General features: G+C 71.0%; 34 protein-coding genes. 18 read left to right on the plus strand and 16 right to left on the minus strand.

What is annotated here, in order from left to right:
- The first annotated feature begins 218 nt into the window (after window positions 1-218).
- Together QQM72_RS11715 and QQM72_RS11720 are read left to right on the plus strand one after the other, a co-directional pair.
- Complete coding sequence (locus QQM72_RS11715; protein WP_314220771.1) at window positions 219-899, plus strand: S1 family peptidase; 681 nt, start codon at window positions 219-221, stop codon at window positions 897-899.
- A gap of 184 nt (window positions 900-1083) precedes the next feature.
- Complete coding sequence (locus tag QQM72_RS11720; RefSeq protein WP_314220772.1) at window positions 1084-4263, plus strand: NACHT and WD40 repeat domain-containing protein; 3180 nt, start codon at window positions 1084-1086, stop codon at window positions 4261-4263.
- Window positions 4264-4445: 182 nt separating this feature from the next.
- On the opposite strand, the gene QQM72_RS11725 is transcribed toward QQM72_RS11720, so the two are convergent.
- Entirely contained in the window at window positions 4446-5666 is a 1221-nt protein-coding gene (locus QQM72_RS11725) for a metallophosphoesterase (RefSeq protein WP_314220773.1), read from the minus strand.
- A 487-nt stretch (window positions 5667-6153) separates the two neighbouring features.
- Here QQM72_RS11725 and QQM72_RS11730 point away from each other — a divergent pair, with 487 nt between their 5' ends.
- Window positions 6154-6987 carry a PIG-L family deacetylase gene (locus QQM72_RS11730; protein ID WP_314220774.1) on the plus strand — a complete coding sequence of 278 codons (834 nt, stop codon included), beginning with the start codon at window positions 6154-6156 and terminating at the stop codon, window positions 6985-6987.
- Window positions 6988-7383: 396 nt separating this feature from the next.
- Window positions 7384-9027: a GMC oxidoreductase gene (locus QQM72_RS11735; protein ID WP_314220775.1), complete on the plus strand. Its 1644-nt coding sequence runs from the start codon at window positions 7384-7386 to the stop codon at window positions 9025-9027.
- Window positions 9028-9171: 144 nt separating this feature from the next.
- Here QQM72_RS11735 and QQM72_RS11740 read toward each other — a convergent pair whose 3' ends face one another.
- Both QQM72_RS11740 and QQM72_RS11745 read right to left on the minus strand, forming a co-directional pair.
- Entirely contained in the window at window positions 9172-9651 is a 480-nt protein-coding gene (locus QQM72_RS11740) for a carboxymuconolactone decarboxylase family protein (RefSeq protein WP_314220776.1), read from the minus strand.
- 93 nt (window positions 9652-9744) lie between these two features.
- Window positions 9745-10818, minus strand: coding sequence for an NAD(P)H-dependent amine dehydrogenase family protein (locus QQM72_RS11745; RefSeq protein WP_314220777.1), 1074 nt, complete (start codon window positions 10816-10818; stop codon window positions 9745-9747).
- A gap of 374 nt (window positions 10819-11192) precedes the next feature.
- On the opposite strand from QQM72_RS11745, the gene QQM72_RS11750 reads away from it, so the two are divergent.
- From QQM72_RS11750 to QQM72_RS11765, 4 genes are all read left to right on the plus strand, one after another.
- A complete protein-coding gene (locus tag QQM72_RS11750) occupies window positions 11193-12185 on the plus strand; it encodes an AraC-like ligand-binding domain-containing protein (protein ID WP_314220778.1) in 993 nt (330 codons plus the stop codon).
- 115 nt (window positions 12186-12300) lie between these two features.
- Window positions 12301-12738 carry a Tat pathway signal protein gene (locus QQM72_RS11755; protein WP_314220779.1) on the plus strand — a complete coding sequence of 146 codons (438 nt, stop codon included), beginning with the start codon at window positions 12301-12303 and terminating at the stop codon, window positions 12736-12738.
- A gap of 230 nt (window positions 12739-12968) precedes the next feature.
- On the plus strand, window positions 12969-14339 hold the full coding sequence (locus QQM72_RS11760; RefSeq protein ID WP_314220780.1) for a condensation domain-containing protein: 1371 nt from the start codon (window positions 12969-12971) through the stop codon (window positions 14337-14339).
- Between the two features lie 60 nt (window positions 14340-14399).
- Window positions 14400-14855, plus strand: a complete 456-nt coding sequence (locus QQM72_RS11765; protein WP_314220781.1) for a hypothetical protein — start codon at window positions 14400-14402, stop codon at window positions 14853-14855.
- A 232-nt stretch (window positions 14856-15087) separates the two neighbouring features.
- Here the strand turns inward: QQM72_RS11765 and QQM72_RS11770 are convergent, their stop codons facing one another.
- Window positions 15088-16227: an acyl-CoA dehydrogenase family protein gene (locus QQM72_RS11770; RefSeq protein ID WP_314220782.1), complete on the minus strand. Its 1140-nt coding sequence runs from the start codon at window positions 16225-16227 to the stop codon at window positions 15088-15090.
- Window positions 16228-16339: 112 nt separating this feature from the next.
- Here QQM72_RS11770 and QQM72_RS11775 point away from each other — a divergent pair, with 112 nt between their 5' ends.
- Entirely contained in the window at window positions 16340-16966 is a 627-nt protein-coding gene (locus tag QQM72_RS11775) for a TetR/AcrR family transcriptional regulator (RefSeq protein WP_314220783.1), read from the plus strand.
- A 14-nt stretch (window positions 16967-16980) separates the two neighbouring features.
- On the opposite strand, the gene QQM72_RS11780 is transcribed toward QQM72_RS11775, so the two are convergent.
- Both QQM72_RS11780 and QQM72_RS11785 read right to left on the minus strand, forming a co-directional pair.
- The gene (locus tag QQM72_RS11780) at window positions 16981-18762 is read right to left on the minus strand and encodes an aldehyde dehydrogenase family protein (protein WP_314220784.1); all 1782 of its coding nucleotides are present in this window, start codon (window positions 18760-18762) and stop codon (window positions 16981-16983) included.
- Window positions 18759-19652, minus strand: a complete 894-nt coding sequence (locus QQM72_RS11785) for an oxygenase MpaB family protein (protein ID WP_314220785.1) — start codon at window positions 19650-19652, stop codon at window positions 18759-18761. The genes QQM72_RS11780 and QQM72_RS11785 overlap by 4 nt, the downstream gene beginning before the upstream one ends.
- 520 nt (window positions 19653-20172) lie before the next feature.
- Here QQM72_RS11785 and QQM72_RS11790 point away from each other — a divergent pair.
- Window positions 20173-21060, plus strand: coding sequence for an oxygenase MpaB family protein (locus tag QQM72_RS11790; RefSeq protein ID WP_314220786.1), 888 nt, complete (start codon window positions 20173-20175; stop codon window positions 21058-21060).
- 56 nt (window positions 21061-21116) lie between these two features.
- Here the strand turns inward: QQM72_RS11790 and QQM72_RS11795 are convergent, their stop codons facing one another.
- Window positions 21117-21626 carry an SRPBCC family protein gene (locus QQM72_RS11795; RefSeq protein WP_314220814.1) on the minus strand — a complete coding sequence of 170 codons (510 nt, stop codon included), beginning with the start codon at window positions 21624-21626 and terminating at the stop codon, window positions 21117-21119.
- A 552-nt stretch (window positions 21627-22178) separates the two neighbouring features.
- Here QQM72_RS11795 and QQM72_RS11800 point away from each other — a divergent pair.
- Both QQM72_RS11800 and QQM72_RS11805 read left to right on the plus strand, forming a co-directional pair.
- Window positions 22179-22937, plus strand: coding sequence for a thioesterase II family protein (locus QQM72_RS11800; RefSeq protein ID WP_314220787.1), 759 nt, complete (start codon window positions 22179-22181; stop codon window positions 22935-22937).
- Window positions 22938-24097: 1160 nt separating this feature from the next.
- Window positions 24098-26908, plus strand: coding sequence for a helix-turn-helix transcriptional regulator (locus QQM72_RS11805; RefSeq protein WP_314220788.1), 2811 nt, complete (start codon window positions 24098-24100; stop codon window positions 26906-26908).
- Window positions 26909-26964: 56 nt separating this feature from the next.
- On the opposite strand, the gene QQM72_RS11810 is transcribed toward QQM72_RS11805, so the two are convergent.
- The 8 genes from QQM72_RS11810 to QQM72_RS11845 form a co-directional block, all read right to left on the minus strand.
- Entirely contained in the window at window positions 26965-29064 is a 2100-nt protein-coding gene (locus tag QQM72_RS11810) for an oxidoreductase (protein WP_314220789.1), read from the minus strand.
- 28 nt (window positions 29065-29092) lie between these two features.
- The gene (gene chcA, locus QQM72_RS11815; protein ID WP_314220790.1) at window positions 29093-29935 is read right to left on the minus strand and encodes a 1-cyclohexenylcarbonyl-CoA reductase; all 843 of its coding nucleotides are present in this window, start codon (window positions 29933-29935) and stop codon (window positions 29093-29095) included.
- Window positions 29932-31101 (minus strand): acyl-CoA dehydrogenase family protein, encoded by a 1170-nt coding sequence (locus QQM72_RS11820; RefSeq protein WP_314220791.1) that lies wholly within the window; start codon window positions 31099-31101, stop codon window positions 29932-29934. The genes chcA and QQM72_RS11820 overlap by 4 nt, the downstream gene beginning before the upstream one ends.
- 50 nt (window positions 31102-31151) lie before the next feature.
- On the minus strand, window positions 31152-34169 hold the full coding sequence (gene aroA / locus QQM72_RS11825) for a 3-phosphoshikimate 1-carboxyvinyltransferase (protein ID WP_314220792.1): 3018 nt from the start codon (window positions 34167-34169) through the stop codon (window positions 31152-31154).
- A gap of 195 nt (window positions 34170-34364) precedes the next feature.
- A complete protein-coding gene (locus QQM72_RS11830; protein WP_314220793.1) occupies window positions 34365-35690 on the minus strand; it encodes a 3-deoxy-7-phosphoheptulonate synthase in 1326 nt (441 codons plus the stop codon).
- A 356-nt stretch (window positions 35691-36046) separates the two neighbouring features.
- On the minus strand, window positions 36047-36754 hold the full coding sequence (locus tag QQM72_RS11835; protein ID WP_314220794.1) for an HAD-IA family hydrolase: 708 nt from the start codon (window positions 36752-36754) through the stop codon (window positions 36047-36049).
- 95 nt (window positions 36755-36849) lie between these two features.
- Window positions 36850-37980 carry a Gfo/Idh/MocA family protein gene (locus QQM72_RS11840; RefSeq protein ID WP_314220795.1) on the minus strand — a complete coding sequence of 377 codons (1131 nt, stop codon included), beginning with the start codon at window positions 37978-37980 and terminating at the stop codon, window positions 36850-36852.
- The gene (locus QQM72_RS11845) at window positions 37977-39140 is read right to left on the minus strand and encodes a DegT/DnrJ/EryC1/StrS family aminotransferase (protein ID WP_314220796.1); all 1164 of its coding nucleotides are present in this window, start codon (window positions 39138-39140) and stop codon (window positions 37977-37979) included. The genes QQM72_RS11840 and QQM72_RS11845 overlap by 4 nt, the downstream gene beginning before the upstream one ends.
- Before the next feature lie 354 nt (window positions 39141-39494).
- Between QQM72_RS11845 and QQM72_RS11850 the strand changes: the two genes are divergently transcribed.
- From QQM72_RS11850 to QQM72_RS11865, 4 genes are all read left to right on the plus strand, one after another.
- Window positions 39495-39932 (plus strand): type II 3-dehydroquinate dehydratase, encoded by a 438-nt coding sequence (locus QQM72_RS11850; RefSeq protein ID WP_314220797.1) that lies wholly within the window; start codon window positions 39495-39497, stop codon window positions 39930-39932.
- A 97-nt stretch (window positions 39933-40029) separates the two neighbouring features.
- Window positions 40030-40956, plus strand: coding sequence for a GNAT family N-acetyltransferase (locus QQM72_RS11855; RefSeq protein ID WP_314220798.1), 927 nt, complete (start codon window positions 40030-40032; stop codon window positions 40954-40956).
- Window positions 40957-41000: 44 nt separating this feature from the next.
- Window positions 41001-43535 carry an amino acid adenylation domain-containing protein gene (locus QQM72_RS11860; RefSeq protein ID WP_314220799.1) on the plus strand — a complete coding sequence of 845 codons (2535 nt, stop codon included), beginning with the start codon at window positions 41001-41003 and terminating at the stop codon, window positions 43533-43535.
- Window positions 43536-43577: 42 nt separating this feature from the next.
- On the plus strand, window positions 43578-44465 hold the full coding sequence (locus QQM72_RS11865; protein ID WP_314220800.1) for an ROK family protein: 888 nt from the start codon (window positions 43578-43580) through the stop codon (window positions 44463-44465).
- 138 nt (window positions 44466-44603) lie between these two features.
- Here QQM72_RS11865 and QQM72_RS11870 read toward each other — a convergent pair whose 3' ends face one another.
- Entirely contained in the window at window positions 44604-45641 is a 1038-nt protein-coding gene (locus QQM72_RS11870) for a 3-dehydroquinate synthase family protein (protein WP_314220801.1), read from the minus strand.
- A 349-nt stretch (window positions 45642-45990) separates the two neighbouring features.
- On the opposite strand from QQM72_RS11870, the gene QQM72_RS11875 reads away from it, so the two are divergent.
- Both QQM72_RS11875 and QQM72_RS11880 read left to right on the plus strand, forming a co-directional pair.
- Window positions 45991-55491 carry an SDR family NAD(P)-dependent oxidoreductase gene (locus tag QQM72_RS11875; RefSeq protein WP_314220802.1) on the plus strand — a complete coding sequence of 3167 codons (9501 nt, stop codon included), beginning with the start codon at window positions 45991-45993 and terminating at the stop codon, window positions 55489-55491.
- A 34-nt stretch (window positions 55492-55525) separates the two neighbouring features.
- On the plus strand, window positions 55526-57312 hold a 1787-nt coding region (locus tag QQM72_RS11880), incomplete at its 3' end, for a type I polyketide synthase (protein WP_314220803.1).

Raw genomic sequence — 57312 nt, forward strand, 5'->3', positions numbered from 1 at the left:
CGCAACGCCGCCTGCGCACCCTTGTTTTGGAGCCCTCAGGCAGGTCGGGGCCGTGTGTGGATCGGCGCCGCGAGCCCGATGGGCCGTCAGCTGCCTCGTCGCCGACATGGTCGGTGAGGACGGCGATACGGCCGGACCGTGCCTGTCCCCGCGGACTCCGGCTCCCGCACGATGGAGGCACTGTTCGGTTCGAGACGACCGACTCCCCTGGAGGGGCCGTGAGACGTCCGCACACCCGCCTGAAGATGTTCACCACGGTCGTGACAGCGGTGGTCGCCCTGCTGTTCGGCACCGGTACGGGGGCCACAGCCGTCCAGGCGCCCACGATCCGCGGGGGCACCCTGCTGTACGCGGCCACCGGCGCCCAGTGTGTCGTCGGCTTCAACGCGGTGAGCGGGATCAACCGCTACGCCGTGATGGTCGGCCACTGTTCCGGCACCTACACCACCACCTGGTACGCGGACGCGGCCCGCACCCTGCCGGTCGGCGTCACCGCGGGCGCCTCCTACCCGATCGACGACTACGGCGTGGTCCGCTACACCACGAGCGCGCTGGTCCTGCCCGGTGACATCGCGCTGGGCGGCGTCTACCAGGACGTGACAGGGGCCGCGAACCCGGCCGTCGGGCAGTCCGTCTGCCACGTCGGACGGACCAGCGGCGTCCACTGCGGGACGGTGACCGCGGTCAACGCCACGGTCAACCACGCCGACGGCACGGTCCACGGTCTGTTCCGCTCCACCGCGTGCTCGGAACCGGGCGACGCCGGGGCACCTGCCTACTCCGGGTCGATCGCCCTCGGTTTCGCGGTGGGCTCGTCGGGCAACTGCGCGTCCGGTGGCGTCACCTACTACCAGCCCGTCGCGGAGGTGCTCTCGGTCTTCGGCCTGTCTCTGTACTGACCATCCCCCGCCCGCCCACCGACGGCTCAGGGGCAACGAGCGGTCACGCCCGTTCGGCGATATCGAAGCTCTAGCATTTCCCTGCCTCGGGTGAGGCGATTTCAGCGAAACGCCGTGACCGTGTGGCGCACCTTTCTCGTATCGGCACTCGTCGGCCTGCGGGACCGTGAGAATCTCCTGGGTGATGCGTCTTCCGCACCACGCGCTGCGACAGCGCGTGGGCAAAATGCTGCTCGTTCTGCTTGGTCTCATGTCCCTGGCGGTGTTCGCCTGGATAGGTGTTTCCAGTAGTGATATCGCAGGTCAGATAACAGGTGTGGCCGGATTGGCCGTCTCCGTTGCGGGGCTGGCGCTCGCGCTGGTCCCCTTCGTGCAGGCGCCGCCTCCGGCGAGTGAGGGAGAGCTGGCCGACATCCTTGCCGAGACGCTCCGGGGCCAATGGGACGACGAGGTGGGGGCGCGCAGACTGCGTGACCCGTCGGTGATCCCCCTTGCGTGGTCCGCGACCGAGCGGTCGGTTGCGGATACCCCGGACGCCATCGCGGGCTCCAGCGGCACCAGGATCCGAGGCCAGGCCCTCGCAGGCCGTCTCCACGGCGGATTCGACGAGGCGATCCGTCGGCTGGGCGACGGGTACCGGCAGATCCCCAGCGGACGTCTCGTGGTACTCGGCGAGCCCGGAGCGGGCAAGACCGTGCTGGCCGTCATGCTCGTACTCGGCCTTCTGGAAAGCCGTGAGAGCGGCGCCACGGTGCCCGTTCTGTTGTCCGTCTCGAGCTGGGATCCAGTGAGCGAGTCGCTGGACGACTGGATTGTGCAGTCGCTCGCCACGGCCTACTACAACGGCCGTCCCGAGATCCCGCGCCGTCTGCTCGACCACCGCCTGTTGCTGCCGGTGCTGGACGGCCTGGACGAGATGCCCGAATCTGCGCGCCGCAGCGCAGTCCGCGGCATCAATCTCGCTTGTGGCGACGGGCGGGGGGTCGTCGTGACCTGCCGATCGGCAGAGTACGAGGACGTGATCGCGGGGGGCGCGCCGGTCCTGCGCCGGGCTCCGGTGGTCGAAGTCCGGCCGGTTCCCGCGCCGGACGCCCGTGCCTACCTGAACGCCGTCGAATGGCCGGAGGCAACCGACTGGAGCGAGGTCTACGAGCGCCTGGAGACGGAACCCGACAGCGCTGTGTCCATGGCGCTGTCCACCCCGCTGATGCTGTCCCTGGCCCGCACCGTCTACCAGCACTGTCCCGAGGACCCGGGCGGTCTCTTGGGCCACAACAGCCGACACGAGGTGGAGGACCACCTCGTCGACCGGGTTGTCCTCGCGGCCTACGCGCCCCGACAGGTGCCGGGCGATGTGGCCCCCGCCGATCCGCACTGGCGGGTGCAGGCCGACCAGGCCGAGCGCTGGCTCACGTACCTGGCGAGATATCTGCACCAGCACCGCGAACGCGACCTCACCTGGTGGCTGATGAGCGGCCGCCTGTTGTCCCGCTGGGTCGGACCCGCCATCGGGATCGGCCTCGGGATGCTCGTCATGCTCGTGGTCTGCGCCCTCGCCACCCTTGTGCCCGGCACCATGACCGATGACGTCCTCGCCTTCGGCGCCAGTACGGGAGGCGGGTTCGCCGTCCTGGCGATGTTCATCTGGTTCGCAGCCCCACAACGACCTCCGGGACGGCGGTCATTCGCCGTTCGCGGATCCCTGGCCCGACTACGCCGCGGCTATGCCACGGGACTCGGGCTGACCGCGATCCCTGCCCTGCCCCTGATGGCCGCGGCCGCCGTCGCCGTCTCGATCGAGTCCGGGTGGTCCGCTCTCGCGGTGCGGAACTACCTCGGCGGGCTCACGTTCCTGCTGGCTCTCGCCTCGTCGATCGGTCTGGCGCTGGCCGTGCACGATTGGCTCGACGCGCCCCCCGAGCGATCGGTCCGGGCCGACCCGCTGGACTTCCTCGTCCAGGACCGCAAGTCGTCCCTGACCGCGGCACTGTGTGCCGGAGCGGTCCTTTCCCTCTCGGCGATCCCACTGCTGGCGATCGTGTTGTTGGCGGACTTCGTGATCGTAGCGTTGGCCACCGGCTGGTCCAACGAGCCGCTCATCGCCGAGACCGTCGCGGGCCTGACACCCGATGATCTGGGTGGCGGCCTGATCGTCATGGTCTTCGTATGCGGAGCCGGAGTTGTCCTCGCCCTGCTCATCCTGCTGACCAGGGCCTGGCCGCGGTTCCTGCTGACGCGCCTGGTTCTCGGCGCGCAGCGCCGGCTTCCCTGGCAGCTGATGCGATTCCTTGCCGACGCGAGGCAACGGCAGCTGCTGCGCCAGTCCGGTGGCACCTATCAGTTCAGGCATGTCCGTCTGCAGGAACGGCTCGCGAGCCGTTCACTCGCCGAGGACCGGGAGCCGGTCGATCCGAGCGTCGTGGGCCGGCAGCGGCGCCGTCTGGCCGGGACGGTCGCCGGGACCATCGCGGCACTGTGCCTGATGCTGAGCACGGCACTGCCCAGCGACACCTCGCAGGCAACTTCGATCACCGGTGTCGTCGAAGGCATGGCGTTGAGCCCCGACGGCGCGACCTTGGTCACCGTGGCGAGAGGGAAAATGGCCCGATGGAACACCGAGACGGGGACTCGGGCCGGATTGCGGAGCGACAACCCGCAGGTGCGACTGACAGTGAGGCCCTGGGCCCTTACGGAGACGGCCGCCGGCCGAATCATGGTCGTCTCTTCAGGCGAGGGCGCCGTAGAGGTGTGGGACGCCGGCACCGGCGATCGATTCGGAAGTTCGAGAACTCTTCACGTGCGCGACTACTGCCGTCGAAGTCGCTGCTGTGCGTACGACCTGGGCCAGTCCTTCGCTCTCAGCGGTGACGGCACGCGCTTGGCTCTCGGGAACAGATTCTGCGTACTGGTCTGGGACGTGGCCAACGATGCTCCCGTGGCCATGACGCCGCTGGACGAATTCACCACACGCATCAGACTGAACGAGGACGGAACACGGATGACCGCGTTGGGCGCAGACGATTCGGAGGCCCGCGCTGTCGTCGTCAGGTGGTGGGACCTCGGGAGTGTGGTTGACGCGGATGACGTCCCCACCATCGTCGAGTCGGGCCGGTCCCGCGTCTATCTGAAGGGCTATCACTCGCTGATCACGTTGAGCGGCGACGGTACTCGCTTGGCGGCCGGCCGAGGCAACGAAATAGGTGTGTGGGATACCGGCATCGTCCCGAGCGCCGACCGAGGGACGAAGATCGCGGACCTCACCGGCCACGTCTCGGACATCCAGGGCCTGGCACTCAGCGAGGACGGGAGCACACTCGCCGCGACGGCCGAGGGCACCGCACGTTTCTGGACTGTCAGACCCTAGAAGGATCTGCACGTGCCTCCGTTCGCCGCTCTGGCCTCTGGCCCAGAGGCCGGGCGTGGCTGATGAGCCGGTCAGCCGCTCCCAGGTGTGGGCAAGCGCGGTGACACGGCCCGACGCGTCGAAGAAGTCATGATCCCCCGGCTCGTGGACTGCGCCGAGCGGATGTGTCGGCCCGTCGAGTGCTATGGCGAGGTGGGCGGGTGCGGGGAGCGGAGCACGAGCAGGGTGATCTCGCTGGGGGCGAAGACGCGGAAGGGCGGGCCCCAGAAGCCGGTGCCGCGGCTGGTGTAGAGGAGGGTGCGGGTGCCGTGCCGGCTGAGGCCGGCGACGGCGGGCTGGTCGATGCGGACCAGGTGGTGGAAGGGCCAGATCTGGCCGCCGTGGGTGTGGCCGGAGAGCTGGAGGTCGATGCCGGCGGCTGCCGCCCGGTCGATGAACTTGGGCTGGTGTGCCAGGAGCAGGACGGGTAGGTCCGGGTCGGCGCCGTTCAAGGCTCCGGCGAGGTGGGCGCGGTGGCCTGCCAGGCCGGAGGACTCGGCGGTGACGTCGTCCACGCCGGCGACCACCAGGGTGTCGCCTCCGCGTTCGAGCAGCAGATGGCGGTTGCGCAGCGGCTTCCAGCCCAGTTCGTCCATCAGGTCGACCCAGCCCTGGGCCTCGCTGTAGTACTCGTGGTTGCCGGTGACGTATACCCGGGCCAGCGCGGCCCGCACGGTTGCGAGTGGGGCGGCCTGGGCGCGACGGCGTTCGGCCGTGCCGTCCGCGATGTCGCCGGTGTGGCAGACCAGGTCGGCTTCCAGGGTGTTCACCGTCTCGCACACCCGGGCTGACCAGCGGGTGCGATCGAGTGGGCCGTAGTGGGTGTCGGTGATGAGGACGACGCGCATGCCGTCCAGCCCGGCACCCAGCCGCGGGAGTTGCACGTCGAGCCGGCGCACGCGTGGCACGCGGCGGGCCTCGGCGTACCCCCAGGCGAGCAGCACGGCTGCCGTGCCGAGGACGGCCCAGGTGACGATGCGGGCCCGGTCCTGACTCTCGCCGACGCCGGCCACGGTCAGGGCGAGCCGCAAGAGGACGCCGAGCAGAACGGACCAGGTGAACAGAACCCAGCTGGTGCCGAGCAAGGTGTCACCGACGATCGCCGCCCGGTCCTGCTGACGCCTGCCGTGGCCGCGCACCATCGCGAGCGGCATCCCGACGAGGCCGAGGGCGAAGAGGGCGGTGGCGGCCGGCGTGACGGGCAGCGGCCAGTGCTGGCCGGTGTACAGGAGCACCCAGCAGGGCACGGCCCACAGAAGCACGGGAGCGATCAGGGGGATGTGGCGCATGAGGCGGTGCAGTCGGCTCGGCCGGGGAGCTTGCGCCGCGCTGTCGGCGGTTCGGGTGTCGCTGGTGTCGGTCACGCTTCCCCTCCCTGACCATGCTGCCGTCTCGCGCACTGTATCCGGTCGCTCTCGGGCCTACCGGACCGGCGTTCATGGACGCGGCCCCTTGGCGCGAAGGGTTCTCTGCGGGACGGCAAGACTCCGCCGCACTCACTCCCTTGGCGCGAGCCGCGATCAGGGCGTTGCCGCTCTGGCAGCGCTTTCGCGGAGGCCCGACACCCGGGGATGTTCCGGTGTGCGGCGGGAACAGCTTGTCCTGCCGGCACTGTTGTAGCGGCTACCGCCCGACCGGCGCGGCGCGGGCCTGAACACACAGACCCGCAGGCTGTCCGCACGGGGCATGGGCCCCGGTTCCGCGGTATGCCCCGACATCCGACATCCGACATCCGACATCCGACATCCGACATCCGACATCCGACATTCGACTTCCGACGGTGAAGGGCGATCGCCCGTACGTCCGCCCAGGACTCAGGCCGACGACCTTTTCGCACAGAAGGACTTTTTCATGAATGACTTGCCCCTGACGCTCATGGCGGTACACGCCCACCCCGACGATGAGGCCACCGGGACAGGAGGTGTCCTCGCCCGGTACGCGGCGGAGGGGATTCGCACAGTCCTCGTGACGTGTACCGACGGCGGTTGCGGTGACGGCCCGGGGGGCGTCAAGCCGGGCGATCCCGGGCATGATCCGGTGTCCGTCGCCTTGACCCGTCGTGAAGAACTCGAGGCGAGCTGCGAGGTCCTGAAGATCAGTCACCTGGAGACGCTGGACTATGCCGACTCCGGGATGATGGGCTGGCCGACCAATGATGCCCCCGGCTCCTTCTGGCAGACACCCGTGGAGGAGGGCGCTGCCCGACTCGCGGAACTCATGCGGCGCTACCAGCCTGATGTGGTGGTCACCTATGACGAGAACGGCTTCTACGGCCACCCTGACCACATCCAGGCCAACCGCATCACGATGGCGGCACTGGGGATGACCTCGCTGACACCGAAGGTGTACTGGACGACGGCGCCCCGCTCGATGATGCGGCGGTTCGGGGAGGTCATGCGCGAGTTGGGTGCGGACGGGCAGGAGCCGGATCCCGCCGAGGCTGCCGCGCTGGCCGAGATCGGCCTTCCCGACGAGGAGATCACCACCTGGGTGGACACCGCCGTGTTCGGCGGGCAGAAGTTCGATGCGCTGGCCGCACACGCCAGCCAGGGTGAGAACATCTTCTTCCTCAGGATGGGCCAGGAGAGGTTCACGGAGTTGATGGGCCTCGAGACCTTCGTACGTGTCCAGGACACCACCGGCGTGGCCGTACCCGAGAACGACCTCTTCGCCGGCCTGCGCTGACCCGCCCTTCCCGGCGCGCGGGACACTCCGGCACGGCCCCGTCCGGGCACGGCCCCGTCCCGGCACGGGCCCGGGGCCGCGGCCGGCCCGGTGGTCGATCGCAGGACGGGAACACACGGTTGCGAGGGCCGCGTGTTCCCGTCGCCGGACCCGCCGGACCCGCCGGACCCGCCGGACCCGCCGGACCCGCCGGGGCGTCCGCGACCGGCAGCCACCTGCCGGCCCCCGCGCCCCAGCCCGGCGGCGAACTGGTGGCGCCCGTCCAGGCCGCCGTTTCGTACTCCTTCGCTGATGCCCACTATGTGATCTTTTGAAAGTTACCTCAGGGTATGGCGTGACTTCTCACGTGGGTGTCACTAGAACCCGTCTCACTCTATGGAGAGTGAGGAGCCGCGCATGAACGACGATTACCCACGTCGGAGGCGCCTGAGAGGCGTATCCCGTCGAAGATTCATCACTGGAACCGGTTCTCTTCTTGGGTCCGCCGCGCTCGCCGGGCAGGTAGTACCGGCCCACGCCGCCACCACAGCCGCAACCGCGGTGATCGAACCGGGCGCGCACGTCCCCGCCCTCGTGATCGGCACCGGATACGGCGGCTCCGTGGCCGCTCTGCGCCTGGCCCAGGCCGGTGTCGACGTCCACATGATCGAGATGGGCATGGCCTGGGACACTCCCGGGTCGGACGGCAAGATCTTCGCCAACACGACGAGTCCCGACTACCGGTCCTTCTGGCTGCGCACCAGGACGAAACAGCCGCTCAGCAACTTCCTCGGCTTCCCCATCGACAAGGACGTCCCGCGCTACACCGGAGTCCTGGACGCCGAGGAGATGGGCGGCATCATCGTCTACCAGGGCCGGGGCGTCGGCGGCGGGTCACTGGTCAACGGAGGCATGGCGGTCACTCCCAAGCGGGAGAACTTCGGTGCCGTCCTGCCGTCGGTCGACGCCGACGAGATGTACTCCGTCCACTACCCGCGCGCCAACGCGGGTCTGGGCGTCGCCACGGTCGACCCGACGTGGTTCGAGACCGCCGACTGCTACCAGTACGCGCGGGTCGGCCGTAAGCACGCCCAGCGTTCGGGCTTCCCGTTCGTCTTCGTGCCCGACGTGTACGACTGGGACTACATGGAGCAGGAGGCCGCCGGGACCGTACCCAAGTCCGCGCTCGCGGGCGAGATCCTCTATGGCAACAACTATGGCAAGAAGTCCCTGCAGAAGACCTACCTCGCCCAGGCGAAGGCGACCGGAAGGGTCTCCATCTCCCCCCTGCACAAGGTCACTTCGGTCGCCCCGGCAACAGGAGGGGGCTACACGGTCGTCATCGACCGACTCGACACCAGCGGCAACACCACCGCGACCAAGACCGTCACCGCGGACCGGGTGTTCTTCGCGGCCGGCAGCGTCGGCACCAGCAAGCTCCTGGTCAAGCTCAGGGCGACCGGCGCGCTGCCGGGCCTCAACAGCGAGGTGGGCAGGGGCTGGGGTGACAACGGCAATGTGATGTGCGGCCGCGCCAACCACCTGTGGGATCCGACCGGCGCCCTGCAGTCGTCCATCCCGTGCTCCGGCATCGACAACTGGGTCGCGGGCGGCGCATTCGCCGAGGTGGCCCCATTGCCCACCGGCATCGAGACCTATGCCTCGTTCTACTTGTCGATCACCAAGAACTCCAACCGTGCCCAGTTCTCGTGGAACGCGGCGACGGGAACGGTGGACCTCGACTGGCAGACCGCATGGAAGCAGCAGTCCATCGACATGGCAAAGACGATCTTCGACAAGATCAACGCCAAGGAGGGGACGATCTACCGCACCGACCTCTTCGGCGCCAACAAGATCTGGGGCGACCACCTCACGTACCACCCCCTGGGTGGCGCCGTGCTCAACAAGGCAACAGACAACTACGGCCGCCTGCACGGACATCCGGGCCTGTACGTCATCGACGGCGCGCTCGTCCCGGGCAACACCAGCGTCAATCCGTTCGTCACCATCACGGCACTCGCCGAACGGAACATAGAAGCGATCATCGCCGCGGACCTGTAGCGGTGACCGAGCGCGTGTTGTCCGGAACTGACCGGATCCCCGTCCCGGAAGAGGGAGGAGAGCGGAACGAGCGAGGAACGACAGGGGACTGAGCAAGGAACCAACCCAGGGCCGCCCGGACTCGCCGGACGGCCCCGGACCGGCTCAGTGCCCCGGCAGCACACACATGGCGTCGAGCCCCAGGACACGGTTGAGCCGCCCGAACGCCAGCCACGAGCCGAGGCTCATGGTCAGCTCCACGATCTCGGTCTGGCTGTAGTGCGCGGTCATCCGGTCCCAGAACTCGTCGTCGAGTCCGTGGTGATCCAGCGCGTACCTCTCCGCGTACTCGGCGGCCAGGCGGGTGCGCTCGTCGAAGGCGTCGGTCGTGCGCCACTCGGCCACCGCGTCGGCGAACTCCTCCTCGACCTTCTGCCCGTCCCGCTCGGTCCGCCAGTCGAGGCAGAAGAGGCAGCCGTTGATCTGCGCGATCCGGAGCCGCGCCGCCTCGAACTCGCGCAGTCCCAGGGTCGTATGGGCGTAGACGGACAGCGAGAAGTTCGCGGCGGCGAGCCCGATGCCGGGGACCATGTCGCCCCACACGTACTCGATCGGGTTCTTGCCTTCGGGGATGTCGACGTTCATCCGGGGCTCCTTCGTGTTCGCCCCTGGGGCCCTGGCCGGCGACAGGAGGCGCGTCCTCGTGGTGTCGGAGGGATACGGAAGGGGGCGTCGGCGTCACCTTCCGCCGAGCCTTCCCACCGCCGGCCGCAGTGGGACGTCGAGCGCGTCGTACAGTCCGGGCTCCGCGTCCACGAGCCAGTCGATCGCGCCGACCAGCCGGCCGACCGCGGTGGCGTTCCCGCCCGCGGACCGGTTCTCGCCCTCGTCGGTCGCCTCGACGGTGACCTCGATGCGAGGACGGCCCTCGATGATCACTCGGTGCGCACCGTCGCCGTTGGGCGGCGACGGCCACTCCGGGGCGCATGAAGGGTGGATCCGGGTGATGTGCTCGATGACGAGGCGGGGTTCCCCCTTCACGAAGCCCCGCACCTCGAACCGCACGGCGCCCTGGGTGCCCGCGGCGAACTCGCCCATGGTCCGGGTGCTCACCGTCGCGTCGAGCGCGCGGCGCTGCAAGGTCTCGCGGATCTCGTCGAGTTCGACACCGAGGGCCCTGGCCATCAGCCGGATCTGCCCGCCCCACACCATGGTCGGGATCGACGGGGCGAGCATCAGCGGCTCGTAGTCCATCGGCTGGCCCATCCCGACCAGATACCTCACCGACTCCTCCTGCTCGTACGTGGAGTAGTCGAAGATCTCCTGGCAGCGGACGGCGTCGACGACCGTGCCCAGGCCGCTCATCAGCAGGGGCAGTACGTCATTGCCCCAGCCCGGGTCGACGCCGGACACGAACAGCGACCCTCCGCCGTCGGCTATCGCGGCGAGCACCGGATCACGGAACTCGGGCGGGGCGTTGCGCTGGTCGTAGAGCGGGTACAGCGCCGGAGTGACGACCACGGCACCCGCCCGGATCGCGGCGCCGATGTCGGCCAGCGCCTCGTCGGGCCGGATGTCGCCCGACGCCGCGTACACCACCGCCCTGGGGCCCTCGTTCAGCACGGCGTCGATGTCGTCGGTCGCCGGGATGCCCAGACCTCGACCGAGACCGCCGAGTTCGCCCGCGTCGCGCCCGACCTTCTCGGGGTTGTGGACGAGCACGCCCGCGAGACCGAGCGCCGGATGCGCCTCGACCGCACGGATCGCCGCACGGCCGACGTTGCCGGTACCCCAGACCACCGTGGGAATCATACGCAGGAGCGTAATCTGACGAGTCGTCAGTTTCCATAGTCTTGCATCGCTCTCCACGGCGTGCTTCGTGACCATGGACGAAAGCCGTTCGCCGCACCCGCCCGACGCCGGCTTCCCCGTACGGCACCTTGACACAGGAGGCCCGTCGTTCATCGCCGCGGCCGCACAGCGGCACAGCCGGTGCCCGGCTGGCCGTATGCGGTCGTGGCCGCACTGGAGAGCGGCCGTACCTCTTGGACGGCGCTGCTGGACGCGGTTCGTATCGTCGGCCCACCCTGGCGCCAGCTCCTGGGTGCGGCGGACGGCGGATCCGCGGAACGTGCCATCCTTCCTTCGACGTCTTGATGAGGACATGATGGGTGGAGGGGGGCGGAATGATCGAGACCGTGTTGCGCAGTGAGGACTTACCGGTCGCCGATCGGTTCGAGTGGTGGCGGGAGCTGACGTCACACACGCTCATGCCCACGGAGATCACCAGCGACCATGCCGATGACTTCCGGGCCTGCATTCGGCAGCTGGATCTCGGGGCCGTTCAGGTGTCGGTGCTGTCCTACCCGTCATTGCGCTCGCGTCGCACGCCGGCGTTGGTGCGTCGGTCCGACCCCGAGCTGTACCACCTGGCCCTGACGCTGAGCGGTCGGCAGAGCATCTCCCACGGCAGGCGGGACGCGTTGGTGGGGGTCGGAGACCTGTTGTTGTACGACACGTCGCATCCGTGTGACGCCTCGGCCTTCCCGGATGCAGGCGGCGCGGTCGAGGGGATCGTCGTGAACGTGCCCCGTGCGGCGATTCCCTTCTCCGCGGCGAAGGTGGACAGCCTCTTCGGACTGCCACTGCCGGGCAGTACCGGTATGGGGGCCCTCCTGTCACAGTTCTTGACCCGCCTGGAACCCGAGTCCGACTCCTGCCGGGCGCAGGACGCCATGCGTCTGGGCAGCGTCACGGCGGACCTGATCACCGCGTTCCTCGCGCACCACGCGGACACCGAGGACGGCGTTCCCCCCGAGAGCCGCCAGCAGGCGCTGACGGCCGGCATTCACTCCTTCATCGAACGCAACCTGGGCGACCCCGAGTTGTCGCCCGCCGCAGTCGCCGCCTGTCACCACATCTCCGTGCGGTATCTGCACCGGCTGTTCCAGCCACAGGGTGTCACCGTAAGCGAGTGGATCCGGCAGCGGCGCCTGGAGCGCTGCCGCCGGGACCTCGCCGATCTCCGACTGTCCGACAAGTCGATCGGCTCCATCGCCGCACGCTGGGGCCTGCCGGAACCGACATCCTTCAGCCGCGCCTTCAAGACGCTGTACGGCGTCACACCGCGTGACCACCGGCAGCAGAGCCGGCACCGCGGAATGCCGACAGTGCGCTGAGTGCCAACAGCCGGTCACGGAACGCCAACAACCCTATGAGCATGTCAAGCAGCATGGGCATTCACCGCTCCCCGTTCACTCACGGGGAGACAGTCACGGATCTCAGGGGATGACCATGACACGACGCTTTTCGTTCAGCGGGGCCCGTAGGAAGCTGGCCGTCGCGGCCGCCGCCGCCGGTATGGTGGTGGCCTTCTCCGGCCAGGCGCAGGCGGCCACTTACTACCAGCAGACGTCCGACGGCTGTGCGTCCGTGTACGGCGACTACAACTGGTGGCAGGTCGGAACGGCCGGCGGTTACGAGGTCTTCGACACGAGCTGGGACTTCACGATCTGGGACAACTGCTCCGACGGCAAGGGCGCGGGGCTCTACACCACGTACTACAAGTGGGAGAACGGATCCTGGAACTGGCACGGCTACACCAAGCTCGGTTCGGACAGCAACGGTGCCAACGACACTCCCGGCTATGCCAATTCGCAGGGGTACAGCGTCCGCGACGTGCGGCTGTGGGTCTGCTTCGTCGGTGACGCGTCGTCGTGTGTGATGGTTTGACAGGTCAGGGGAGCGGCTACGGTCAGGGCGTGTTCGCGCAGCGGGACGTCCTGCCGTTCCCGCGTGGCGGCGACGTGGTCGAGGAGACCGGGCGATGGCGCGTTGGGCTCTCACCCGAAGGGTTCCGGGTGTAGTGCTGTACACGGCCACCTGACCGCCGACGGCGCCTTCCTCACAGAACCGGCGTCGGCCCCAACTCTGTCCCGCAGTAACCGACCCCGAGGCAGGGCATGAAAACGACCACCGGTCCCCGGCACCCGGCACTTCCGCTCTCCTCGCGCCAGGAATTGTGCTGGGAGTGGGAGCGCTGCCACGAGAAGCCCTATCCTGCGGTGGTCTCGATCGACTGCTCGACCGCCCTGCGGCTCCTGGGGCCGCTGGACGCCGGCGCGCTGCGGGAGGCCTTCGCCGAGGTCACCCTCCACCACGACGCCCTGCGCCTGCGGCTGGACGGGCCGCAGGACCGGGCCGCCGACGTCGTCCGGCCCCACCAGACGCTTCGCCCGACGCCTCTGCCGCTGGAGGAGGCCGTGCTGCCCGCGCGGCCGGACGCGCTCCTGGTGGACCTCAGCACCCGCCCCTTCGACGTCACCGAAGCCCTGGGACGCGCCCACCTGCTGCGCGCGGCCCCCGACCACCACGTCCTGCTCACCAGCTTCCACCACCTGGTGTTCGACGCGGCCAGCCACCGCCTCTTCCTCGGCGACCTGGCCCACGCGTACAACCGGAGGGTGGCCGGCGGACCACCGCTGCGGCCCGCCTTCTCCTACCTCGACCTCATCCGCGCCGAGTCCACCCGCCCGGCCCTGGACGACCGCGCCGCCCGCCTGGCCGCCCGGGCCGCGCTGTTACGGGCGTACGGCGCCGGGGACCTGCTGCCCGGCCGTACCGCCGGGCCCCCGGCGCTGCGCCACCGCTACGACGAGGAACCCCTCGACTTCTCCACCGGGCAGACCCGGCAACTTCTGCACGCCGCCCGGGCCGCCCGGGTCTCCCTGTACTCCCTGCTGGCCGCGGCGTTCGCCAGTGCCCTCGGCACTCACTTCGGCAGGGAAAGGGTGCTCCTCTCCACACCGTTCCACGGCCGACTGCGGCCCGAACACCGCACCGCTGTAGGGGACTTCGCCAACATGGTGCAGATCCCGGTGGACGTGTCGCAGGGCGGCGGGCACCGGCTGCCGCGGCAGGCGCACGAGGCCCTGCGCGAGGCCTCGGCCACCGTCGACCTGCCGTTCGGGCTGCTCGCCGAGACCGTGCTGGGCCGCATCGGCGGCGGCGGCTTCTTTCGGTACGCCCTCGGGCACGCCGCGCTGCGCCTGCACGGGGTGACCGGCTGGGCCTTGGACCAGCAGCGCGACGACGCCATTCCGATGCACGGGATGCGCACCGACATCGTGCCCATAAGCCAGGACTCTTCCCGTTTGACCTACGCCACCCGCCAGGCGTCCCACACCGCTGCGGCCACGCTCTCGCTCAGTCTCACCATGACGCAGGACGCCCGCCTGTCGGGGGCACTGCGCCACGAGAGGGCCTATCACGGCCCGGACACCGCACGCTCGGTCCTGCACCACCTCCGTGAACGCCTGGGCGCGCTGGGCTGAGGAGGTGCCTCTCCGGAATATGCGGCCCGACGCCCCTACGTAGCGTGGCAGCATGCGGCAATGGTCTTTCGACACCCCGACGGCGACTACGCGATCACCGTGATGTACTCCGTGCCCGATGACGCCTGGTATCTGGAACTGGATCTCGTGGCCGGGCAACGGACTCTCGTGACCGCAATCGTCCCCGACGAGGATCCGGCACGGGAACCGACGGTGTGCTTCAACCCGCACGCAGGGCACGCTGACGTCCCGTACGAGGTCATGCGCTGGTTCATGCACCAGGTCGATGAAGAGATCCGTACCTCCCGTGCCTGGATGCGGCTCAGACCGGAACTCGTCGAGATCATCCACCAACTCCGTCTGGATCACATGGGCGTCATCGACGATGACGGCTTTTCACAGGTTCTGGCGGAGGTGCGTACCACGGTCCTCGAGGAAGATCTCCCCGCTGTTCTAGAGGCCGCCTTCGGGCGAAATCCTGACGGCACCACCAAGGAGACGGGGCCTTGGACCTGAGCCGTCCGAGGGGCGGCAGGTGGGGCAGCGCCGTCGGTCCGCCGGGCCGTACCCGGCGGTGTCGTGCAGCGGGTGGAACAGGGCAATGAGGCCCGCGGTGTCGGCCAGGCAGACGTCGAAGCCCGGGTACATGATGCCGAGGTACGGCCCGGGACGCATCGCTGGGGGCGCGCCCCGGCTCGCGAAGGACAGGGGCGGCCGTCGGCCTCGAGGCGTCCGGGGCCCGGCGGAGTCAGAGGCCGTAGCTCTTGCCGATGATGTCGCGCTGGATCTCGCTGGTGCCTCCGTAGACGGTGGAGACGACGGCGGCGCGCAGATGGCGCTCCATGCCGTACTCGGTGGCGTAGCCGTAACCGCCCATCATCTGCATGCACTCCAGCGCGACGCGCTTGGCCGTCTCGGTGGCCTTGAGCTTGGCCATCGACGCCTCGCGCGGGAAGAGCCGGTCCGGCCGGGCGTCGCAGTCCGACGCCACCTCACGCACCAGCAGCCGCGCACACTCGATCTCCGTGGCGAGATCCGCCACGCGGTGCCGCAGTGCCTGGAAGGAGCCGACGGGCCGGCCGAACTGCTCGCGCCCGCGCACGTAGGCGACCGCGTCGTCGAAGGCGCGGCGGGCCAGGCCCAGCATGTTGGCCGCCAGGAAGAGCCGCTCGTGGTTGAGCCCCGCCATCAACTGGCGCCAGCCGGAGCCGACTTCACCGACGACCGCGTTCGCGGGCAGCCGTACGCCGGTGAGGAACACGTCGTTGACCTCGCGGCCGCCCATCGTCTCGATGCCCCGGACCTCCACTCCCGGCGTGTTCATGGGGACGTGGAACATCGTGAGGCCCTCGTGCCGGTCCCCACCCGTCCGTGCCACCAGCAACATGCTCTCGGCGACATGGGCGTTCGAGATCCAGGTCTTCTGGCCCTCGATGAGCCAACTCCCGTCAGGCTGTTGTTCGGCGCGGCACCGCAGGGCGGCCACGTCGGAACCGGCGCCGGGCTCCGACATCGCGACGGCCAGCACACGGCCCCGCGCGGCGCCGAGGAGCACCGCACGGCGTTGCTCCTCGGTGCCGAAACGCTCGTAGACCTTGGCGGTGATCACGGTGGTGACGAAGCCGCCGGCGGGCACCAGCCCGTAGGAAATCTCCTCCAGGAAGACACAGGCGTCGGCGAGGCCTCCGCCCTCGCCGCCGTACTCCTCGGGCAGGCATACGCCGAGCCAGCCGAGGTCGGCGAGCATGGCGTAGATCTTGGGGTTGTGGGGTTCCCGGCCGCCCTGGGTGAGCGCGTCGCGCTGCACGGGACTTCCGCACTCGCGCTGGGCGAATTCACGTACGGCGGAGGCGAAATCGGACTGCTGTGGGGTGAGACGACTGCCCATGGGTCCTCCGAACACAAGGGAATGGCGAGGTGGGACACACGATGAGATACAAATGGATGGTCGATGTTTCACTGTCTCTGTCACGAGGTGTGCGGGTACCGTGAAAGGCACCATGAAGACATCTGCGAACGACTCCCTGCTGGCCCGGGCCATCGCCCGGCCGGAGACAGAGGAAAAGCTGGCGCGGCAGATCCTCGACGCCGCCCTGGAGCAGTTCACGACCTTCGGCCTGCGCCGCTCCTCGGTCGAGGACGTCGCCAAACGGGCGGGCGTCTCGCGCGTCACGGTGTACCGCCGTTTCCAGAGCAAGGACGGACTGGTCGAGGCGTGCCTGCTGCGCGAGGGCAGCCGCTTCTTCCAGAGGCTGGACTCCGCCGTCGCCTCGCTGCCGAAGATGGAGGACCGGGTGGTGGAGGGCTTCGTGGTCGCCCTGCGGTACACCAGGGCCCATCCGCTCTTCGGCGGGCTGCTGCGGCTCGAACCCGAAGTGGTTCTGCCCTACTTCACCGTCCAGGGCGGCGCCTCCCTCGCCGCCACCACCGACTACCTGACCGCCCATCTGCGGCGCGCCCAGCACACCGAGGGCCGCCCGGAGACCGACCCCCGGCCGGTGGCGGAGCTGATGGTGCGCGTCGCGGTCTCCTTCCTTCTCAACCCGGCCGGCTGTATCGAACTGGACGACGAGGAACAGGCCCGCGCCTTCGCCCGCAGATACCTCGCGCCCCTGCTCGACGCCTGACCGGGCACGCGTGGTCAACGCCGGGAGTGCAGCCACCGCATGAGCGCGACGGCCCTGGCCTTCGTCGCCGCCGGGGTCGCGAACGACGTCAGATCGACCGGCGGAGCGAAGCGCCGGACGGTCACCGACTGCGGGGCGGTGAAGGCCCGCAGTCCGTCCGCGCCGTGTATCCGGCCGAAGCCGGAGTCGCCGGACCCGCCGAACGGCAGGGCCGGGACGGCGGCGAAGCCCAGCACCGAGTCGACCGAGACCGCGCCCGCCCGCAGCCGGGAGGCCAGCGCTGCACCGGCGCGACCGCTGCCGCCGAACACCGCCGCGCCCAGCGCGTAGCGCGACGCGTTCACGCGCCGAACCGCCTCCTCCTCGTCCGCCACGGCGTTCACCGCGACGGTAGGGCCGAAGGTCTCCTCGGTCATGGCAGGCGAGTCCTCGGGTACGTCGACCAGGACCACCGGCTCCACGAAGACCCCGGCCGCCGGCGCCGAATCCGTGCCGCCGAGCGCCGCGCCCGCCCCCGCCGCCAGCGCATCGTGGACATGCCGCCGCACCACCGCCGCCTGGTCCGGCATCGTCATCGGACCGTAGGCCGCGTCCGGACCGGCGCCCGGCCGCAGGACCCGGGCCCGCTCCACCACCTTCTCGCACAGCGCCGCGTGCACCTGCCGTACGGCGTAGACGCGTTCGACGCCCGCGCAGGTCTGCCCGGCGTTGCCCATCGCACCCCACACGATCGCGTCGGCCGCGGCGTCCAGATCCGCGTCCGCCGTCACGATGACCGCGTCCTTGCCGCCGCACTCCGCCAGGAACGGCGTGAGCGACTCGGCGCACACCGCCATCACCTTGCGCGCGGTCCCGGGGGAGCCGGTGAAGGCGACCTTGTCGACTCCGGAGCGGGCCAGCGCCTCGCCGGTCGCCGCGGCCCCGGTGACGACGCCGAACAGCCCGGCATACTCGGGTACGGCCACGTCGAACAGCTCGGCGAGCAGCACTCCCGTACCGGGGGTGTACTCGGAGGGCTTGAATACCACGGCGTTGCCGGCCGCCAGGGCGTAGCCGATGGACCCCATCGGCGTGTACACGGGGTAGTTCCAGGGCCCGATCACCCCGACGACGCCGAGCGGACGGCGGACCACCGTCGCCGCCTGGTGTATCGCCACCGCCCCGGAGCGGACCCGGCGCCGGCGCAGCACGCGCCCGGCGTTGCGGGCCGCCCAGGACAGGTGCTCAAGGGTGAGCAGCAGTTCCAGTTCGGCATCCTGCCGGGGCTTGCCCGTCTCCGCCGCTACGGTCCCCGCCACGCTGTCCAGGCCCGAGGCCAACTCCCGCTTCCAGCGCAGCAGATGTCCGCGCCGCTCGGTGGCGGAAAGGGCCGCCCAACGGGCCCCGGCCGCCCGCGCCCGCCGCACGGCACGGTCGACGTCGAGCGGTCCGTGGACCGGGTAGGCGGCGAGGGTCTCGCCGGTGACGGGGGAGCGGGAGGAGAAGCTGTCCGGCGGGGGAGTGCGCCGCTCGACGGAACCTGTCTGCGTGCCGTCCGCGGTGGAACCGGGTTGTGCGGGTCCGGAGGAATCGGTGGTGGCGGGACCCGGCTGTCCGGTGGCGGCGGTGGTGGCGGGACCCGGCTGTCCGGTGGCGGCGGTGGCGGCGGGATCCGTGTGCCCGGCGGGACCGGTGGGGGCGGGATCCGTGTGCCCGGCGGGATCGGTGGTGGCGGGACCCGGCTGTCCGGCGGTGTCGGTGGAGCGCGGTTCCGTGGGTCCGGTGGGCCGGTCGGCGTTCTCTGTGGTGTGTGTCAACGGTGCTCCATGGGTGGGTTCTCGTCGGCGAGCGGGGTCGGCGGCCTGTGGTGGGCCCAGTGCGGGCCGAGGTCGTCGAGCGTCCAGCCGAAGGGGTAGCTGCGGGGTTTCGGCCGGCTGGGCCACCAGCCGGGCCGCGCGGGCAGGCAGCGAGTCAGCAGGGCGCGGGCCCGCAGGAGGAGGTGGGCCGCCGTGCGCACCGGGCGCGGCTGCGGGCGGAAGCCGAGCGCGGTCAGCAGCGGTTCGTCGAGGACGGCCAGGGCGAGGCGGGCCACGAGCGGTCGCAGCGGCCGCGGGTACCAGTCGGTGATGATCCGCAGGGTGGCCGCGGCGACGCGCCGGTTGGCGGGGTCGTAGGCGAACATCTGCTTCTCGTAGGCGTCGTGGAGCTGTTCGAAGCCGGCGTAGTCGGCGGGGAGCGCGGTGATCCCCATCATCTCGCCCATGCGCCGGCCCACCAGGGCCAGACTCTCGGTCTCCTGCGGGCACAGCGGCCGCCAGCCGTACCGGTCGATCCACCGCTTCGGACCGACCACGGTGGTCGCCAGGACGTACAGGTAGTCCTCGTTCGCTATCCGGTAGCGGCCGTGGATGCGGTTGAGGTGCCGGGCGGTGGCCCGTCCGTGCGGGGAGTCCATCCCGTGGCGGACGATCTCGTACGCGACCAGTACCGTGTCGTCGTACCTTTTCTGCCCTGCGCGCTCGAATTCCTGTGTGCGGTCCAGGAGTTGGGAGATGCGGGGTACGCCGTAGTCGCGCAGGAAGGCGACGGACACCCCCTGCATGTAGTCCCAGGGGAACTCGTACCGGGTGATCCACCGGAAGATCTCCTCGTGGTCGTCTCGGGGATCCATCCGGCGGATCCGGTCGAGCCGGCTGTAGCGGCCCATGGGTGGTGCCCCCTATCGGTCGTGGCTGTGCGCGCTCAGGCCGCAGAAGTTGACCTCTCGGCGTCGACCAGCACCTGGCCGGCGCCGGCCGGCCTGCAGATCGCCGTGCGGTTGCCCGAGCTGTCGGTCACCGCCGTGGAGAGCGGGCCGGTGCCGCCCGCCGCTGCGCCGCCAGTGCGTCCGGCCCTCGTCCGCGTGTCCGGTATATGCACATGCGTCCCTCATGGCGGTTTCCTTACCCTTGGGGGTGTATGCCGGTATCTCGCGTCGGGGTGCCGTCGAGAGAGCCGAAGATACAAAAACTATTGACTTGTTTCACTGGGCACGTCAATACTCCGGACGCGACGGAGGGACGGAGGCGTCATGGCCGGTGTACCGCACACATCGGATCCATCAACTCAGGCGCATGTAAAGGGAGTTGAGGTATCCGCGCGGATCGGGGCGCCGCGCAGGGGAGGGGTCGTCCGGCGCTGCTTCGGTGACGCCCGCGCCACCCGGCGGCCCCTGGGGGCGTGCTGACGTGAACGCCGGCCCCGAACATCCCACGACCGCCCGACTCGGACGAGGCGACCCCGGCGCTCCTCCCGGACCGGAACCGTTCGGCCCGGGAACGATCCTCTGGGACATCGCCGGTGACGTACGTCTGCTGCTCTCCCTGCCGGCCGCCGCCGTGCTCCAGGTCGCCCACCCGGCGGTCGGAGCCGGCGTCGACGAGCACTCCGTGTTCCGCACCGACCCCTGGGGCCGGGCGCGCCGCTCCCTGGAATCCCTCCAGCTGTGGATCTACGGGGGTGAGCGGGCGATCGAGGAGGGCCGCAGGCTGCGCACGGTACACAAGGGCATCAGCGGCACCGACACCCGTGGCCGCCCGTACCACGCGCTCACCCCCGCCCACTACGCCTGGGTGCACGCCACCGCCTACCCGGCCTTCCTGTCGTCCGCCCGGTACCTGTCCCGTCCGCTCGACGCGGGCGAGGAACGACGGCTGTACGACGAGCTGCTCCGGCTCGGCGACATCCTCGGCGTCGGACGCCGGGACATGCCGGCCACGCCCGAGGAGTACTGGCCGTACTTCGAGCGGATGGTCCGGGACGAGCTGGAGAACACGGTGGTCGTACGCGAACTGCTCGACCCGCGACGGCCGGTTCCGCCGCCCGACGGCTCGGGTGCCCTCGTGCGCGGGCTCTGGCCCGTGATCCACCCGCCTCTGGCCCGGCTCCACGTATTCGTCACGACCGGCCTGCTGCCGCCGGTCGTCCGTGACCGGCTGGGGGTGACGTGGACGGCACGGGACGAGCGCAGGATGCGCGGTCTGGGCTTCGTCGTCCGCACGGTCGTCCCGCTGCTGCCGGAACGCCTGCGCTACCTGCCTGTGGCCCGCGCCGCCCGGCGCGCCGCCCGCGTCTGAGCCCGGCCCCGCCTTCGCGCCGTCCAGGGACGGCATGGGTGGCCAGGCCGGCGGAATCAGGAACCGGACTCCGCTTCGAGCTCCCGCTTCAGGTTGCGCAGTGTCCTGGCGATGTTGTCCGTCTGGAAGTCGGCGAACGTCCGGCCGCCGGTGGCGACCCGGTCGAAGGCATGCGCGACGGCGGACGGCCAGGCCCGCCGGTCGTCCGTCCAGGTCTCCGTGACGCGGGTGGCCGTGCCTTCGGGCTCGAAGCGGTACTCCCAGGTGGCGATCGGACCTCGCAGCCGCGGCCGGTTCAGCCCGATCGCGTGCACCCGGAAGGCGAAGCGGCGTCCGGAGTCCGCCGCCGTCACCGTGCACCGCGTGACCCAGCGGAACGCCCCCCGCTTGTTCCGGCCCTCGAACGTGGTCCCCAGCGGGGCCGACGTGTCCGGCGCCGGCACGGTGGCTCCCACGTTCTCCGGACTCCACCGGCCCATCTGCGCGGGCCGGCTGACCGCCTCGTAGGCCGCCTCCGGCGGGACCTCTATCACGATGCTGTCGGACACGGTGAACCTGCGGGCCACGACGACTCCAATCTCCGGGAAGGCGCAGCTTACTCGCCAGTAGCAAGTGGTCACCGGCAGGATGCCGACGGCCACCTTGCCGGCCAGGCTCTCCAGCCCCTTGGAAGGGCCGATCTTGGTGTCGGCATGGACGATGTGTGTGGCGAGGGACTGATGGCGGCTTTCCGACGGGGGCAGGGTGTCCGGCACCAGAAACACTACGGACGAGTTCCACGGGGCACACCGAGCGTCGTGGACTCGGACTTTAAGGGGGGCAGTGACGCGAAGTAGGGGGTATCTGCGCTGGCGAGGCCGGGGTGTTGCGCCGTCCAATGGGTGGGTACGGCCCGCGCCCTCTCCCGAAACTGCTCCGGGGCAGGGTGTGTGAGAGGCGGCAGGGCTCGCGGGGTCTGCGGCCTCGTGGGCAGGTTCCGCCGCGTCCGGCGTGGGCGTCCTGGGAGCCGGTGGGTGTCGACGCCCCGCGGGGGCGGAGTTCAGCCCCGCCGCTTGCCCGGTCGGCGCAAGGGCCTCCGCGACCACCCGTGAACCGAAACCGAAGGGACGCACCCGAGCATGGCGACGAACTCCGACAAGTGGATCAGGCGTTACCACCCCGCCCCGGAGGCGCCGACGCGCCTGGTCTGCTTTCCGCACGCCGGTGGCTCCGCGACGTTCTACCACCCCGTCTCACGTGCGCTGTCGCCCGAGATCGACGTGGTGGCGGTGCAGTATCCGGGACGCCAGGATCGTCGTACGGAAACCCTCGTGAGCAGCATCGAGGAACTGGCGGACCTGATCGTCGTGGAGCTCGAGCCCTGGGCCGACCGACCGCTGACGTTCTTCGGGCACAGCATGGGCGCGTCGTTGGCCTATGAGGTGGCGCTGCGGCTGGAAGCCAGGGGGACGACCTTGCTCGGTCTCTTCGCTTCCGGACGCCGGGCCCCCTCCCGGTGGCGGGACGAGCGTGTGCACCAGGCAGGCGAGGAAGAGCTCCTCGCGGAACTGCGCGACCTCAGTGGCACGGATCCCGCCGTCCTGGGGGACGCGGAGATCCTGCGGATGATTCTCCCCGCGGTGCGCAGCGACTACCGCGCCGCGGAGACCTACCGTCCGGAGCCGGGGCGAGTGGGCTGCCCCGTGGTGGTCATGTTCGGGAACGACGACCCGAAGGTGACTGAGGAGGAGGCCCGTGCCTGGGCCGAGCACACGACGCAGGAAGCAACGTTTCGCCTTTACGACGGCGGGCACTTCTACCTCAATTCCCACGCGCAGCAGGTTATTCAGGAGATCCGGCAGTTCGTCGCGGAATGCGGACCCGTGGCAGCGAAGTGAAGTCCGGCAACTCGTCGGCCCTGCCGGTGACCTGTCTGTTGAAGATCCCGAGAACGGGAGGGGAGACGACGGCCTGCGTTCGCGTTATGGCGAGGACTTACGGCCTCCGAGTTCAGGATCGGCACTTCACCGTGAGTCCGCATCGGCTGGGCGCAAACGGAAGCGCCGAGGGGGGAACCGGTTCCGCGTTCATTCGAGGCTTTCCGTGGTGGTGTGGTCACCACTGGTGATCCGCAACGTGCACGTGCCACCCGTGCGCCGGTCGCGGCGCGCTTCCTCGGCCGCCCGCGGTGAGCGTCCGCAGAGCTGAGGGCCGGACCGGTGGCTGGTCGTCCGTTCCGGTGCTGCGAGAGGTGGCCCGCCGTACAGATGCCTTCGGCGGGCCGGAACGGTAGGAAGCCGGCAGGCTCCGCGTGCGTCCAGTGCCGAACGGCCCGCCCCCGCCATGGCAGGTTCCTGCACCTCAACGAGCCATCGCCCGCGTGTCGAGCCTGCGGCGCCCGCGGCGCGGCAGCCCTGACAGTCGGCGCCCTGGGCGGCCTCACTGTCGGCGCCGTCCCCGTGGGTCCCATCCGATGCGAACGGTCGCAAGCCGTGCCTTCACCCGGTCCGCCGCCCCGGCTCCCAGCCGCACCAGCGCCGCAATCCACCGGGTATGTGCACGGCTATATCCAGCAGAGTGCCCGGGGCCGACGGAAAGCAGAATTCTGCTCCGAATGTCCGGATAGCGCGATCTGGGCCCTCGATTTTGGTGCAGAGCGGCCGTCGAAAGTGAACTCGGGCGACATTGAAACTTATTTGTTTCTTATCTCGGTTGTGAGTCGGCGAGGTTGTGCACAAGGGTCCGTGACGGAGGTCCTCGGTGCCATCTGCAGTGGCGGTGGGGGCATGTGTCCTGCCCTCAAGTTTTACCCACGGTTCCCTTCGGAGCGGTGCCGCTGCCCGAAAAGACTCCTGTCTGAAATGCGACACCGCGGAAAGGATTGTTGACCGGGTTAGCGTGGCATCTGGAACTGTGTGAACGGCTTTCAGGGAAGGTGCATGAGCTCCTTATGTGATGTCCGCTCAGGCGGGGCGGAATGGCGGCAGTCCACATGCGACGCAGGGGGAGGCATGACTTGCGAGCTGCCGCCGGACGGCTCTTCGGTTCCGGTCCGTACGTGGCATCGGGAACCGTGCTGATGGAACGTGAGGAGCAGCTCGCGTGCGTGCGAGCCTGGTTGGCCTTCCCGCAGCCGGCGGTGGGAGAGGTGATTCTGCTGGAGGGGACCGTCGGAGCGGGCAAGACGGAGTTCCTGCGGGAGGTGGCGCAGTGCGCCCAGGCCGCCGAGGCCATCCTCCTGAATGCCGTCTGCTCCTCCGAGGAGCGGGATCTGCCGTTCGGGGCGCTCAGCCAGCTGTTCGACAGCCCGGCGCTTCCGGTGGAACTGCGCAGACGCATCTCCCCGGTACTGCGCGGGCTCATGGGGTCGACCCGGGCCGACAGCATGCACAAGGCCGTGGAGCGCAACAGGGCCGAGATCCTGTACGACCTCTTCCTGCCCGTCACGGAACTGGCTGCCACGACACCGGTCGTGGTGTGCGTGGATGACATCGACCACATGGACGTGGCGTCACAGCAGTCCCTGCTGTATCTGGTCCGCCGACTGAGCTCGGCACCGCTCCTGATGGTGCTCACCGAACTGGCCGAGTCGAGCGGGACCCACTCCCCGTTCCATGCCGAACTGCTGCGCCATGCCTCCGTCGTGTCCGTCCGGCTCGCACCACTCTCCCCACAGGCCGTGCGCACCCTGATCGATCGGCGTCTCGGAGCGGGAGCGGCCCGGGAGCTGAGTGACGCCTTCATCGCCTACAGCGGTGGCAACCCGCGGCTGCTCGGCGCCCTGATCCACGACGAGCGGCTCGGCGGAGAGGTCCGGCAACAGGGTTACGGACGCGCGCTGTTGAACTGCCTGCACCGCAGCCAACCGGACACACTGCGGGTGGCTCGCGCCATGGCGGTCTACGGCGACGAGGCCTCGTCGGAGGAACTCGGAGCACTGGTCGACGCGGACACGGGCACCGTCGAGCGGGCGCTGCGCACCATGACCGAGGCCGGGCTGCTGCGGGACGGCCGGTTCCGGCACGAGCTGGCCGCGCGCACCGTGCTGGACGACCTGCCCGCCGCGGACCGCGTGCAACTGCATCACCGAGCCGCACGACTGCTCTACAACCAGGGTGCCGCGGTGGCCGACACCGCCCATCACCTGGCCGAGGCCGGCCAGGTCCCGGAACCCTGGGCGCTGCGCGTGCTGCTGGAGGCGTCTTCGGAGGCGCTGCTGCACGGTGCGGTGCAACGTGCTCTGCGGTACCTGAACTCCGCCCAGGGGGCATGCACGAACGAGCGGGACCGGTGGGCGATCCGGGCCAGGCTCGCTCAGGCCGAATGGCAGCTCAACCCTTCGGCATCGCTGCGGCACCTGATCGCGCTCACCGAGGCGGTCCGCAGCGACCAGTTGGATCCCCACGAGACGATGCTGCTCGTGCGACAACTGCTGTGGCTGCACCGTACACAGGAGGCCGCCGACATCCTTTCGCTGCTCCGCAAGCGGGCGGCGCGTCTGCCGTCCGCGGGAATCACGCCCCCGCCCGACACGGCGATGCAGCCGGCCGAGCTCCACGACCTGGAGGTGTGGCTGGCCTGTACGTATCCGCCGCTCGCGGGACGGGTGCAGAGCGGGCCCGTGAACACCGGCCCCGAGGGCGCGCCCGCAACCCGGGGCCGGGCCTTCTGGCTGCAGTCGATCGGCGCGCTCTCCGGCGGCCTCGTCCGCAGGCGCAGCGCAGAGATGCAGGAGTGGGCCTCGCACGTCCTCGGTCAGCTCGACCTCAACCACACCGCCCCCTGGGCCGAGGAGGCGACCCTCCTCGCGTTGCTGTCGCTGGTCTACAGCGGCCGGCTGAGCGATGCGGCCAATCGTTGCCGGAGCCTGGACGAGCGCCGAAACGGGCGCCCCTCCCCGATGTGGCAGGGCATCCTGGACGCCGTCGACGCGGAGATCCGGCTGCGAAGGGGCGATCTCAGGGGAGCGGTGAAACGCGGCGTGTCGGCCCTGGAGCATGTCTCCGTCCAGGGCTGGGGCACCGCCGCCGGCCTGCCGCTGGGCACCCTGATCCTGGCCCACACCCGCATGGGGGAGTTCGACGAGGCCACGGCGCTCGTCTCTCGGGGCGTCCCCGACGAGATGTTCCAGAGCCGGTACGGACTGCACTACCTGTACGCACGTGGGCACTACTACCTGGCCATGAACCGGACGCGCGCGGCGCTCGGGGACTTCCTCTCCTGCGGTGAGCTCATGGGCAAGTGGGGCATGGACCTGCCCGGCATCGTGCCCTGGCGGACCAGCGCGGCCGAGGCATGGCTGCTGCAGGGCAACCGCGACCAGGCCAAGCGCCTGGTGAAGGACCAGTTGGCCCTCCCCGGTCCGGACGACACCGTGAGCCGGGCGCTCGCCCTGCGGCTGATGGCCGTGTTCAGTTCGGCGGGTCAGCGCCCGCGTCTGCTGATCGAGGCCGCCGACACCCTTGAGGCGGACGGCCGTGCCTACGAACTGGCCAGGACGCTGTCCGACCTGGGCCGGGCCTACCACGCGCTGGGCAAGCACCGCCAGGCGCGGGTGATCATCCGCCGGGCCTGGAGTGTGGCGCATCTCTGTCATGCGGAACCCCTGTGCAAGGAGCTGCTGCCGGACACGAGCGGTGAGGCGGGCCCGGCGCAGGACAAGGAGAAAACGACGGCCGTCGCCTCGCTGACCAACTCCGAGCGCAGGATCGCCTCAATGGCGGTCATGGGGTACACCAACCGGGAGATCGCGGAGAAGCTGTTCGTCACGCCCAGTACGGTCGAGCAGCACCTGACCAGGGTCTACCGCAAACTGGCCGTCAAGAACCGCCAGAGTCTGCCGGGTTATCTGCGCAGCGAACCCGGCTGACCCGCCCGGCCCCACGGCGCCGCGCCCCGCATCGGCCGAGGACTGCGGATCCCGCACTACCCGGTCCGTCCCGGCCTCCTCGACTCGGCCCGTTCAACGATGCGGTGCGCGGCGCGCAGTCCTTGCGCGGTGGCCCGGACAGCGTTGAGCGACCGGGCGTCGGCGGCGCCACCGGCGGTCTCGAAGGGGACCCGGGCCCTGCGGAGCACGGCGGCCACCTCCCGTCGGCTTTCCTGGCCGGTGGCGAGGACGACATGGTCGGCGGCGACCAACCGCCTTTCCCCTCCGCTCTCGACGACGACCACACCGTCCCGGGTGATCTCCTCGTACCGGACGTCGGTGAGCAGGCGTACTCCGCGAGCGCGCAGTTCCTCCATGACCACCCACCGGGTGGAGGGGCCGATTCCGGTGCCGATCCTGCCGCTGCGCCGCATCACGGTGAGCTGACGGGAACCACCGGCCGGGGCGGCCGTGGTCCGTGACACCGGGACGGCTTCCGGCGGTGCGGTCATGGCGCGGGAGGCCAGGAACTCCTCCGGGGTCAGGGCGGGGGAGGAGCCACTGGTGAGGAGGTGCGCCAGGTCGACCGCGATTCCGCCGCCGCCGATGACGGCGACACACGGACCGAGGGCGCCGGGGTCGGCGAACGCCCGCGCGTAGTCGAGGACATGCGGCAGGTCGATGCCGGGAAGGTCCGGCCGGTGAGGGCGGACCCCGGTGGCGAGGACCACTCCGTCCATGGTGCGCAGGACGGGAACGTCCCGCGTACCGATGCGGTGCCCCAGGTGCACGGGCACGTTCAGGTGGTCGAGTTCCTGCTCCCGCTGTCGTACGGTCGCGGCGAAGTCCGCCTTGCCCGGCACCCGGGCGGCCAGCCGGAACTGGCCGCCGGGCTCGTCGGCCGCCTCGTAGACCTCGACCTTGTGCCCGAGTCTCGCCAGGGTGCGGGCCGCCTCCAGTCCCGCGAGCCCCGCGCCGATCACGGCGTACCTGCCCCGGCGCGCGGGAGAGGACCGGGCCGGGAACTCGCGCTCGTGGCCGGCCCGCGGATTGACCAGGCAGGACACCCGCTCGGTGCCGAAGGACCGGTCGATGCACGCCTCGTTGCAGGCGATGCACAGGTCCACCGATGTGCTCGGCCCGGTACGGGACTTGTCGACGATGGCCGGGTCCGCGAGGAACGGGCGGGCCATGGCCACCAGATCGACGTCGCCCCCGGCCAGCACCTGCTCGGCCTGCGCGAGCCGGTTGAAGCGGTTGGAGGCGATGACGGGCACCGTGCCGTGACCCGCTGCCCTCAGGGCCCGCTTGACCCGCTGGGCGTACACGGCCCAGGTGCCCGCCGGTACCTGGGCCTGCACGGTCGGCACCGGGGACTCGTGCCAGCCGACGCCCACCGCGAGCGCGTCGGCGCCGGCTCCGGCGAGCTCCACGGCGAGCGCGGCCGTCTCCTCCCACGAGGTGCCCTCGTCCACGAGGTCGGCGCCCGACATCCGGAAGAGCACCGGGAAGGCCGGTCCCACCGCGGCCCGTACGGCCCGCAGCACCTCGACGGGGAAGCGCCGGCGCCGCCCGGCGTCGCCGCCCCAGGCGTCGTCGCGCCGATTGGTGAGGGGCGCGGTGAACTGATTGATCAGATAGCCCTCGGAACCCATCACCTCGACGGCGTCGAAGCCCAGCTCGTACGCCCCTTCCGCCCCCCGGGCGAAGGCGGCGACGGTCTCGGTGATCTGTTCCTGCGTCATCGTCCCCGGAACGGTGCGGGAGAACCGGCTGTACACGGCGGACGGCGCGAGGGGCGCGGCGCCGTCCGCCCCGGGGGCGCCGGGCAGCGCGTATCTCCCGGCATGGAAGAGCTGGAGGGCGATGAGACCCCCGGCGTCGTGCACCGCGCGGGCGGCCAGGCGCAGCGCCGACCGGTGCTTCTCGTCGTCGAGCACGCCGTAACCGGGACCGCCGGAACCCGCCGGGTTCACCGCGGAGCCGCCTGTGACGATCAGGCCGGCGCCGCCCCGCACACGTTCCGTGTAGAACGCCGCCAGGGCCGCGCCGCCGTCGTCCAGGGTCTCCAGGTTCAGGTGCATGGCACCCATGACGATGCGGTGCGGCACTGTCAGGCCACCGATCACGCAGGGCCTGAAGACGTGGTCCAACACCTGCCATCCCTCTTCTCGGTCGTTGCGTTCAGGCGTCGCGGGTCGGCCGGGGCGGCAGCGCCAGCCCCTCACCCGCGTCCGCGAAGAACGGCGGCGCGACGACGCTGAGCCCGCCGTCGACCACGAGGGTCTGCCCGGTGATGTAGCCCGCCCCCTCGCCGAGCAGGAAGGCGATGGTGTCGGCCATCTCCCGCACGGTGCCGGGACGGCGCGCGGGGATACGGTCGAGGACGCCCTGCATGGGCGGCATGCCCTCCACGTTGTAGAAGAACTCCAGCGAATCGGAGTCGATCAGGCCGCCGTTGACCCCGTTGACGTTGATGCCGTAGGGCGCGAACTCCACCGCCATGTACCGCACCCACGACTCCATGGCGGCCTTCATGCCGCCCAGCATCGCGTAGGTGGGGTAGGCGCGGATGGAACCGTAGGAGGACAGCGCGACGATCCGCCCGCCGTTGTCCATCAGCTTCACGGCCTGTTGCGCCCCCAGGACGAACGGCCGCAGGTTCATCGCGTACGAGCGGTCCAGGTGGTGCGGGCCGAGATCGACGATGTTCTTGAACGCGCTCGCCGCAGCGTTGGAGACGAAGTGGTCGAGCCGCCCGCAGCGCTGCGCCACCTCGTCGAACAGCGTCGTGACGCCCTCGGTGGTCTCGACGTCCGCCTGGACCGCGAAGCCCTGACCCCCTGCCTCCTCGACCTCGGCGACGGTCTTCTGAGCCAGGTCGGCGTTCTTCTTGTAGTTGACGACCACGGTGCCACCGCGTTCGGCGAGGGTGAGGGCCAGAGCGCGGCCGATGCCGCGTGAGGCCCCCGTGATCAGCGAGACCTGCTCGCGGTCGGGCGTCTGCCGGGTGTCCGGGCTGTTCATCGGATCGTTCCCTCTCCGTCCCGGGACGTCGTGCGCTGGAGCAACTCGCGGAACACGACGGCCTTCTGCACCTCGTTGGTGCCTTCCTCGAAGCGCTGGGCACGCGCGTCGCGGTACACGCGCTCGATCTTCTGCGACTTCCAGTAGCCGAGCCCGCCGTGCACCTGGAGCGCCTTGTCGGTGACGTTCGTCAGCATCGTCACCGCGTGCATCTTCGACATCGACGACTGCATGGACGCGTCGTCCGCTCCCTCCTCGAAGCGGCGCGCCGCGTGCAGGACCAGCTGCCGTGCCGCCTCGATGTCCGCCGCGTTCTCGGCGAGCATGAACTGGATGGCCTGGCGCTGGGTCAGCGTCTTGCCGAAGGTCACACGGTTGCGGGCGTATTCGACGGCCAGCTGCTGGGCGCGTTGCGCGAGCCCCACGCAGCTCATCGCCACGGAGATCCGGGACGGGGTGAGGAAGCCGCCGAGGAACACCTCCAGGCCCTGGCCCTCCGCACCGAGACGGTGGTCGACCGGCACCGGGGTGCGGTCGAAGACCAGCGACGCATGGTCGGTACCCGTGACGCCCATGGTGTTCGAGGTGTCCTCGACCGTGACGCCCGGGGCGTCACGCGGCACCAGCAGGGCCATCGTGCCCTCGTGCCCGGTGCTGCCCTCCACCCGCGCGGCCAGCAGGTAGTAGTCGCAGCGCACCCCGAAGGTGATCAGGTGCTTGCGTCCTGAGAGGTAGTACGTGTCGCCCTCGCGCACCACCGACGTGGTGATGTCCGCGCCGGTGCCGTTGCCCGGCTCGGTGAGGGTGAAGGCGATCTTGATCTCACCGGTGACGGAGGGGACGACGAAGCGCTTGCGCTGCTCGTCGTCGGCGTGGCCGTCCATCGATCGCCAGATGCCGTTGACCACGTGCACGATCATGCGTACGGATCCGTGCGAGCGGGAGAAGACCTCCATCAGCTCCATCCAGCGTACGAAGCCGAGGCCCTGGCCGCCGTACTCCTCGGGAGCGGCTATCCGCAGGAACCCCAGGCCGTTCAGCTCGGCCCACAACTCCTCGGGCACCTGCCCGCTCTCCTCGATGCGTTCGGCCCAGCGCTCGCCGGGCCCCTCCACCCACTGTTCGACCTGGGTACGCAGCTCGTGGAACTGCTGCTCGTCCGTCATGTGCCACCTCTGTCCTTGTTCCGTCGTTCCGGTCCGCTGTCCGTCGCGCGTCAGCCGGCGTCCTCGTCGTGGGGCCGCAAACCACGGGCCAGCGCCCGCAGTTCCCACTTCTTCACCTTGCCGATGGGGTTGCGCGGCAGGGCGTCGATCCGCTCCAGACGCTCCGGCCAGTACTGTTTGGCCACCTCGTGTTCATCGAGGTGACGCCGCATCTCCTCGAAGGTCAGCTCCGTACCGCCCGCAGGGACCACGAAGGCGCAGGCGCGCTCGCCGAGGCGCTCGTCCGGCATGGCCACCACCGCGACGTCTTCCACCGCGGGGTGTCCGAAGAGCAGTTGCTCGATCTCCGCGACGGGTATCTTCTCGCCGCCGCGGTTGATCACATCCTTGACCCGTCCGGTGATCCGCAGGAAGCCCTCGGTGTCGATCGTCGCCAGATCGCCCGTGCGGTACCAGCCGTCCTCGGTGAACGCCTGGGAGGTCAGGTCGGGACGTTCGAGGTAACCGTCGAAGACCGTGGGGGAACGCAGCTCGAAGTTGCCCTCCTTGCCCGCGGGCAGCACCAGCCCTTCGTCGTCGGTGATCCGCAGCTCGATGCCGTCCAGCGCGCGGCCGTCGGAACCCCAGCGCTGCCGGGGCTCGTCGCCGGGTGACGACAACGCGCCGAGGCAGGTCTCCGTGGTGCCGAAGGCCCCGCACACGTCGGTGCGCAGCACCCGCCCGGCCCGCTCCGCCAGACCCCGCGGCACCATGGCTCCCGTCGCCACGAAGATCCGCAGGTGTTGCGGCGTTTCGCCGCTCTCCTCCACGGCTTTCACCAGGTCGGACAGGAACGGCGTCGCGGCCTGCACGAACGTCGCCCGGTGGTCGTTGAGCGACTGCAGTGCTCGCTTGGCGTCCCACTCGGGCTGCAGGATCTGCGGCACGCCCAGTACCAGGGCGAGCACCATGCCGTAGAGGAAACCCGTCTGGTGCGCGAGCGGCGACGGCACCCAGATCGCGTCCTGCCTGCCGAGCCCGAGGTGTCCGATCTCCATCGCGGCGGCCCTGACCAGGTTGCGCGTGGGCTGGGTGACCCCCTTCGGTTCGCTGGTGGTGCCCGAGGTGAAGAGCAGCTGCGCCGTCATCTCCGGTGTCGGTGCGAGGGCGTCGAGCATCACGCGGTCGACCGCCGCCGCCGACAGCGCCTGCCCCCAGTCCCGCACGGTGGTCCCGCCCGTGGGGGACTCGGGCAGCTGAGCGGAGCCGCCCGCGGTGGCCAGCACCACCACGTGCTCCAGGCCCAGGTCCGAGCCGTCCTCAGCGACCAGGTCCAGCGCCTCCTCGGCGGGCAGGCGCGAGCGGTGCCGGTCCACCACGAACAGCACCCGTGCCTTGGAGCGCCGCAGGACGAAACCGAGCTCGCGCTTGCGGAAGAACGGGATGACCGGGCAGCACACGGCCCCGATGCGCAGGGCGGCCAGCGAGAGCACCACGAACTCGATACGGTTCGGCAGCTGGTACGCCACGTTCTCGCCCGGCCGTACCCCGAGCCGCAGCAGCAGGGCCGCCGCACGGTCCACCTGTTCGGACAGCTCGCTCCAGGTGATCATCTCGTCGCGGTCGGAGCGCACGTCCACGACGGCTGTGTCCTGTGGCCGGGACTCGGCCCTTCGGCGCAGCCACTGCGGCAGCGTGACCCGCGAGGCGGTCTCGGGGTCGACGGCCTCCGGCGTCGTCACGGGGGCACCGGGGCCCGCGCCGTCACCGGCGGGGCCCGCCGAGCCGTCCTGCACCGACATGGGCACGGTGAGCGTGTTCATCGCGTCGAGGAACGTCGGGTACGAGATGCGGTACGCGTTCGGATAGGTCAGCGTCGAATGCCCCCGTGCCCGTGACGACGCCACCGCGAGCGACATCAGGATGCGGTGGTCGTTGAACGAGGACAGCCTGGCCCCGGTCAGGCCGTCCACGCCTCGGACCCGCAGCGTGTCGTCCGACAGTGCCAGGCGGCCGCCCATGGAGTTGAGCTGGAGCATGGCGGCGGCCCGGTCGGACTCCTTGAGCCGGGTGTGCGCGATGTTGCGGAACACCGACTCGCCGCGCGCGAACGTGGCGAGAGTCGACAGGATCGGCAGCATGTCAGGGATGTCGCGGCAGTCGACGTCGACCGCGGTGAGCCGCGGCGTGTCCTGCCGGATGCGCAGACCGCCGGCCGCCTCGTCGGTCTCCATGGGTACGCCCATGGAGCGTGCGACGTCGAGGAAGTGGAACTCGGGGTGATCGGCCGGGCCACCCTCCAGCGTGGTGATCCCGCGCAGCAGCACATCACTGGGGTGCAGTGCTGCGGCCGCGATGCCGAACGCGGCCGAGCCGATGTCCGGCGGCAGCGTCAGTTCGACGCCGCGCGCCTGCTGGCCGGGCTCGATGTCGAAGCGCCGCCAGTCCTCGGAGACGGTCACCTCGAGGCCGAACTGCCGCATCATCGCCACAGTCAGTTCGAGGTAGGGGCGTTCGTTGAGTTCGCCCTCCACCTCGATGGTGGTGTGCCGCGTCGCGAACGGGGCCAGCAGGATCAGGCCCGAGACCCACTGGGACAGGGTTCCCGCGATGGTGACGTGGCCGCCCGTCGGTCTGCGGCCCTGTACATGGATGGGCGGGCAGTCGTCGGCCGACTCCAGCCGGACCCCCATCTGTTCGAGGGCGCGCAGCAGGGGGCCGACCGGGCGTCGTCTGAAGTACTTCTGCCCGGTCACCGACACGGCGCGGTCCGACAGTGAGGCCAGACCGATCATGAAGTACAGCGTCGTGCCGGAGCTGCCGGCGGAGATCGCCTCCCGGCGGGGCCTGTACAGCCCGCCGAGTCCATGCACCACGAAGGTGTCACCGTCCCTGGCGATCTGCACGCCGAGGTCGCGCAGCAGCCGCACGGTGTACCCGACGTGCCGTGCGTCGGACAGTCCGTGGACGCGGCTGACGCCGTCGGCGAGCGAGGCGAGGATCAGCGCACGGTGCGCGTGGTATTTCGAGTGGGGGACAGGAATCTCACCGGTGACACAGTGCTGAATTCCGTTGACGAGAAGGTGCATGGGTCCTACTACTCCCTGACTTTGGTATGGCAGCCGAGACAGGAAAAGAAAACGGTCCGAATCCTCACGGCACACCGAAGCCGAAGCGTCGAGTAACACGCACACAGAAAAATCGGACGCCGACCTCGCAGGGTCAGAAGTTCGAACTGGAGAACATGTTCCGGCCCGTTCCGCGGGACGTTCCGGGAGTTCGCCCTACGTCTGGTTGAGCCGCAACGCGGAGTGGTTCCGGGTCTCGAACTCCTGGTAATCCGGAGCGGAAGGCAGAGGCCGGCTGCCCGGCATCGCTCGCGCCTCCTCGGCCACGCGTGACCCGTCTGCGGGCACGGCGGGCCGGACGTCAGCGTCGGACCAGGCGGAGACCAGCGAAACGGCCTGTTCGGGATTGAGCCGCGGGTCGCACAGGCTGGTCCGCCGGACGGCCTTCCCCTCGTACACGGAGACGTCCGCGGCACATTCGAGGACGTCGTCGGGGGTGGTCTCCAGGTGCAGTCCGCCCGGCGTGCCGCCGACGTCGGTCACGGCCCCGAGGAATCCCCGGACCTCCCGTGCCATGGTCTCCAGCAGGCGGGTCTTGTGCCCGTCCGGGCCGACGACGGTGTTCCCGTGCATGGGGTCGCTGAGCCAGATCACCGGATGGCCGGCCACCCGGACCGCCTCCACGAGCGCGGGCAGTCGGTCGGTGACCTTCTCGGCGCCCATGCGTGCGATGAGGGTGAGCCGGCCCGGTTCCCGCAGTGGGTCGAGCCGTTCGCACAGGACGGTGATCTCCTCCACGGTGGTGGTCGGACCGACCTTCACGGCGACCGGGTTGACGATGCCGGCGACGAGGTCCAGGTGAGCGCCGTCCAGCTGACGGGTGCGCTCACCGATCCACGGCCAGTGGGTTGAGCCGAGCCAGCGGCGCCCGTCACCCAGCTCACGGATCAGGGGCACTTCGTAGTCGAGGACGAGCGCCTCGTGGCTCGTCCAGACCCGGGGTTCCATCAGGGGCTGGTGACCCAGGACCGCGCGGCCGCGCCAGCCCAGGTGCTCCATGACATCGCCGGCCGTCATGTACGAGGTCAGCAGGCGCAGCGGATCGTGCCGCCGGCTTTCCGGGTCGCACTCGGGGCCGTTGACCATGTGGCCCCGGTAGACCGGCAGTTCCAGGTCCCCGATCCGCTCGAGCTGCCTGGATCGCGGCTTGGCGAACTGGCCCGCGATACGCCCGACCCGCACGACCGGCTTGTGGGTGGTCATCTTCAGTGTCGCGGCGAGCAGGTCGAGCACCGCGGATTTGCGCGAGACGTACTCGGCGTCGCACTCACCCGGGTTCTCGGCGCAGTCCCCGGCCTGCACCACCAGGGCTTCGCCCCGGGCCACCTGGGCCAGCAGCGTCCGCAGCACCCGCACGTCCTCCGCCGCGACCAGCGGCCGACGTGCGGCCAGTACCTTCCGGATGCGCCGGACCTGTGACGGGTCGTCCCACTCGGGCTGTTGCAGGGCCGGCTTACGCATGTCGGTCACGGCTTTTCCCACGTCGGGTCTCCGGTGAAATATCGGTCGAGATATGACTGCGATCATTGGAGGATGATTCTCGAAGACCCTTCGACAGCCTCCGGTGGGAACCGTAGAAGGTCGGGAACGGGCTGTGGATCCCCTAGCCCGGTGAATGCCACTGGATTTTCCTCCATCGGATTCTCGGAATGATGACCATCGGCGTCTTGAACCACCGCGTCAGGACATTCCGATCGGGATGTCGGCCCCGTGAACGCTCCTGTCCGAGCTTTCCATCGCTCGGCCCCTGCCCCAATCCCCTGGGGATCCCCTACTCCCCCCTAAATGACGGCTCTGAGCCGGACGGCCCCCGATGACGCGGAGCATGTCCCCCAGGATCAGGGCGTGCGGGCTTCGCCGAGGCACACCCCGAGCAGTTCCGAGGGGGAGCGCAGCACGACATCGGGGCTTTCCGCGAGGAGGGTCTCCTCGTCGGTCTCGCCCCACAGAGCGGCTACGGCGGCGACGCCGGCGCTCCGCGCGCTGGTGAGGTCGGTGACCGCGTCGCCGACCATGACCGTCCGCGAGGGGTCGCAGCCGAGCACGCCCAGTGCCTTGAGCACGATGTCGGGGGCCGGCTTGGGGCGTTCCACCTCGTCGGAGCCGATCACGACGGTGAACAGGTCCAGTAACCCGAGCTGTTCGAGGAGCGCACGGGCCCGCGGTCCGCTCTTGCCGGTGGCGACGGCGAGTCCGATACCGCGGGCCCGCATTTCCCTGAGCATCTCCGGTACGCCGTCGAAGACCGGGACGAGGTGGGCGAGCCGGTAGCTCTCACGGACGAACGGGGCCTCCATCTCCAGCGGCAGCCCCATGATCCGCATGATGTCGGGGAAGTAGCGGCCCAGATGGCGCTCGTACTCCTCGAACGGGGGCTCGCCGTCCCCCACCACCTCGGCGTAGGCGGTGGTGAAGGCCTGGCGCATCACGGCGAAGCTGTTGACGAGCACCCCGTCGAGATCGAAGACGACCGCGTCGATCGGCTGTACCCCGTTGTCGCGGGTGCCGACGGTGGCGGGGCCTTGGCTGGTTCCAGGACTGTCCATGGCGCTGTGGTGCTCTCCTTCGTGGGGCGGCGGCTTCGGCTGGGGGACCGCTGCCGCCGCGGTACGGGTCCCGGCCGAATCGGTGGTCGTGCCGGTCACGCCCGGTGCGACCGGGATTTCTCCTGCGCGGCGCGGGCCGAGGAGTAGATCCGCTCGATGGCGCCGATGGTGCGGCGCGCCTCCTCGATGGCCCGGCGTGGACCGGCCGGGTCCCGCAGCTGGGCGAGCAGATCGTCGAGCTGCCGGTCGTACTCCGTGCCGATGGGCTCTTCGGGCACCGGGACCCCGCGGGTGCGGCCGTCGGCGGTGCGGGTCAGTTCCGGGTGCTCCAGGCGGTTGGGGCTGAAGCCGAACGTGCACCGCAGGGTCGCAACCCCCGCGCTGCCGTCGATCCGGACGCGGGTGATGTCGCGCTCCTCGTGCGAGGCCCAACTGGCGTGCAGCGACAGTGAGACACCGTCGTCGGTGACGAGGAACGCGCGGGCGGTGTCCTCGACGTCGATGACGCAGGCGTCGGCCCGCTCGCTCTCCTGGCCGTCCTCGGCCGTCCCGGCGCGCCAGGAGACCCGTGCGGAGTCCCGCGCGATGAAGTCACCCGAGACCGCGCCGGTGACCTGCGTGAAGTTCGCGGAGCCCAGCAGCGGAGTGGCGATGTCGAAGAGATGCCAGCCGAGGTCCACCAGCGCCCCGCCGCCCGACAGCCGGCGCCGGGTGAACCAGCCGCCCGCGTCCGGCACGCCCCGGGCACGCACCCAGGACAGCTCGATGTGGCGGATCGTGCCCAGGTCGCCGGCGCTCGCGAGCAGGGAGCGGACGTCGGCGCGGTGGCGGGCGGCGCTGCCCGCCAGGAGCCGTGCACCGCCGACGCGTTCGGCTTCGGCCAGTTGCTCCGCCTCCGCTGACGTCAGGCACACCGGCTTCTCGAGGAAGACCGGGATGCCCTTGTGGAGCAGGCCGCCGGCGATCTCGCAATGCAGGTGGTTGGGCACGGCCACGATGGCCAGGTCCACCTCCGCGGGGTCCGCGTCGTGCACGGCCGCCAGGACCGGGGTGTCCGGGAACTCCGCAGCGACGGCCGCGCGCGAGGCCGGGTCGGGGTCGACCGCCGCGTTCACGGCGAATCCGGGATGGCGACGCAGCCGCGGCAGCCAGATGGAGCGAGCCGCCCAGCCGAGTCCCACCACAGCGGTGCGGACCGGCCGGCCGTCGTGGTTCGCCGCGGTCATGAGCCGAGGACGTCGGCTATGACGGCGGCGACCTCGTGCATGTGTTCCTCGGTGCCGAGCAGCGTCCGGTGGTGCACCCACAGGCAGTCGGATGTCAGTGCCTCGGAGTTGGGGCAGCGCCGGGCCAGTTCGTCCACCGACAGGTCCGGAGCGCCCACCTCCCAGAAGGCGTCCGTGCGGTAGACCGAGCGGAACGCCACGAACGCGGGGACACCTCGCTCGATGAGCGTGTCGACCACCTGCGCGCGCCGCTCCTCGGTGATGCCGGGGACCCGGAACATGGCCATGTAGTGCGGGTTGCGGTCGGCCCGGGGGTCCAGCCGCTGCGGCAGTACGCCGGGGATCTCGGCGAGCAGCGAGGACAGCAACGGCCATCGTTCCTCACGGGTTTGGATCTGCCCGTCCAGGCGCGCGAGCTGGGCGCGCAGCACGGAGGCGGAGAACTCGTTGAGCCGGAAGTTGGAGCCCGAGGTGCGGTGGAAGTAGCCGCGGTCGCCGCGGGGGCGTCCGCAGCTGTGCCGGACGAAGGCGTGTTCCGCCATCTCGGCGGTCGGGAACAGCACCGCACCGCCCTCGCCCGCCGTCATCAGCTTGCCGTTCTGGAAGGAGAACGCGGCGACCGAGCCCAGCTCACCGACCCGCCGGCCGTTCCAGGTGGCGCCCTGTGCGTGTGCCGCGTCCTGGATCAGCGGCACACCGGATTCGGCGGCGACCTTGTCGAGGGAGTCCATGTCGGCGAACTGGCCGGCCATGTGCACGGGCATGATGGCGCGGGTCTTCGCAGTGATGGCTTTGGCGGCCTCGGCCGGATCGATGCAGTACGTCTCCGGGTCCACGTCCACCGGCACCACGACCGCGCCCAGGCGCTGAGCGGCCTGGGACGAGGAGATGAAGGTGAAGGCCGGCACGATCACCTCGGTGCCGGGGCCGACACCCATGACCTCCAGAGCCAGTTCGAGGGCGTGCGTGCCGTTCGTGACGGCCAGTGCGTGCTCGCTCCCGTGGTACTCGGCGAACTCCCGCTCGAAGGCGTCGACCTCGCCACCGCCCATGCGCCACCACTGACCCTGCTCCAGCGCACGTATGAGGCCGGTCCGCTCCGCGTCGTCGTACTGCGGCCACGCCGGTAGGTCTGAGCCCAGTCGCACACCACTGCTCATGCTGTTCCTTGCTCCTTCGGTCTACGCGCATGCGAATACTGCCGCAGCGAACGCCACGGAGGTCACGACGCGGAACCACCCCGCATGAGGCGGGTGTTCACTCGGACGCCGGCGCCGGAACACGACCTCGGTGCGGTCCGCGCGCCCGGCCGGGCAGGTCGGCAGCAGCCCCCGGCCGGGGTCGGTCGTCGCAATTAGCACGCTAACCCAGTGGTTGGCGAGACGTCATTCCCCTGGGGACCCCCCTATGTTCCCCCTTGTGATTGCGGGCATACCGGGGAGCGGTGTTTGACTGTCAATGGCCGTGCTATAAAAAGCACTTCCCGGTGGTTCCGTACAGACAAAGGGTGTGCATTGAGCAGGCTTCTGTTGGTGAACGGGCCGAATCTCGGCATCCTCGGGAGCCGTCAGCCCGAGATCTACGGAACGGATACGCTCGCCGATATCGAAGGATGGGTCGCCGAAGAAGTGGCGGATCGCGGCTGGAAAGTGGAAGCGTTCCAGCACGACGGTGAGGCGGAGATGATCCGCACCATCCAGGGCAATTACGACTCCGTCGGTGCGATCGTCAATCCCGCCGCCCTGATGATGGCCGGCTGGGGACTGAGGGACGCGCTGGCCGACTATCCGCGCCCGTGGTTCGAGGTCCACCTCTCCAATGTCTGGGCCCGCGAGCAGTTCCGGCACGAGTCGGTGACCGGACCGCTCGCCAGCGGAGTGATCTTCGGGCTGGGTGCCACGGGCTATCGGCTCGCCGCTCGCGCGTTGCTGGAGAAGGTCACCGACCGCTGACGCGGTGCCACCGGCCGTGAGAGACCCCTGGTTCCCGTGTGAGCCGCGCCCGCGCGTCATCGCCACGGACACGACTGAAAGCCGAGGACACGACACCATGCCCCAGGTACAGACGGCGGAATCAGTGCTGGCCGCCCACCGCGACCGGCTGCGCCCCGTCGACCGGATGATTCCGCAGGCCGCTGCGCTGCCGGAGCCCGGCGAAGGCGAAGAGCTGCTGGAGGTCGACGGGGCGCAGGGCCTGCTGACACACACCCGTGTCGACGCGGACGCGCTGGAGGCGGTGCTCGGCCCGCTCGACCGCTGGGAGCTGACCCCCAGGGTCTCCGGGCCCGACGAGATGGCCGCTCTGCTCACGCACTGGCAGCAGTACATGCGCAGCCACCCGGAACGCCCCGGTGCGGACTCCATGGCCGCCGTCGAGTGGCCCAGCCGCGACGTGGGCATGACCCGGGTCCTGCGTGCCTTCGGATTCGTCCCCGAGTTCGTGATGATCGGCCGGGTCAAGGGCACCGACCTGGTGCCCGAGTCGGGGCGGGTCCACGTGCGGCGGGCCACCCCCGAGGACAGTGAGGCGGTGTTCGAACTGCAGATGGTGGAGACCCGGTTCGACGCCGCCGTCAGCGGCGCCGTCGAGCGCGCCAATACCGAGGCGCTGCTGCGCGAGGAGATCACCGCGTCGTTCAAGCGCGACGAACCGCTGATCTGGGTCGCCGAGTACGAGGGCGCGATCGTGGGCATGCACCGGGGCGAGGATCCCTCCGAGCCGCAGCAGGCATGGCTCGCGACGAAGATCGCCGCCACCCCCGTCGCGCATCTGGTCTGCCAGGCCGTCAAGGAGGGCTACCGGGGCCTGGGCATCGGCACCTCCCTCGCCAACCACGTCCACGCCGATCTGGACGCCATGGGCATCGGCGCGTCGGTCGGCTACCACGCGATGTTCAACCCGATCTCCACGCCGTTCTGGCACCGCCACGGCTGGCGGCCGTACTGGAACCGCTGGATGCGCACCCCGGCCGTCTGAGCGGCACCGTGCCGAGAATCCGTACGAGCCCTGTGGAGGGGAACATGCTGGTGAAGGCGCTGGAGGAGCGGGCCGACTCCGTTGCGGACCTCACGGCCCTCGAATGCGAGGGTGTGGAGCTCACCTACCGGGAGGCGCACGAGCAGGCCAACCGGCTCGCCCGCCACCTGGTCGCCCAGGGTGTGGGGCCCGACCGCGTCGTCGCGGTGATGCTGCCCCGCTCCACGGACCTGCTGGTGGCGCTGCTGGCGGTGCTGAAGGCGGGCGGGGCCTACCTGGCGCTCGACCCGGAACACCCCGCCGAGCGCGTGGCCTTCCAGGTCCGCGACGCCGCTCCGGTCGCCCTGCTGACGTCGACCCGCATCCACGCCGACCGCACCGACCTTGGTGTTCCCCGCGTCGTGCTGGACGAACCCGCGACGGCCGCGACGCTCGCCGGACTGCCCGCCGGGCATCTGACGGACGCCGAGCGGGCTGCCCCGCCGCGGCCCGAGGACCTCGCGTACGTCATCTACACCTCGGGTTCCACCGGCACCCCCAAGGGCGTCGAGATCCCCGTGCGCGCCTTGCACAACCTGCTGGAGGCGATGCGGGAGCGGCTGTCCATGGAGCCGGGTGACCGCATGCTGTCGGTCACCACCGCCACCTTCGACATGTCGGTGCCCGAGCTGTTCCTGCCGTACTACACCGGTGCCCGCGCGGTCATCGCCCCCCGCGCCACCGGGCAGGACCCGCAGGCGCTGGGCGACCTGATCGTCCGCGGGAAGATCGGCACCGCACAGGCCACCCCCACTCACTGGCACATGCTGGCCACCGTCAGTCCCGAGGCGCTGCGCGGCCTGCGCATCCTCATCGGTGGCGAGGCGCTGTCGGAGAAGCTGGCGGCGGCGCTGCTCGACCTCGGTGCCGAGGTCGTCCAGTGGTACGGGCCCACGGAGACCACCGTGTGGTCCACGGTCCACCCGGTCACCGGGCCCGAGGACGCCGCCGTCATCGGCAAGCCCCTGCGCAACACCCGGCTGTACGTCCTCGACGAGGACCTGGTGCCCGTCGAGGCCGGCACCGAGGGTGAGCTGTTCATCGCCGGCGCGGGAGTCGCCCGCGGCTACCTCAACCGGCCGGAGCTGACCGCCGAGCGTTTCCTGCCCGACCCTTTCGGTGACGGCAGCGCCCTGATGTACCGCACGGGCGATGTGGTGCGGCTGCGCCCGGACAGCGACCTGGAGTACGTCGGCCGTGCCGACCACCAGGTCAAGCTGCACGGCTTCCGGATGGAACTCGGCGAGATCGAGGCCGTCCTGGAGCGCTCCGAGGACATCGACCAGGCGGCCGCGACGGTCCGCGAGGACCGGCCCGGCGACCGGCGCCTCGTGGCCTACGTGACGGCCGCCCCCGGCCGCGTGCCGGACGTCAAGGAACTGCGGAACTTCGTGGCGGACACACTGCCTCCGTACATGGTGCCGTCCGCCGTGGTGGCCCTGGAGGAGTTCCCTCTCACCCCCAACGGCAAGCTCGACCGCAAGGCCCTGCCGGCCCCGGTCGTCGCGCGGACGGCGATGGTGGAGACGCACCTCACGCAGTCGGAACTGCTCCTCAGCCGGCTCTTCGCCGAGGTGCTCGGTGTGGAGCAGGTCGGACCACGCGACAGCTTCTTCGACCTCGGCGGCTCCTCGGTGCTCGCGGCACGGCTGCTGGCCCGGGTGCGCTCCGAGATGCAGTTGGAGCTGTCGATCCGGATGCTGGTGGAGTCCCCGACGCCGGCCGAGCTCTCCCGGCGGCTCACGGGTGAGGAGCCGCAGGACTCCTTCGACGTACTGCTGCCGCTGATGACCAGGGGCTCGGCACGGCCGCTGTTCTGCATGCGCCACCTCGGCGGCACCGCCTGGTGCTACGGAGTGCTCGCCCAGCACTTCAGCCTGGAGTACCCCCTCTACGGCCTCCAGTCGCACACCTTCCAGGAGTTCGACACCCCCGTCGACACCATCGCGGCCATGGCGGCGGACTACGCGGACCGCATCAGAGGCGTGCAGCCCACGGGCCCTTACCGCATTCTCGGCTGGTCCTTCGGGGGCATCCTCGCCCACGCCGTCGCCGCCGAGTTCCAAAAGCGCGGTGAGGAGATCGAGTTCCTCGGCGTGTTCAACACCAACCCGCACATCACGGAAAAGGAGGACCGTGACGAGCAGGGCCTGATCGAACTGATCCTGCTGATCAACGGCAAGGACCTCGCCGCATACGAGCGCCCGCTCACGTACGAGGACATCGCCGAATTCGCCGACATGGCGACGAACTACGCCTGGCGCGGCAGGAAGAGCGCGGCCGAGACCTTCGTCGAGACCATGCTGACCGACCTCGGCGCCTGGAAGGACCACACGCCCGAGAAGTACAGCGGCGCCATGCACCTGTTCGCGGCCGATCCCAGCCCGGTGGCCGAAGCGGCCTCCAGCGAGGCCTGGGCGCCGTACGTCGCGGGCGAGATCGTGCGACACGAACTGGGCTGCGGCCACGAGGAGATGCTCAGCAGCCCCCGCGTGCTCCGCCAGGTCGCGGAGATCGTCACCGCCCACCTCAGGGACTGACCCGGCCGGGAGGCAGCCATCCCCTACCACCTGGGCATCGACGTGGGCGGCACGAAGGTCGCCCTGCGTGCGGAGCACACGGACGGCACCGTGCGCGAGGCCGGCTTCCGGTGGCCACGGGCCCCCGACGCGCCCGTGCCCGCGGCTGCGGACCTGGACCTGCTCGCCCGGCACATCCGGGAGCTGTGCGCCGTCGCCCCGGACGAGTTGGCGGGCGTCGGCGTGGCGATGCCCGCCACCCTGGACGCGGCGGGCGTCGTCACCGCCTGGCCCAACCGCCCGGGCTGGAGCGGCCTCGACCTCGGCGGCGCGCTGCGCGAGCTCTTCGGCACCGAGGAGGTGGCCTGCGCCGACGACGGCGACCTCGCCGCGCTCGCCGAAGCACATGCGGCGGGCCGTCCCGACCTGCTGTATCTCGGAGTCGGCACCGGAGTCGGCGGCGGGATCGTCCTCGGCGGCAGACTGCTGCCCGGCCCCTCGCGGGGCTCCTGCGAGATCGGCCACCTGATCGTGGACCGGTCCGGGGAACTGTGCGACTGCGGGCGCCGCGGCTGTGTGCAGTCCGTGGCCTCGGGACCCGCCGTACTGCGCCGGGCCGCCCGCGCCCGCGGCACGGAGGTGACCTTCCCCGAGCTGGCGCGGGCTCTCGCCGACGGCACGTCCTGGGCGGCCGACGCCGTACGCGAGGGCTGTGCGGCGCTGGCCGCGGCCGCTGTCGGGGTGGGCGAACTGCTTCGCCCCGCAGCCGTCGTGATCGGTGGCGGATTCGCCGACGCCCTGCCCGGCTTCACCGAAACGGTCGGGGCGGAGACGGCGCGACTGGCCCGCCCCGGTTTCCCGCCGCCGCCCGTGGAGCCCGCCCGCCTCGGTGGACTCTCCTCACTGCACGGGGCGGTCCTGCTGGCCAAGGGCCGCCCACCGGAGAACTGACACCGGGCGGATCACGGGACGGACGGCCGTCATGGCCGGCGGTGGCCCGCCCGCCGCCGGGAACGACGTGGTCCGGGCCGGTCCGGACGAACTCCTCTTCCGGACCGGCGCGAACCGTCCGTCGCACGCGAACCCTTCTCAGGCCGCCGCGCGCGGCATCTCCGCCAGCACCCGCGCGACGACGTCCTCCGGCAGGTCAGGCACCAGCTCGGCGCCGGCCTGGCCGTCCAGCACGAAGGTCAGCCCGGACATCGCCTTCTTGTCCAGCCGTACGAGCTCGATCAGCCGGGCCGGAGCGACATCCGCGGGCAGCTTGTGGGGCAGCCCGTAGTGACGCACCACTTCCAGGTGCTCCGCCGTCCGCTGCTCGTCGATCCGGCCCATGGCCCGGGCGAGCCGCCCCGCGAACACGGTGCCGATCGCCACCGCCTCGCCGTGCCGCAGCCGGAAGTCCGTGGCCAGCTCCAACGCGTGGCCCAGGGTGTGGCCGTAGTTGAGCAGATGGCGCAGGCCGGTGTCGCGCTCATCGGCGGACACGATCTGTGCCTTGCGCGCCACACTCGCCGCGATCTGCTCCGGCAACGGCAGCTCCCGCAGGTCGCCCGCGCCGATGAAGTGGCAGCGGGCGATCTCCCCGTACCCGTTGAGCGTCTCCCGCTCGGGCAGGGTCTCCAGGTAGTCGGTGTCGCACAGCACCGCGCTGGGCTGCCAGTAGGCGCCGATGAGGTTCTTGCCCTCGGGTGTGTTCACCGCGGTCTTGCCGCCCACGCTGGCGTCCACCTGCGCGAGCAGCGTGGTCGGCAGATGCACCACGGGCACCCCGCGGTGGAAGAGGGCGGCGGCGAGGCCCACCACGTCCGTCGTGGTGCCGCCGCCGACGGAGACGACGACGTCGTCACGGGTCAGCCCGAAACGCACGAACTCCCGGCACAGCGATTCGACGGTGCCGAGCGTCTTGTCCCTCTCGCCGTCACGGGCTCGCAGGACCAGCGAGGGCACGCCGGGGTCGGGAATCCAGGCGTCCGGCCGGGCCGAGACCACCGCCGCACGCCGCGCTCCCAGCCCCTCGACGATCCCGGACAGCGAGTGCCGCACCCCGGGTCCGATGTCGACGGGATAGGCACGGTCGCCGAGTTCCACCCGGATACGGGTGTGATGGGATGTCGAATTCTTCATGTCCGTGTGTGTCCCTTTCCCTGCGGTCCCGCCGTCGCGGGAAGCTGCCGGGAAAAGAAATCCCGCTCCCGGAGCACCGGCGGAAATGCGATGGCCGCTCATCACGTCTGCATTCCGGGCCGACAGCCGATAACACGATGACTGTCGGTACGGCGACGGAGCCTAATGCCGCCTGTCCGCCGCTCCAAACCCCTGCTCATTAATTCTGGTCACTCCTCAGGTTAGGGATGCGTAGGGGGGTGATGAGGGGGTGTGGGGGAGCGTCGCATGACAAGAATGTGCCGGGTAGGGCGAACCATCTGCCCTTGCGGACTGCCCGTCTGCTCTCGCCCCGGAGGGATGACGACACATGTTGCGCACCGAGCTGATCCGGCCGCTTCCCGAGCTGCTGGTCCATCAGGCCCGGCATTTCGGTGCCAAGATCGCCTACCGGGACGCCCGACGGAGCGTCAGCTACACCGACCTGGAGTCGCGGACCCGGCGACTGGCCGGCCACCTGGCGGAGTTGCGACTGCAACCGGGCGACCGTGCGGCCATCTGCCTGGGCAACCGCGTCGAGATCGTCGAGAGCTACTACGCCATCACCCGGGCCAGCGCCATCGGCGTCCCCGTCAACCCGCAGAGCAGTGACGCGGAACTCGCGCACGTCCTCGACGACAGCGGTGCCCGGATCGTCATCACCGATCACCCGCATGTGGAACAGCTGCGGCGCCTGCTTCCGGACCGTCCGCACCTGACGGTCGTCCTGGTCGGCGACGGGCCGGTGCCGTCGGGCTTCCTGCCCTACGAATCGTTCGCGACCCGGGAACCCGCCACGCCGGCTCGAGACGACCTCGGTCTCGACGATCTGGCGTGGATGCTCTACACCTCGGGCACCACCGGCAGGCCCAAGGGCGTGCTCTCCACCCAGCGCAACTGCCTGTGGTCGGTGGCCGCCTGCTATGTGCCGGTGCCAGGACTCGGTCCCGAGGACCGCGTCGTCTGGCCGCTGCCCCTCTTCCACAGCCTCTCGCACATCGCCTGTGTGCTCTCCGTGGTGGCCGTGGGCGCCAGCGCCCGCATCGTCGACGCTCTGTCGGCGGAGGACGTGCTCGCCGCACTGGACGAGGAGCGCGCCACCTTCCTGGCCGGCGTGCCCACCCTGCTGCACTATCTGCTCGACGCGGCCCGCGACCGCGGCTTCACCGCTCCACGGCTGCGCGTGGCCCTGGTGGGTGGCGCGGTCACCACGGCATCGCTGCGCCGGTCGTTCGAGCGTGTCTTCGGCGTTCCCCTCATCGACGCCTACGGCTCCACCGAGACCTGCGGCTCCATCACCGTCAACTGGCCCTCGGGTGCCCGCGCCGAGGGCTCCTGCGGCCTGCCGGTGGTGGGTCTGGGAGTACGCCTGGTGGACACGCGGACCGGCGAGGACGTCGCCGACGGCCAGGAGGGCGAGGTGTGGGTGCGCGGGCCGAGTGTCATGGCCGGCTACCACAACCAGCCCGAAGCCACCGCGGCCGCCTTCCACGACGGCTGGTACCGCACCGGCGACCTGGCCCGCCGTGACGAGGCCGGCTACTTCACGATCACCGGCCGCAGGAAGGAACTGATCATCCGCGCCGGGGAGAACATCCACCCGGGAGAGGTGGAGGAGGTCATCCGCACCGTCCCCGGTGTCGCCGACGTCGCGGTGGTCGGCAAGCCGCACGACGTGCTGGGCGAGGTACCGGTCGCGTTCATCGTCCCCGGCTCTCAGGGACCGGACACGGAACGGCTGTTCGCCGAGTGCCGCGAACGCCTCTCCTACTTCAAGGTGCCCGAGGAGCTGTACGAGATCGAGGCGATCCCGCGCACCGCCTCGGGCAAGATCGTGCGGCATCGGCTGCTGGAGACGCCCGCCCGGTTGCGCGCCACCAGCAGCGGCCTGTACGACTCGCTGTTCCGCGTCGACTGGATACCCAGATCCCGGCTTTCCCTGGGCGGAGCCCCGGGCGAGCCGGGCGATTGGGCGCTGGCGGGCTCCGACCCGCTCGGCCTGGCCGAAGCCCTTCAGGACGCCGGCGTACCGTGCGAGGCCCACACCGACCTGGCCGCCGCCCGCACCGCCGCCCGGGGCGGCACCGGCGTCCTCCTCGCGGACCGGACCGCCTACGACGCCGGAGCGGGCATCGAGGAGTTCGTCGCGTCCCTGCAGGACTGGCCGGCCGACGACCGCAACGACAACCTCACGCTCGTGGTCCTCACCCGGCGCGCCGTGGCCGTCGGCGACGGCGAGGACGTACGGGACCCCGCGCACACCCCGCTGTGGGGCCAGGTCCGCGCGCTGCAGACCGAGCACCCGGGCAGGTTCGTGCTCGCCGACCTCGACGGCGACGGGCTCGGCGAGGACGGCGCGCGATCCCTGGTTGCCGCCGTGAACGCGGGTGAACCGCAGTTCGCCATCCGCTCCGGTGTCGCTCTGCTGCCGCGCTTCGCCCGCGTCTCCATGGACCGCGAGGAGCCGCCCCCCGCGCTGCTCGACCCCGATGGGACAGTCCTGGTCACCGGCGCCGCCACCGCCCAGGGAGCCGCGCTCGCCCGCCACCTCGTGACCGCGCACGACGCCCGCCACCTGCTGCTGGCTTTCACCCCCGGACACGGCGACGAGAGCGTACAGACGCTGTGCGCCGAACTCGCCGGAGCCGGCGCCCGCGCCACCGCCGTCGCGTGCGACGCGGGCGACCGCGCCGCGCTCGCCGAGCTGCTCGCGGAGCGTGGCCGGCCGCCGCTGACGGCCGTGGTGCACGCGGAGGAGATCACCGGAACCGGCACCGTGTCCGCCGCGGCGCACGCCCTGCACGACCTGACCGCCGACCGCGACCTGGCCGCCTTCGTCATGTGCTCCTCTCCCCTGGGAGTCCTGGGCGCCCCCGGCGCCGGCGACATCGCGGCCGAGAGCACCGCGCTGGAGGCGCTGGCCCAGCACCGGCGCGCCCACGGCCTGCCCGCGTTGTCCCTGGCCTGGGGACCCTGGAAGGACGGCGCGCTCGAGGGCGCCGTACCCTTCGCGGCGGGCGAACTCACCGAACAGCAGGCCCTGGTGATGTTCGACGCCGCGCACGCCGCCGGCGAGGCCGCGTTCGTCGCGATGCGCCTCGACAACGCCGCCCTGCTCACCGGCCCGGTCCCCGCACCGTTGCGCGGCCTGATCGACACCACGGCTCCGGAGGCGCGCGCCGAGACCTCGCAGCTGCGCGGCCGACTGGAGAGCCTGCCCGCCGAGGAGCAGGAGGAAATCCTGCTGCGGCTGGTGCGCACCGAGGCCGCCGCGGTCCTCGGACGCACCGGCACCGAGGACGTCCCGGCCGACCGGGCCTTCAAGGAGCTGGGCTTCACCTCCGTGATGGTCGTGGCCCTGCGCGACCGGCTCAGCACCGCCACCGGACTGCGCCTCCCCGCCACCAGTGCCTTCGACCACCCCACCCCCGAAGCCCTGGCGCACCGGCTGCTGGACGAGGTCTCCGGCGAGTCCGCCGACGTCCCGGCCCTGCCCGCCCCCGCCGCGGTCTGCGACGAGCCGATCGCCATCGTCTCGATGGGCTGCCGGCTGCCGGGCGGCGTCACGTCGCCCGAGGACCTGTGGCGTCTGGTCGCCGACGGCGCCGACGGCCGCTCCCCGTTCCCGTCCGACCGGGGCTGGAACCTGGAGGAGCTGTACGACCCGGACCCCGACGCCGCCGGAAAGTCGTACGTCACGGAAGGCGGCTTCCTGGACGACGTGGCCGGCTTCGACGCCGAGTTCTTCGGGATCTCCCCGCGCGAGGCGTTGGCGATGGACCCCCAGCAGCGGCTCCTCCTGGAGACCTCCTGGGAGGTCTTCGAACGCGCGGGCCTGGACGTGAGCGCCCTGCGCGGCGCGGACATCGGCGTCTTCGCAGGGGTCATGTACCACGACTACACCACCCGGGCGGTGCGGCCCGCGAGGGAGATCGAGGGCTACCTCGGCGTCGGCGGCGCGGGCAGCGTCGTCTCCGGCCGGGTGTCGTACACCTTCGGCTTCGAAGGGCCCGCCGTGACGGTGGACACGGCGTGCTCGTCCTCGCTGGTGGCCCTGCATCTCGCCGCCCAGGCGCTGCGCGCGGGGGAGTGCTCCCTGGCGCTGGCGGGCGGTGTCGCGGTGATGGCGACCCCGGGCAGCTTCGTCGAGTTCTCGCGGCAGCGCGGACTCGCACCCGACGGACGCTGCAAGGCCTTCGCCGCCGCGGCGGACGGCACCAGCTGGTCCGAGGGTGTGGCTCTGCTGCTGCTGGAGCGGCTCTCGGACGCGCGCCGCAACGGCCACGAGGTCCTCGCCGTCGTCCGCGGCTCCGCCATCAACCAGGACGGCGCCTCCAACGGCCTCACCGCGCCCAACGGCCCCTCCCAGCAGCGCGTCATCCGCCAGGCCCTCGCCAACGCGGACCTCACCCCCGCCGACGTCGACGCCGTCGAGGCGCATGGCACCGGCACCTCCCTCGGCGACCCGATCGAGGCGCAGGCCCTTCTCGCCACCTACGGTCGGGAACGGCCCGGCGACGGCCACCCGCTGTGGCTCGGATCCCTCAAGTCCAACATCGGTCACACACAGGCCGCCGCGGGTGTGGCGGGTGTGATCAAGATGGTGCAGGCGATGCGGCACGGCGTGCTGCCCCGGACGCTCCACGTCGACGCCCCGACGCCCGAAGTGGACTGGACCCGCGGCGCGGTCGAACTGCTCACCGAGCCCAGGCCCTGGCCCGAGACCGGGCGCCCGCGCCGCGCGGGCGTGTCCTCCTTCGGCATCAGCGGCACCAACGCCCACGTCGTCCTCGAACAGCCCACCGAGGACCCCGCCACGACTCCCGCCGACGGACCGGACACAGCCGACACGGCGGAGCGCGCGCTGCCCGACGGGCTCGTCCCGCTCGTCCTCTCCGCCAAGTCCGAACAGGCCCTGTGCGCGCAGGCCGGACGCCTCGCCGCCCTTCTCGACGCGGAGCCTGCGCCCGCCCTCACCGACGTAGCCCTGACACTCAGCGGCCGCTCCGCCTTCGAGCACCGCGCGGTCGTGGTCGCAGGATCCACGCAGGAGGCCCGCGACGCCCTGGCGGCCCTGGCCGCCGGCGACGGCACGACCGGCACCGCCACCGACGGCAAGCTCGCCGTCGTCTTCTCCGGCCAGGGCGCGCAGCGCCCCGGGACGGGCCGCGAACTGTACGCCTCGTTCCCGGTGTACGCCCGCGCCTTCGACGAGGTCTGCACCACCCTGGACCGCTGGCTCGACCGCCCGCTGCGGGACGTCGTCCTCGCCGGACCCGGCACTCCCGACGCGGACCTGCTCGACCGGACCGCCTACACCCAGGCAGCCCTGTTCGCCGTGGGAGTGGCCCTCTACCGGCTGGTCGAGTCCTGGGGCGTGCGCCCCGACCTGGTCGCCGGGCACTCCATCGGTGAACTCGTCGCCGCCCACGTGGCCGGTGTGTGGTCCCTGGAGGACGCCGCGGCCCTGGTCGCCGCGCGCGGCGCGCTGATGCAGCGGCTGCCCGAGGGCGGTGCCATGATCGCCGTGCGGGCCACCGAGGACGAGGCCGTCGCCGAGCTCACCGACGGAGTCGCCGTCGCGGCGCTCAACGGCCCCGAAGCCGTCGTCCTCTCCGGTGACGCGCCCGCCGTCGAAGCCGTGGCCGCCGTGCTCGCCGCCCGCGGCCGCAAGACGAAACGGCTGCGCGTCTCGCACGCCTTCCACTCGCCGCGCATGGAACCGATGCTCGACGCCTTCCACGAGGTCGCCGCCCGACTGAGCTTCCACACCCCCGTCCTGCCCGTCGTCTCCAACCTGACCGGCTCCCTCGCCGACCCCGCACAGCTGTGCGCCCCCGAGTACTGGGTACGCCACGTCCGCGGCACGGTCCGCTTCGCCGACGGCCTGCGCACCCTGCGCGAACAGGGCGTCACCACCGTGCTCGAACTCGGGCCCGGCGGAGTGCTCACCGCCATGGCGCAGGACTGCCTTCCCGACGCCGTCGACTGCGTGGCCGCACTGCGCGACGGACGGCCGGAACCCGCGACGCTGGTCGCGGCCGTCGCCCGGGCACACACCAGGGGCGCCCGCGTCGACTGGCCCTCCCTGTTCGCCGGCAGCGGCGCCCGAGGCACCGTCGTACCGACGTACGCCTTTCAGCACCGGCGCTACTGGCTCGACGCCGCCCCCGGCACCGGTGACCTCGCAGCCGCGGGCGTCACCACGGCCGGCCACCCGCTGCTGACCGCGGCAGTGGAACTACCCGAGGCCGATGCCGTCACCCTCACCGGACGCCTGTCCTCGGCCGACCGGCCCTGGCTCGCCGACCACGCGGTCGACGGCACGGTCCTGCTGGCCGGCACGGCGCTGGTCGAGATGGCCGTCCGGGCCGGCGACGAGGTCGGGCACGGCGCCGTCCGCGAACTCGTCCTGGCCGCGCCCCTGGTGCTGCCCGCCGACGGTGCGGTGCGTATCCGCGTGCACGTCGGCGCGCCCGACGAGACCGGCGACCGACCCGTCGCCGTTCACTCCCGCCCCGACGGCGACGAGGGTGCGTGGACCCGCCACGCGAGCGGCGCCCTGACACGGACGAACCCCGACGACGCTCCGGGCACCGACACCGCCCCGTGGCCTCCGCCGAACGCCACGGCCGTGCCCGTCACGGACTTCTACCGGCAACGCGCCGAGGCCGGCTACGAGTACGGCCCCGCCTTTCGGGGACTGCGCGCGGTGTGGACCGACGGAGAGGAGATCTTCGCCGACATCGCCCTCGACGCCGAACACCACGACGACGCCGACCTGTTCGGCCTGCACCCGGCCCTCTTCGACGCCGCCCTGCACCCCAGCGCCTTCGGCGGCGTCGCCGAGCCCGGCGACGGAAGGCGTCTGCTGCCCTTCGCGTGGAACGGCGTACGACTGCACGCCTCGGGTGCCAAGGCGCTGCGGGTCCGGCTGTCCCCCGCCGGAGAGAGCGGGGTGTCCCTGCGCATCACCGACGCCACCGGAGCCCCGGTCGTCGACGTCGACTCCCTCGTCCTGCGCCCCGTGGCGGCCGAACACCTGCGCCCCGCCACCGAAGCCGGACACGAATCCCTGTTCCGTACGACGTGGACGCCGCTGCCGGTCACGGCGCGCGCGGACGGTCCCCACGGCATCCGCGCCCTCGACGCCACCGGCGACGGCACCTCCGCCGAGGACGTACACGCACTCGCCGACCGCGTGCTGGGAGACCTCCAGGCATTTCTGGCCGCGCCCGGCGACGACACATCACGGCTGCTGGTGGTCACCAGGGGCGCCGTCGCCGTTCATGACGGCGAGAGCGTCACCGACCCGGCGGCAGCCGCGGTCTGGGGCCTCGTGCGCTCCGCCCAGGCCGAGCACCCCGACCGCTTCGTCCTGGCCGACCTCGACGGACACGAGGCATCCCGCGACGCGCTCGCCGGACTCCCGGCGGTGGCCGCGGCCCTGGAGGAGTCGCAGTTCGCGGTACGTGACGGCGAGGTGTCCGTGCCCCGCCTCGTCCGCGCCACCGCGGTCGGCCTGACGGTCCCCGACGGCGCCGGCACCTGGCACCTGGACACCACAGGGCCCGGCACCCTGGAGAACCTGGCCCTCGTGGCGAACACCGAATCCGGCCCGCCGGCCCCCGGCCAGGTCCGTGTGGCCGTCCGCGCCGCGGGCATGAACTTCCGCGACGTCATGATCGCTCTGGACATGTACCCCGGGCGGGCCGCGATCGGCGGCGAGGGCGCGGGCATCGTCCTGGAGACCGGCCCCGGCGTGACCGGCCTGTCGCCCGGTGACCGGGTCATGGGCCTGTTCCCCGGCGGGGCGTTCGGTCCGCAGGCCGTGACCGACCACCGCAGGCTCGTCCGCGTCCCTGCGGGATGGACCTTCGCACAGGCCGCCGCCGCGCCCATCGCGTTCCTCACCGCCCTCTACGGCCTGCGCGACCTGGCCGGCGTCCGGCCCGGTGAGACCGTCCTGGTCCACGCCGCGGCCGGCGGCGTCGGCATGGCCGCCGTCCAGGTCGCCCGTCACCTGGGCGCCGAGGTCTATGGCACCGCCAGCCCCGGCAAGTGGGCCACCCTCCGTGCCCGCGGACTCGACGACGCGCACCTCGCCAACTCCCGCACCACCGATTTCGAGCAGCACTTCCTCGGCGCCACCGACGGCCGCGGCGTCGACGTCGTCCTCGACGCACTGGCCGGCGAGTTCGTCGACGCGTCCCTGCGCCTGCTGCCGCGCGGCGGGCGCTTCCTGGAGATGGGCAAGACCGACATCCGTGACGCCACCGAGGTCGCCGAACGCCACCCCGGGGTCGAGTACCGCGCCTTCGACCTCGCGGAGGCGGACGACGACCGGGTCCGGGAGCTGCTGCACGAACTCGTCGGCCTCTTCGACCGCGGAGCCCTCACCCCGCTGCCGGTGACGGCATGGGACGTACGGCACGCCCCGGACGCCTTCCGGCACCTCAGCCGGGCCCGCCACACCGGCAAGGCCGTCCTGACCCTGCCACGCCGGCCCGACCCCGACGGTACCGTCCTGGTCACCGGCGGCACCGGCTCCCTCGGCGCACTCGTCGCCCGCCACCTCGTCACCGAACACGGCGCCCGCAACCTGCTGCTCACCAGCAGACGCGGCCCCGGCGCGCCCGGCGCGCGGGAACTCACCGCCGAACTCACCGCGCTGGGAGCGACCGTGCGTGTCGAGGCCTGCGACGCCGCCGACCGCGACGCCCTGGCCCTGCTGCTGGACTCCGTCCCGGCGAGCGCGCCCCTGACGGCCGTCGTGCACACCGCGGGCGTCGTCGACGACGGCGTGCTCGCCGCGCTCACCCCGCAGCGCATGGCCACCGTCCTGCGGCCCAAGGCCGACGCCGCCCTCAACCTGCACGAGCTGACCCGGGACCTCGACCTCGCCGCCTTGGTGCTGTTCTCCTCGGCCGCCGGTGTCCTCGGCAACCCCGGGCAGGCCAACTACGCGGCAGCCAACTCCTTCCTCGACGGACTCGCCCGCGTCCGCCGTGCCGAAGGACTGCCCGCGGTGTCGCTCGCCTGGGGCCTGTGGTCGCACGCGAGCGGCATGACCAGCGACCTTGCCGAGGCCGACCTCCGGCGCACCGAACGCGACGGGGTGCTCGGGCTGACGGCCGAGGAGGGCCTGGCCCTCCTCGACGCCGCCCTGACCTTCGGGGAACCGGCCCTCGTGCCGATCCGGCTCGACCCGAGCGTGCTGCGCGACCGGGCCGCTTCCGGCGGGCTTCCCCCGATGCTGCGCGCACTCGTGCGCGCGCCGCGCCGAGCCGCCGCGGCCGGTACGGCCCACGGACGCACTCTGGCCGAACGGCTCGCGGGACTCCCCGCGCAGGAGAAGGCCGCCCTCGTCCTGGACGTGGTCCTCAAGGAAGCCGCGACCGTCCTCGGTCACTCCGACGCCTCACTGGTCGTACCCGACCGCGCCTTCAAGGAGGCCGGGTTCGACTCGCTGACAGCGGTGGAACTGCGCAACCGGCTCGGCAGGGCGGCAGGTACCAGGCTGCCCACGACGGCCGTGTTCGACTACCCGGCGCCCACCGCGCTCGCCGACTACCTGCTCAAGGCCCTCGACCAGGAATCCGATCCGGTCGCGGCCAGACTCGACGCCCTGGAAGCGGCGCTCGACGCCCTGCTGGCGGAGGAGCTGGAGCACTCCGGCATCCAGTCCCGCCTGCGGTTCCTCGGCTCGAGGCTCGAAGAAGCCGCCCTGCGGGGCGGCCCCGACGAGAGAGAGGGCCGGACCCGGCGCCTCGAAGCCGCCACCGCCGACGACGTCTACGCCTTCATCGACAACGAGCTCGGGCTCGGCTGACCCGCCAGGCACGCGGAAGAGGGGATCAGGTTCCATGACCACCGACGAGAAGGCTCTCACCTACCTCAAGCGGGTCTCGGCCGAGCTGCAGCAGACGCGGGAGAAGCTGCGCGAGGAACAGAACCGGCGCACCGAACCCATCGCCATCGTGGCCATGGGCTGCAGGCTGCCGGGAGGAGTGACCTCCCCCGACGGGCTGTGGCGGCTGGTGTCCGAGGGCACCGACGCCGTCGGCGTCTTCCCGGCCGACCGTGGCTGGGACCTCGACACCCTCTACGACCCGGACCCGGACGTGTCCGGCACGTCCTACGTCCGTGAGGGCGGCTTCCTCGACGACGTGGCCGGTTTCGACGCGCCCTTCTTCGGGATCTCCCCGCGCGAGGCGCTGGCGATGGATCCGCAGCAGCGGCTGCTCCTGGAGACCTCCTGGGAGACCCTGGAACGTGCCGGGATCGATCCCTCCACCCTCAAGGGCGAGAGCGTCGGCGTCTTCACCGGCGTCGCCGGACAGGAATACGCCCCCCGCATGGGCACCGGATCCGAGGAGATCGAGGGGTACGTCCTCACCGGCGGCGCGGGCAGCGTCGTTTCCGGACGGGTGGCGTACACCCTCGGCTTCGAGGGCCCCGCGGTGACGGTCGACACCGCCTGCTCGTCGTCCCTGGTGGCGATCCACCTCGCCGCTCAGGCGCTGCGTTCCGGCGAGTGCTCGCTCGCGCTGGCGGGCGGCGTCGCCGTGATGTCGACCCCGGGCGCCTTCGTGGAGTTCTCGCGCCAGCGCGGACTGGCCCCGGACGGCCGCTGCAAGGCGTTCGCCGCCGCGGCGGACGGCACCGCGTGGGCCGAGGGGGTGGGCGTCCTGCTGCTGGAGCGGCTGTCGGACGCCCGCCGCAACGGCCACGCCGTCCTGGCCGTCGTGCGTGGCAGCGCGGTCAACCAGGACGGCGCCTCCAACGGTCTGACCGCGCCCAACGGGCCTTCCCAGCAGCGGGTCATCCGGCAGGCGCTGGACAACGCCAGGCTGTCCGCGGCGGATGTCGACGTGGTGGAGGCGCACGGCACCGGCACGTCCCTCGGTGACCCGATCGAGGCACAGGCCCTTCTCGCCACCTACGGCCGCTCCCGCCCCGAGGACTCGCCCCTGTGGCTGGGCTCGCTGAAGTCCAACATCGGTCACACACAGGCCGCCGCGGGTGTGGCGGGTGTGATCAAGATGGTGCAGGCGATGCGGCACGGTGTGCTGCCGAAGACGTTGCACGTGGACGCTCCGACGCCTGAGGTGGACTGGTCGGCGGGTGCGGTAGAGCTGCTGACGGAGGCGCGGGAGTGGCCCGAGCGGGACGAGCCGCGGCGTGCCGGTGTGTCGTCCTTCGGCATCAGCGGCACCAACGCGCACATCATCCTGGAGCAGGCCAGTCCCGAAGAACCCTCCGCCATCCCCGCTCCGGCAAGGACGCTCCCCGGCGGAGTCGTACCGCTGACCCTGTCGGGCACGACCCCCGAAGCTCTGCGCGCCCAGGCGGCCTCCCTCGCCGACCACCTCCGTGCCCACCCGGGCACCCCTCTGTACGACACGGCCCTGTCGCTCCTGACCACGCGAACTCGGCTTCCGCATCGCGGTGTTGTCGTCGCGTCCACGCGCCAGGAGGCCGTGGAGCGTCTGGCGGCCCTCGCTGTCGCGCCCGACACCGCACCGCCCGTTCATGGTGGTGGGGGTGTGGTGTTCGTGTTTCCGGGTCAGGGGGCGCAGTGGGTGGGGATGGCGTTGGGGTTGTTGTCGGAGTCGGTGGTGTTTGCGGAGTGGATGGGGCGGTGTGGGGA

Source organism: Streptomyces zaehneri, assembly GCF_032248645.1.
In the GTDB taxonomy this organism is placed as follows: Bacteria; Actinomycetota; Actinomycetes; order Streptomycetales; family Streptomycetaceae; genus Streptomyces; species Streptomyces coriariae.

What these genes read in the sequence shown, in the direction of transcription:
- QQM72_RS11720 (WP_314220772.1), top strand. Translation starts at nt 1,084, where the DNA reads ATGCGTCTTCCGCACCACGCGCTGCGACAGCGCGTGGGCAAAATGCTG.
- QQM72_RS11730 (WP_314220774.1), top strand. Translation starts at nt 6,154, where the DNA reads ATGAATGACTTGCCCCTGACGCTCATGGCGGTACACGCCCACCCCGAC.
- QQM72_RS11735 (WP_314220775.1), top strand. Translation starts at nt 7,384, where the DNA reads ATGAACGACGATTACCCACGTCGGAGGCGCCTGAGAGGCGTATCCCGT.
- QQM72_RS11740 (WP_314220776.1), bottom strand. Translation starts at nt 9,651, where the DNA reads ATGAACGTCGACATCCCCGAAGGCAAGAACCCGATCGAGTACGTGTGG.
- QQM72_RS11745 (WP_314220777.1), bottom strand. Translation starts at nt 10,818, where the DNA reads ATGATTCCCACGGTGGTCTGGGGTACCGGCAACGTCGGCCGTGCGGCG.
- QQM72_RS11750 (WP_314220778.1), top strand. Translation starts at nt 11,193, where the DNA reads ATGATCGAGACCGTGTTGCGCAGTGAGGACTTACCGGTCGCCGATCGG.
- QQM72_RS11755 (WP_314220779.1), top strand. Translation starts at nt 12,301, where the DNA reads ATGACACGACGCTTTTCGTTCAGCGGGGCCCGTAGGAAGCTGGCCGTC.
- QQM72_RS11760 (WP_314220780.1), top strand. Translation starts at nt 12,969, where the DNA reads ATGAAAACGACCACCGGTCCCCGGCACCCGGCACTTCCGCTCTCCTCG.
- QQM72_RS11765 (WP_314220781.1), top strand. Translation starts at nt 14,400, where the DNA reads ATGGTCTTTCGACACCCCGACGGCGACTACGCGATCACCGTGATGTAC.
- QQM72_RS11770 (WP_314220782.1), bottom strand. Translation starts at nt 16,227, where the DNA reads ATGGGCAGTCGTCTCACCCCACAGCAGTCCGATTTCGCCTCCGCCGTA.
- QQM72_RS11775 (WP_314220783.1), top strand. Translation starts at nt 16,340, where the DNA reads ATGAAGACATCTGCGAACGACTCCCTGCTGGCCCGGGCCATCGCCCGG.
- QQM72_RS11785 (WP_314220785.1), bottom strand. Translation starts at nt 19,652, where the DNA reads ATGGGCCGCTACAGCCGGCTCGACCGGATCCGCCGGATGGATCCCCGA.
- QQM72_RS11800 (WP_314220787.1), top strand. Translation starts at nt 22,179, where the DNA reads ATGGCGACGAACTCCGACAAGTGGATCAGGCGTTACCACCCCGCCCCG.
- chcA (WP_314220790.1), bottom strand. Translation starts at nt 29,935, where the DNA reads ATGAACAGCCCGGACACCCGGCAGACGCCCGACCGCGAGCAGGTCTCG.
- QQM72_RS11820 (WP_314220791.1), bottom strand. Translation starts at nt 31,101, where the DNA reads ATGACGGACGAGCAGCAGTTCCACGAGCTGCGTACCCAGGTCGAACAG.
- aroA (WP_314220792.1), bottom strand. Translation starts at nt 34,169, where the DNA reads ATGCACCTTCTCGTCAACGGAATTCAGCACTGTGTCACCGGTGAGATT.
- QQM72_RS11835 (WP_314220794.1), bottom strand. Translation starts at nt 36,754, where the DNA reads ATGGACAGTCCTGGAACCAGCCAAGGCCCCGCCACCGTCGGCACCCGC.
- QQM72_RS11840 (WP_314220795.1), bottom strand. Translation starts at nt 37,980, where the DNA reads ATGACCGCGGCGAACCACGACGGCCGGCCGGTCCGCACCGCTGTGGTG.
- QQM72_RS11845 (WP_314220796.1), bottom strand. Translation starts at nt 39,140, where the DNA reads ATGAGCAGTGGTGTGCGACTGGGCTCAGACCTACCGGCGTGGCCGCAG.
- QQM72_RS11855 (WP_314220798.1), top strand. Translation starts at nt 40,030, where the DNA reads ATGCCCCAGGTACAGACGGCGGAATCAGTGCTGGCCGCCCACCGCGAC.
- QQM72_RS11860 (WP_314220799.1), top strand. Translation starts at nt 41,001, where the DNA reads ATGCTGGTGAAGGCGCTGGAGGAGCGGGCCGACTCCGTTGCGGACCTC.
- QQM72_RS11870 (WP_314220801.1), bottom strand. Translation starts at nt 45,641, where the DNA reads ATGAAGAATTCGACATCCCATCACACCCGTATCCGGGTGGAACTCGGC.
- QQM72_RS11875 (WP_314220802.1), top strand. Translation starts at nt 45,991, where the DNA reads ATGTTGCGCACCGAGCTGATCCGGCCGCTTCCCGAGCTGCTGGTCCAT.